The sequence below is a fragment of the Marinobacter sp. genome (genome assembly GCF_041690455.1).
Lineage (GTDB): Bacteria > Pseudomonadota > Gammaproteobacteria > Pseudomonadales > Oleiphilaceae > Marinobacter.
Map to the genome: position 1 here is coordinate 1 of NZ_JAWLHI010000003.1, position 57671 is coordinate 57671.

At 58.4% G+C, this 57671-nt stretch carries 46 protein-coding genes and 2 tRNA genes (1 of these 48 running past the window's edge); 14 read left to right on the forward strand and 34 right to left on the reverse strand.

All coding sequences use genetic code 11. The features are described from left to right. Nucleotides 1–465, reverse strand: a 465-nt coding sequence (locus ACESMW_RS00915) for a contractile injection system protein, VgrG/Pvc8 family (protein WP_372985217.1), incomplete at its 3' end; no start/stop codon positions are given. 322 nt (nucleotides 466–787) lie between these two features. Between ACESMW_RS00915 and ACESMW_RS00920 the strand changes: the two genes are divergently transcribed. Next, complete coding sequence (locus tag ACESMW_RS00920) at nucleotides 788–1360, forward strand: hypothetical protein (protein ID WP_372985218.1); 573 nt, start codon at nucleotides 788–790, stop codon at nucleotides 1358–1360. A 328-nt stretch (nucleotides 1361–1688) separates the two neighbouring features. Continuing rightward, the gene (locus ACESMW_RS00925) at nucleotides 1689–2714 is read left to right on the forward strand and encodes an NADP-dependent oxidoreductase (protein WP_372985219.1); all 1026 of its coding nucleotides are present in this window, start codon (nucleotides 1689–1691) and stop codon (nucleotides 2712–2714) included. A gap of 243 nt (nucleotides 2715–2957) precedes the next feature. On the opposite strand, the gene ACESMW_RS00930 is transcribed toward ACESMW_RS00925, so the two are convergent. Genes ACESMW_RS00930 through ACESMW_RS00945 form a run of 4 tightly spaced genes read right to left on the reverse strand, consistent with a single transcriptional unit; the run spans nucleotide 2958 to nucleotide 7720 of the window. Next, nucleotides 2958–4709 carry a sugar phosphorylase gene (locus ACESMW_RS00930; RefSeq protein ID WP_372985220.1) on the reverse strand — a complete coding sequence of 584 codons (1752 nt, stop codon included), beginning with the start codon at nucleotides 4707–4709 and terminating at the stop codon, nucleotides 2958–2960. Next, entirely contained in the window at nucleotides 4706–5929 is a 1224-nt protein-coding gene (locus ACESMW_RS00935; protein WP_372985221.1) for a glycosyl transferase, read from the reverse strand. The genes ACESMW_RS00930 and ACESMW_RS00935 overlap by 4 nt, the downstream gene beginning before the upstream one ends. 14 nt (nucleotides 5930–5943) lie before the next feature. Further along, on the reverse strand, nucleotides 5944–6747 hold the full coding sequence (locus ACESMW_RS00940; protein ID WP_372985222.1) for an HAD-IIB family hydrolase: 804 nt from the start codon (nucleotides 6745–6747) through the stop codon (nucleotides 5944–5946). A 22-nt stretch (nucleotides 6748–6769) separates the two neighbouring features. Next, complete coding sequence (locus ACESMW_RS00945; protein WP_372985223.1) at nucleotides 6770–7720, reverse strand: hypothetical protein; 951 nt, start codon at nucleotides 7718–7720, stop codon at nucleotides 6770–6772. A 68-nt stretch (nucleotides 7721–7788) separates the two neighbouring features. Between ACESMW_RS00945 and ACESMW_RS00950 the strand changes: the two genes are divergently transcribed. Beyond that, nucleotides 7789–9243 carry a protein adenylyltransferase SelO gene (locus ACESMW_RS00950; protein WP_372985224.1) on the forward strand — a complete coding sequence of 485 codons (1455 nt, stop codon included), beginning with the start codon at nucleotides 7789–7791 and terminating at the stop codon, nucleotides 9241–9243. Between the two features lie 129 nt (nucleotides 9244–9372). Here the strand turns inward: ACESMW_RS00950 and ACESMW_RS00955 are convergent, their stop codons facing one another. Then, nucleotides 9373–10887 (reverse strand): fumarate hydratase, encoded by a 1515-nt coding sequence (locus tag ACESMW_RS00955; protein WP_372985225.1) that lies wholly within the window; start codon nucleotides 10885–10887, stop codon nucleotides 9373–9375. A gap of 183 nt (nucleotides 10888–11070) precedes the next feature. Here ACESMW_RS00955 and ACESMW_RS00960 point away from each other — a divergent pair, with 183 nt between their 5' ends. After that, complete coding sequence (locus ACESMW_RS00960) at nucleotides 11071–11844, forward strand: enoyl-CoA hydratase (protein WP_372985226.1); 774 nt, start codon at nucleotides 11071–11073, stop codon at nucleotides 11842–11844. Between the two features lie 226 nt (nucleotides 11845–12070). Beyond that, nucleotides 12071–14863 (forward strand): MECDP-synthase, encoded by a 2793-nt coding sequence (locus ACESMW_RS00965; RefSeq protein ID WP_372985227.1) that lies wholly within the window; start codon nucleotides 12071–12073, stop codon nucleotides 14861–14863. Nucleotides 14864–14916: 53 nt separating this feature from the next. Here ACESMW_RS00965 and ACESMW_RS00970 read toward each other — a convergent pair whose 3' ends face one another. After that, the gene (locus ACESMW_RS00970; protein WP_372985228.1) at nucleotides 14917–15975 is read right to left on the reverse strand and encodes a CaiB/BaiF CoA transferase family protein; all 1059 of its coding nucleotides are present in this window, start codon (nucleotides 15973–15975) and stop codon (nucleotides 14917–14919) included. 179 nt (nucleotides 15976–16154) lie between these two features. Between ACESMW_RS00970 and ACESMW_RS00975 the strand changes: the two genes are divergently transcribed. After that, a complete protein-coding gene (locus tag ACESMW_RS00975; RefSeq protein ID WP_372985229.1) occupies nucleotides 16155–17174 on the forward strand; it encodes an AraC family transcriptional regulator in 1020 nt (339 codons plus the stop codon). Nucleotides 17175–17179: 5 nt separating this feature from the next. On the opposite strand, the gene ACESMW_RS00980 is transcribed toward ACESMW_RS00975, so the two are convergent. Together ACESMW_RS00980 and rmuC are read right to left on the reverse strand one after the other, a co-directional pair. Then, nucleotides 17180–18037 (reverse strand): hypothetical protein, encoded by an 858-nt coding sequence (locus ACESMW_RS00980; protein WP_372985230.1) that lies wholly within the window; start codon nucleotides 18035–18037, stop codon nucleotides 17180–17182. 5 nt (nucleotides 18038–18042) lie between these two features. Further along, a complete protein-coding gene (gene rmuC, locus ACESMW_RS00985) occupies nucleotides 18043–19431 on the reverse strand; it encodes a DNA recombination protein RmuC (protein ID WP_372985231.1) in 1389 nt (462 codons plus the stop codon). A gap of 317 nt (nucleotides 19432–19748) precedes the next feature. On the opposite strand from rmuC, the gene ACESMW_RS00990 reads away from it, so the two are divergent. The 4 genes from ACESMW_RS00990 (at nucleotide 19749) to ACESMW_RS01005 (ending at nucleotide 23542) form a co-directional block, all read left to right on the forward strand. Further along, a complete protein-coding gene (locus ACESMW_RS00990) occupies nucleotides 19749–20138 on the forward strand; it encodes a hypothetical protein (protein WP_372985232.1) in 390 nt (129 codons plus the stop codon). Nucleotides 20139–20284: 146 nt separating this feature from the next. Beyond that, nucleotides 20285–21079: an ATP-dependent zinc protease gene (locus tag ACESMW_RS00995; RefSeq protein ID WP_372985233.1), complete on the forward strand. Its 795-nt coding sequence runs from the start codon at nucleotides 20285–20287 to the stop codon at nucleotides 21077–21079. Then, nucleotides 21076–22593: an inactive transglutaminase family protein gene (locus ACESMW_RS01000; RefSeq protein WP_372985234.1), complete on the forward strand. Its 1518-nt coding sequence runs from the start codon at nucleotides 21076–21078 to the stop codon at nucleotides 22591–22593. Before ACESMW_RS00995 ends, ACESMW_RS01000 begins: the two co-directional genes overlap by 4 nt. A 1-nt stretch (nucleotide 22594) precedes the next feature. After that, nucleotides 22595–23542, forward strand: coding sequence for an alpha-L-glutamate ligase-like protein (locus ACESMW_RS01005; protein WP_372985235.1), 948 nt, complete (start codon nucleotides 22595–22597; stop codon nucleotides 23540–23542). A 61-nt stretch (nucleotides 23543–23603) separates the two neighbouring features. Here ACESMW_RS01005 and ACESMW_RS01010 read toward each other — a convergent pair whose 3' ends face one another. After that, the gene (locus tag ACESMW_RS01010) at nucleotides 23604–25193 is read right to left on the reverse strand and encodes a BCCT family transporter (protein WP_372985236.1); all 1590 of its coding nucleotides are present in this window, start codon (nucleotides 25191–25193) and stop codon (nucleotides 23604–23606) included. A 249-nt stretch (nucleotides 25194–25442) separates the two neighbouring features. Between ACESMW_RS01010 and ACESMW_RS01015 the strand changes: the two genes are divergently transcribed. Both ACESMW_RS01015 and ACESMW_RS01020 read left to right on the forward strand, forming a co-directional pair. Next, nucleotides 25443–27089, forward strand: coding sequence for an FMN-binding glutamate synthase family protein (locus tag ACESMW_RS01015; RefSeq protein ID WP_372985237.1), 1647 nt, complete (start codon nucleotides 25443–25445; stop codon nucleotides 27087–27089). 111 nt (nucleotides 27090–27200) lie between these two features. After that, nucleotides 27201–27277: transfer RNA gene (locus tag ACESMW_RS01020), tRNA-Pro, on the forward strand. A 53-nt stretch (nucleotides 27278–27330) separates the two neighbouring features. Here ACESMW_RS01020 and ACESMW_RS01025 read toward each other — a convergent pair. After that, nucleotides 27331–27972 (reverse strand): Crp/Fnr family transcriptional regulator, encoded by a 642-nt coding sequence (locus ACESMW_RS01025; RefSeq protein WP_372985238.1) that lies wholly within the window; start codon nucleotides 27970–27972, stop codon nucleotides 27331–27333. Between the two features lie 116 nt (nucleotides 27973–28088). Here ACESMW_RS01025 and ACESMW_RS01030 point away from each other — a divergent pair, with 116 nt between their 5' ends. Next, the gene (locus ACESMW_RS01030) at nucleotides 28089–28277 is read left to right on the forward strand and encodes a DUF2892 domain-containing protein (protein ID WP_372985279.1); all 189 of its coding nucleotides are present in this window, start codon (nucleotides 28089–28091) and stop codon (nucleotides 28275–28277) included. A 62-nt stretch (nucleotides 28278–28339) separates the two neighbouring features. Here the strand turns inward: ACESMW_RS01030 and ACESMW_RS01035 are convergent, their stop codons facing one another. From ACESMW_RS01035 to ACESMW_RS01135, 21 genes are all read right to left on the reverse strand, one after another. After that, the gene (locus ACESMW_RS01035) at nucleotides 28340–28705 is read right to left on the reverse strand and encodes a MerR family transcriptional regulator (protein WP_092004428.1); all 366 of its coding nucleotides are present in this window, start codon (nucleotides 28703–28705) and stop codon (nucleotides 28340–28342) included. Continuing rightward, nucleotides 28686–28988 carry an integration host factor subunit alpha gene (ihfA, locus tag ACESMW_RS01040; protein ID WP_007151838.1) on the reverse strand — a complete coding sequence of 101 codons (303 nt, stop codon included), beginning with the start codon at nucleotides 28986–28988 and terminating at the stop codon, nucleotides 28686–28688. The genes ACESMW_RS01035 and ihfA overlap by 20 nt, the downstream gene beginning before the upstream one ends. 3 nt (nucleotides 28989–28991) lie before the next feature. Beyond that, a complete protein-coding gene (gene pheT, locus ACESMW_RS01045) occupies nucleotides 28992–31364 on the reverse strand; it encodes a phenylalanine--tRNA ligase subunit beta (protein ID WP_372985239.1) in 2373 nt (790 codons plus the stop codon). A gap of 74 nt (nucleotides 31365–31438) precedes the next feature. Then, nucleotides 31439–32437, reverse strand: coding sequence for a phenylalanine--tRNA ligase subunit alpha (gene pheS, locus ACESMW_RS01050; protein ID WP_092004433.1), 999 nt, complete (start codon nucleotides 32435–32437; stop codon nucleotides 31439–31441). Between the two features lie 138 nt (nucleotides 32438–32575). Continuing rightward, nucleotides 32576–32929: a 50S ribosomal protein L20 gene (gene rplT, locus ACESMW_RS01055; protein ID WP_092004435.1), complete on the reverse strand. Its 354-nt coding sequence runs from the start codon at nucleotides 32927–32929 to the stop codon at nucleotides 32576–32578. 50 nt (nucleotides 32930–32979) lie between these two features. After that, entirely contained in the window at nucleotides 32980–33171 is a 192-nt protein-coding gene (rpmI, locus tag ACESMW_RS01060) for a 50S ribosomal protein L35 (protein ID WP_092004438.1), read from the reverse strand. Between the two features lie 93 nt (nucleotides 33172–33264). Then, on the reverse strand, nucleotides 33265–33810 hold the full coding sequence (infC, locus tag ACESMW_RS01065) for a translation initiation factor IF-3 (protein ID WP_092004441.1): 546 nt from the start codon (nucleotides 33808–33810) through the stop codon (nucleotides 33265–33267). Then, complete coding sequence (gene thrS, locus ACESMW_RS01070) at nucleotides 33807–35732, reverse strand: threonine--tRNA ligase (RefSeq protein ID WP_372985240.1); 1926 nt, start codon at nucleotides 35730–35732, stop codon at nucleotides 33807–33809. Before thrS ends, infC begins: the two co-directional genes overlap by 4 nt. 164 nt (nucleotides 35733–35896) lie before the next feature. Then, entirely contained in the window at nucleotides 35897–38497 is a 2601-nt protein-coding gene (locus ACESMW_RS01075) for a TRAP transporter permease (protein ID WP_372985241.1), read from the reverse strand. 86 nt (nucleotides 38498–38583) lie between these two features. Further along, nucleotides 38584–39567: a TAXI family TRAP transporter solute-binding subunit gene (locus ACESMW_RS01080; protein ID WP_372985242.1), complete on the reverse strand. Its 984-nt coding sequence runs from the start codon at nucleotides 39565–39567 to the stop codon at nucleotides 38584–38586. A gap of 186 nt (nucleotides 39568–39753) precedes the next feature. Further along, a complete protein-coding gene (locus ACESMW_RS01085) occupies nucleotides 39754–42138 on the reverse strand; it encodes an efflux RND transporter permease subunit (protein WP_372985243.1) in 2385 nt (794 codons plus the stop codon). Between the two features lie 46 nt (nucleotides 42139–42184). Next, complete coding sequence (locus ACESMW_RS01090) at nucleotides 42185–43330, reverse strand: WD40/YVTN/BNR-like repeat-containing protein (protein WP_372985244.1); 1146 nt, start codon at nucleotides 43328–43330, stop codon at nucleotides 42185–42187. Nucleotides 43331–43467: 137 nt separating this feature from the next. Further along, nucleotides 43468–44853: a DUF1329 domain-containing protein gene (locus ACESMW_RS01095; RefSeq protein WP_372985280.1), complete on the reverse strand. Its 1386-nt coding sequence runs from the start codon at nucleotides 44851–44853 to the stop codon at nucleotides 43468–43470. Nucleotides 44854–45031: 178 nt separating this feature from the next. Next, complete coding sequence (gene pepN, locus ACESMW_RS01100) at nucleotides 45032–47674, reverse strand: aminopeptidase N (protein WP_372985245.1); 2643 nt, start codon at nucleotides 47672–47674, stop codon at nucleotides 45032–45034. 23 nt (nucleotides 47675–47697) lie between these two features. Continuing rightward, nucleotides 47698–48537 (reverse strand): DUF2797 domain-containing protein, encoded by an 840-nt coding sequence (locus ACESMW_RS01105; RefSeq protein ID WP_372985246.1) that lies wholly within the window; start codon nucleotides 48535–48537, stop codon nucleotides 47698–47700. Next, a complete protein-coding gene (locus ACESMW_RS01110; RefSeq protein ID WP_372985247.1) occupies nucleotides 48534–48827 on the reverse strand; it encodes a YeaC family protein in 294 nt (97 codons plus the stop codon). The genes ACESMW_RS01105 and ACESMW_RS01110 overlap by 4 nt, the downstream gene beginning before the upstream one ends. Nucleotides 48828–49003: 176 nt before the next feature. Continuing rightward, nucleotides 49004–49858 (reverse strand): rhomboid family intramembrane serine protease, encoded by an 855-nt coding sequence (locus tag ACESMW_RS01115; RefSeq protein ID WP_372985248.1) that lies wholly within the window; start codon nucleotides 49856–49858, stop codon nucleotides 49004–49006. 46 nt (nucleotides 49859–49904) lie between these two features. Further along, nucleotides 49905–50918 carry a metallophosphoesterase gene (locus tag ACESMW_RS01120; RefSeq protein ID WP_372985249.1) on the reverse strand — a complete coding sequence of 338 codons (1014 nt, stop codon included), beginning with the start codon at nucleotides 50916–50918 and terminating at the stop codon, nucleotides 49905–49907. Between the two features lie 2 nt (nucleotides 50919–50920). Then, entirely contained in the window at nucleotides 50921–51805 is an 885-nt protein-coding gene (locus ACESMW_RS01125; protein WP_092004477.1) for an NAD(+) kinase, read from the reverse strand. Between the two features lie 110 nt (nucleotides 51806–51915). Beyond that, nucleotides 51916–53175 (reverse strand): DNA repair protein, encoded by a 1260-nt coding sequence (locus ACESMW_RS01130; protein ID WP_372985281.1) that lies wholly within the window; start codon nucleotides 53173–53175, stop codon nucleotides 51916–51918. 181 nt (nucleotides 53176–53356) lie between these two features. Beyond that, entirely contained in the window at nucleotides 53357–55420 is a 2064-nt protein-coding gene (locus ACESMW_RS01135; protein ID WP_372985282.1) for an FAD-dependent oxidoreductase, read from the reverse strand. 137 nt (nucleotides 55421–55557) lie between these two features. Here ACESMW_RS01135 and ACESMW_RS01140 point away from each other — a divergent pair, with 137 nt between their 5' ends. Continuing rightward, nucleotides 55558–56616 carry an AraC family transcriptional regulator gene (locus tag ACESMW_RS01140; protein WP_372985250.1) on the forward strand — a complete coding sequence of 353 codons (1059 nt, stop codon included), beginning with the start codon at nucleotides 55558–55560 and terminating at the stop codon, nucleotides 56614–56616. Nucleotides 56617–56825: 209 nt separating this feature from the next. On the opposite strand, the gene ACESMW_RS01145 is transcribed toward ACESMW_RS01140, so the two are convergent. After that, nucleotides 56826–56902 (reverse strand) — tRNA-Asp (locus tag ACESMW_RS01145). Nucleotides 56903–57034: 132 nt separating this feature from the next. Beyond that, nucleotides 57035–57671, reverse strand: partial view of an AraC family transcriptional regulator gene (locus ACESMW_RS01150; protein ID WP_372985251.1) — the 3' portion only. The gene runs 368 nt beyond the window's last position; the window shows 637 of its 1005 coding nt (coding positions 369–1005); its start codon lies off the right edge, out of view; its stop codon occupies nucleotides 57035–57037.

Consider the following 57671-nt stretch of genomic DNA (forward strand, 5'->3'; position numbering starts at 1 on the left):
CAGGTCGCTTTCCCGGTGCTGGACGCAGTATTCCCGTTCCTCCGGAGCGCGTTTCAGATCGAAGATCGTATCCACGATGCCCCGCTCTTCCAGCAGGGTGCGAATGATGCTCTCGGAGCTCTGGCCCTGGAAGATGCGGCTGTTGTGCATCAGGCCGAGACGCCAAAGCGGGGGCTGGAACAGCACCTCGTACCGGGTGCGGCGGTGGCCGGTGTCGCCCCGGGCGAATTCGTTGACCACGCCGGTGAAGCGGCGCAGGGGTTGGCCGTCCTGCCAGACCACCAGATCGACAGGTTGTTCCAGCATAAATTCGGCGGAGACGTCAGGATCGGTACTGGCCAGCTCCAGTCGGCCCTGGAACAGCTCGGAAAGGCTCTCGGTCAGCGCGAAGGCGACCACGGCGAAATGATCAGAAGGAAAGTCACCGACACGGGCGGTGAACTGCAATCCACTTGCCTGGGGCATGTCTTCAGTCCTTGAAGGGTTGATTCGGTCCGTTGAATCGGTACGGGTAATAGTGGCCATCGGATCCTTGATGGGGAGCCCGCGAAGTTGGAGAAGGTACCAGCGGTTTGGGAGAAAATCCAGAGTTGGGGGGATGGGATTGAAGTTGGGGTCAGATGAACGAGTTCATCAGACCCCTGAGCATGGCCTTGGGGTCTGAAGAAAGCATTCTTCTGACCCCGAGTTTATCCCGCCGGACTTGGAGACGTGAACTTGGAATCGGAATGGCAGAGCAGTTTTAGGGTAATCTGACACGCCACTGGTACCCAAAGGAAAGGAAACCATGATGAATAGCCACGGACCTGGCTGTATCTGCCACGTATTGTTGAATCACTACCTATCGAGCATCGTCGCCCTCTCGTTTTTAGCCGCTCTCATGCTGATGCAATCAGGGTGCGCTATGACGATGACAAACACCGTTGACGTTATTGGTGAAAGAACTCAGGAAGGAGAGGTCATCCACCTGTCAGGTTCAGAATCGGCACGGATCCCCGTTACCGAATTCGAATACAGAATGGATGATAATTTTTTCTACGCACTCGAGTGGAAGTCGCGCATCTCCAGACAAGAATTCAAGCACGTCGGGGATGCAATTCTCCCCGTCCAGAAACTAACCCCGGAATGGCAACCGGTAACCGCCAGCATCAACGACAAATCGGTTGAAGTTGAAGCCCGAATGTACAAAACGGAGGCGGGGTACCACCTGGTACAAATCCGCAGGGATTACCAGCTTTGGTACGCCTACCCGGCGGATGCTGTCGCTTATACGCTGATGCCCATTGACCTGGTCAAAAACACGGTCATCACCGGTACCCTGATTCATCTTTACGGATTTTTGAATCTTGTGACTCCTTGACTCCGGGAATTCACAAGATGGATGGTGAACCGGCTGAGTGCCAGCAAGTCTGTCTGGGCCCTGGGCATGACCTTGATCAGGGACTTGGGGTCTGAAGAAAGCCTTCTTCTGACCCCGACTTTGCCCGCGAGTTTTGAGGGTAGCCTAAGTTGGGGTCAGATGAAGGTTTTCATCAGACCCCTGAGGCTGAACTGCCCCCTGAGCTAAGATCCCTTAGCTAGATCCCGCCCTCGAATTAGCCCCCACCCTGTGGATCATTGACCCGCCGCCTTTTCTCCGGCACTCTAATCTGGTTTCGTAATGCAACCTAAATAGGCAGGTGTCCCAAGTGAGCGAATACAAGAATCGAGCGATCGTGTTGAAGAAGCGGCCCGAGGGGGAAATTCAGGACGGTGATCTGGTCATGGAGGAGCGGCCGGTTCGGGCACCGGGAGATGGTGAGGTGGTTGCCAAGGTGCTTTGGCTGTCGCTGGATCCGTACATGCGCCCCCGGATGAATGATGCCAAGGGGTATATGGATCCGATCGGGATTGATGAGGTGATTGTTGGCGAGAGTGTCGCGCAGATCGTTGAATCCCGCTCAGACAAGCTGAAGGTGGGTGATCTGGTCACCTGCTATTCCGGTTGGCAGGAATACGTCACCTTCCCTGCTGATGCGCCGATGGTTTACCGGGTTCAGCAGAAGGAAGGTGTTCCGCTTCAGGCTTATCTGGGTGTTGCCGGTATGCCGGGGCGCACCGGTTATTGTGGCCTGATGTATGTCGGCAAACCGCAACCGGGCGAGACCGTGGTGGTGTCTGCGGCTTCCGGGCCGGTTGGAACCGTGGTTGGCCAGACGGCCAAGACCGAGGGTTGTCGCGTGGTTGGTGTGGCCGGTGGTCCGGAAAAATGCCGGTTTGTGGTCGAGGAATTGGGGTTTGATGCCTGTGTAGATTATAAGGCTGGCAACCTGGAGGCGGATCTGAAGGCGGCCTGCCCGGATGGTATCGATATCTATTTCGAGAATGTGGGTGGTGCGGTGACCCGCGCGGTGGCGCCTTTGCTTAATCCGGGAGCCCGGGTGCCGATCTGTGGGTATGTGTCTGCTTACAACGCCAAAGATATGGCGGAAGTGGAAACGCCATTCCATGTGCTCAAAGCCCTGGATCCCGTGCCGGAACATCGGTTTTTCCTGGTGACAGAGTGGCAGGACCAGCATCAGGAGATTACCGACATTCTGGCGTCCCGGGTTGCCAGTGGGGAGTTGAAGTATCGGGAGACGGTGGCCGAGGGACTGGAGAATGCGGTGGAGGCCTTCAAGGGGATGTTGAAGGGGAAGAACTTCGGGAAGCAGTTGGTTCGGGTTTCGGAGTGAGCATGGGGTCTGAAGAAAGCTTTCTTCTGACCCCGATTTTAACCGCGAGTTTGGTGGTGGGCCCAACTTGGGGTCAGATGAAAGTGTTCATCAGACCCCTGAGCATGCCCCGGCTTTAAACGCGAGTTGTGGGTGAGGTGAAGTTGGGGTCAGATGAAGGCTTTCATCAGACCCCTGAGCTTGGCTCCGGTTTTAAGGGTGAGTCTGGGGTGGACCTAACTTGGGGTCAGATGAACAAGTTCATCAGACCCCTGAGTGTCTGCCCCCTGTTTGGTTGGAGAGCCAGACGCTTTGGTAGGGCTTTAGGGTGATGCTGCCTGAGAGGTCATCGATGGCCATGCCGGAGATCAGGTCGACCCAGTGGTCGGTGCCGATGAGGTTAATGTCGCTGAGCGCCACCTGCTGCACTTCGTTGCTGATGTTGTGGATGCAGAATACGGACTGGTCGCGGCGCATGCTTTGGCGCCAGAAGCCGAAGATTTGCAGGCCCAGGTGGAGGGTGAACTGGGTGGCGTTGGGATGGAAGGCGGCCTGGCCGCGGCGGATGCCGATCAGGCGTTTCAGTTCGTGGTAGACCTTGCTGTGGTGGCATAGCGGGTTTTCCAGCTCTTCCTCGAGCTTGTCCAGCTGCCACTGGCCCCGGTTAATGGATCTCAGCCGGCCGGTGTTTTCCACCCTGGCGTAATCATTTTCCGTGCCCAGAAGGCTGTGGATGTAGAAGGCCGGAATCCCCTCCAGTGCCAACATGACGGTGTGGGCACACAGGAAGCGCTGCAGCTGGCGGTGGTCCGCCCCACCCTCCGCGGTGCCTTTGAGGGCATCCCACAAGGCAATATTGATCTCATAAGGCTGATCACGACCATCGGCGGTGCGACGGTAAGATACCTTGCCTCCGAACGACTCCATGGTATTGATCAGGCGCTGTTTCTCGTCTTCCTCCAGCAGCCCGTCCGTCGGCCTCATGCCGATGCCGTCGTGGGAGGCGATAAAGTTCAGGTAGGTGGTCCCCATCTGCGCTGGCGGCATGCTCATGAGCCAGGTTTTGAGATGGCGGCAGTTCCCCGTTACCAGGGTGTTGATGAGCAAAGGCGGCAGGGAGAAGTTGTAGATCACGTGCGCTTCGTTGGCGTTCCCGAAATAGGTCAGGTTCTCACGATTGGGCACGTTGGTTTCCGTGATCACCACCGCGTTCGGCGTATGGTGCTCGATGAGAAGTCGCAGGATCTTGATCAGCTCGTGGGTCTGCTGCAGGTGAATGCAGGGGGTGCCGGGTTCTTTCCAGAGAAACGCCACAGCATCGAGTCTGAACATAACCACGCCATGGTCCAGGTAACGCTTGATGATGCCGGCAAACTCGATCAGCACCCGGGGATTGGCGAAGTTCAGATCCACCTGGTCATCACTGAAGGTACACCACACGTAGCGCTCGCCATCCTCGGTCTGCACCGGAGTCAGCAATGGCGAGGTTCTTGGCCGGACCACGGCGCTCAAGTCATCCTTCGGGTTGCCCTCGAAGAAATAATCCTTGCCAGGATCGACCCGCTTGCGGAAGTTCTCGAACCAGCGGCTGCGCGCAGACATGTGGTTGATCACCAGGTCCGCCATCAGTTTGAAGTCGCCGGCGATCTGCTCGACATCGCTCCAGGAGCCATGGGACTCGTTCACCGCCAGGTAGTCCATGACTGAAAAGCCATCGTCGGAGCTGTACGGGAAGAACGGCAGAATGTGGACCGCCGAAACGGTCTCGGCCAAACAATCCGTCAGGAACCGGTGCAGGGTCTGCAGCGGCTTCTCACCCTCACGCTGGACGGTATCGGCATAGGTGATCAGGATAATATCCGACTCATCCCAGTTGTTCTGGTGTGCTGGTGGCGGCTCCCGGTTCGGGGCGAGGTCCATGGTGCCCAGCAGCTGTTGCGTCAGGAAATCGCAGTCCAGTTCCGGGTACACCACCTCCAGCATGCCGACCAGTTTGGCCTTGAGGGGCTGGCTCATGGCCGATACTCCTCGTTATCCAGCTCCACCGCTTCCAGCAGTTGCTCCTTGATGTCCGGGATGGCACTGGTGACACGGTTCCAGCTCGGGATGAAGGGCGTGTCCATGGGGTTATCCAGAAAATAGGCGCCGGCCCGCATCACGTTCTGGGCGAACAGCTCCACCGCCTTTTCTTCCTTGTGCCGGTCGAAGGTCAGGCCGTTGATGATGGCGTCGTTCTGGTAGGTTTCCACGAAATCCAGGGCAATCCGGAAGTAGGTTGCCTTGATGGTGCGGAATTTTTCGTTGGAGAAGATCTCGCCGTTGGTCGCCAGCTTGCGGAACAGGGCCTTGGCGATGTCCACGCTCATCTTGGATAGACCCCGACTGGCATCTTCCGGGGACAGTTCCTGGTGCTTGTGATCATAGGTATCCGCGATATCCACCTGGCACAGCCGGTTGGTGGCGTAGTTGCGCTTCATCTCGGACAGCACGCCAATTTCCAGGCCCCAGTCGCTGGGAATACGCAGGTCATTGATGACGTCGGTACGGAACGAGAACTCGCCAGCCAGCGGGTAGCGATAGCTGTCCAGGTAATCCAGGAAATCGCTGGGGCCACAGACCTTCTTCAGGGCCCGGATCAGCGGCGTGACCAGCAGGCGGCTGACCCGGCCATTCATTTTCGAGTCCGCCACCCGGGCGTAATAGCCCTTGCAGAACATATAGTTGAACGCGGGGTTGGCCACCGGGTAGATCAGGCGGGCCACCAGATCCCGGGAATAGGTCAGGATGTCACAATCGTGCAGAGCCACGGACTTACTGACACCGGAAGCCAGTACATAGCCAAAGCAATACCAGACGTTCCGGCCCTTGCCCATTTCGGTGGGCGCCAGGTTTTGCTCCCTCAGCTTGAGGTCCAGAGCGCGCAAGCGCGGGCCGTCGTTCCAGAGTACCTTGAACTCCTGGGGCAACTCGGAGAAATACTCTAAGGCATGCCGGTACTGTCCCTCATCGGCCCGGTCCAGCCCGATCACGATCTGGTCCAGGTAAGGCACCTTCGCCAGTTCACTGACGATGTTTTTCAGCGCTGGGCCCTCCAGCTCCGAATACAGCGAAGGCAGCACGAGTGACATCGGCCGGGCCTTTCGGAAGCTCATCAGCTCCGCTTCCATCTCCTCAACAGGGCGGCGGACAAGGTTATGCAACGTGGTGACTATGCCGTTCTGGTAAAAGTCGCCCATGGCGGCTCTCCTCTTTAATACCCGTACTCAAGCAGCAGGTTGAGTACACAGTCATTCCAGCCCTCGGGGCCGGATCTGAGGGAGCGTATGGGCCGGCGGTCAGACGGCAGCTGGACGTTCTCGCTGTTGACGCCCCGGATCACCACTGGGACGTCGGAAGCCTCCAGCATGCCCTGGTCGTTCGGGCTGTCACCCAGTGCGATGGCCAGTACCGGCTCGCGGCCATAACGCTCCTGGTATTTACCCAGCAAGAAACGGGCCCCATCGGCCTTGTCGAAGATCCCCATGGCGTGCCAGAAGCGGCCACCCTGCACCAGGCGCAGATTGTCAGAGGCCAGCGAGGCCTCGAATTGGCGCAATTCCTCCTCGCTACCTTCCCAGATCAGCGGCTCGGTGCCATGGCGTTGCATCGCCCGTGACGCTGCGGTGACATCCAGGCCGGTGACATCCGCCAGCTCCTCCGCCGACATGTCCTCGAAGCCCCGAAAGCGTGCACCGGCGGCCCGTAACCGACCCAGCGCAGACAACACCACCGCCCGGGATGCGCCAAAATTCACCACCTGCTCCGAGGAATTGCCGAAAATACCGGCAGGAATGACGACAGCTGCACCGTTTTCGACAATATAAGGATCGCCATTGCCCAGTTCGTTCCGGAGTACCGCGATCTCCGCTGCGGTCTTGCTGGAGTTGAGGATCAGGGGGATTCCCGCCGCTCGTACCCTGGCCAGAGCAGGCCGGGCAGCCTCCCAGGAATAGTCCTCGTGGTCCAGCAATGTACCATCGAGATCGGTAAACAGAATCAGGTGTGGCCTGGGCATAGGTTTCCCTCGTTTGGGTTTGCTAACCGGAGCCCGGAGGCTCCCTGAACTGTGGCGCCGCCAGCGAATGGTCCGCACCGACCGGAATCAGGACATCGGCCCGGCCCGGCATTTCCCGGAGGCTATGCTCGGTCACCCGCTGGTAGTGCATGATGAATCGGGCTACCTCTTCGTCAGACATGATGCGCAACGAAGGGGCACCCTCATCGCTGGCGCCCTCTTCTGGTGCGCTGGCATGGCGTGCCGCCAGCTTGTGTTCCTGCAAGGTGCGCCATTCCAGCACGCACTCCATGGACGGCGCCTTGAGCATCACCAGGTAATCGAGCCGGTCGAAGAACGCCCGGTAGCTGTCTTTCAGGCATTCGTTCACATAGCTTCGCCAGGTGGCATGGGCGTCCTCCTCGGCTTCCAGCGTATTGACCGGCCGGGCCAGCGCTTCTTCAGGTTCCGGCGCGGCCCCCAGGCACCAGCCCTCGACCAGGATAACCTCTGCCGGGCCTTCGAATACCGGCCAACGGTCCCGGGGCGCACGGTCATCCCTGGCCTTGTCGAAAGCGGGAATCGGGGTCTTGTCCCCGGGTTTTGCGGCGAGGAGCTGGTCGATCACCTTCTGGCCCAGGGACACATCGTGGGTGCCCGGCACACCACGGGTAATGAACAGCGGATGTACGAGTCCGGCAAGTCTCTGCCGCTCTGCTCTGGTAAGGTAGATATCATCAACGGAGAAGCTGGCTGTGGCCGTGCCGTAGTGGCGGCTCAGGATTTCTTTGAGGAACAGGGTCAGGGTTGATTTTCCCGTCCCCTGGGCTCCATGGATACCAATAAGCACCGGCCGCCCCAGCCGTTGCCGAAGTTCGAGAATCCGGTGCGCCAGGGGCAGAATGGTCTGTTCGACGGTGTGTCCGTATGAGGAAGGTAAACCTTCCTGGCTGATCAGGGTCTCAATGGTCGGGTTGAGTTCGTTTTCAGACACGGTGGTTTCCTGAATCGGTTTGAATTAAAAGCAGCAGAATCTGTACCAACTGAGAGTATACGCATTGTATGAATGACACAGGTTTCCGGATCGAGCATCGCTACCTGGAGCTTCCGGACAGTTTTTACACCCGGGTACAGCCAAAGCAGCTGACCAACGCCAGGATGGTCACCTTTAACCATGAACTGGCGCGCCAGATGGGCTTTCATGTGAGCTCGGCGGAGGAATGGACCGGTGTCGGGGCCGGCACAGAGCTGCTGGAAGGTATGGACCCGGTGGCCATGAAATACACCGGCCATCAGTTCGGCATGTACAACCCGGAACTGGGGGACGGCCGCGGCCTGCTGCTGTGGGAGACCGTCGGCCCCCACGGCCGGCGCTGGGACTGGCACCTCAAGGGCGCAGGCACCACACCCTACTCCCGCTTCGGCGATGGCCGTGCGGTATTGCGCTCCACCATCCGGGAATACCTGTGCAGTGAAGCCATGCACTTTCTCGGCATCCCCACCACCCGGGCCCTGTTCATGGTCAGCGCCAGAGACCCGATCCGCCGGGAAACCATCGAAACCGCCGCCGCGCTGATGCGGGTGGCCGAGAGCCATATCCGCTTCGGCCACTTCGAATTCGCAGCCCATCATGAGGGGCCGGAAGCGGTGAAGACCCTGATCGAACATGTCATCGCCCTGCACTTCCCGCACCTGATCGACCTGCCGGACGACGAGCGCCACACCCGCTGGTTCGAGGAAGTGATTGAACGAACCGCCCGGCTGATCGCCGACTGGCAGGCCGTGGGCTTCTGCCATGGCGTGATGAACAGCGACAATATGTCCATCATCGGCGATACCTTCGACTATGGGCCCTACGCCTTCCTCGACGACTTCGACGCCGGCTACATCTGCAACCACACAGACCAGGAAGGCCGCTACGCCTACAACCGCCAGCCCCAGGTCGGCTTTGTGAACTGCCAGTACCTGGCCAATGCCCTGTTGCCGGTGATGGACGAGGACAGCGTCCGCCGGGGGCTGAGACGGTACGAGGTGATCTACAACGAGCGTTTCCTGCAGAACATGCGCGACAAGCTTGGTCTGGCCGAACCGGATGACTCGGACCTCAGCCTGATCATGGAAACCTTCAGCATGCTCCACGAACACCACGTGGACTACACCCGCTTCTTCCGCGGCCTCTCCAACCTCTACGACAAGGGCCACGACCCGGTACGGGACCTGTTCGTGGACCGCAGCGTGGCGGATGAATGGCTTGAGCGCTACGAACAACGCCTGCAAAAAGAAACCCGCGCCCACGACGAGCGGGAATACGCCATGCGCAGGGTGAACCCGAAGTACATCCTGAGAAACTACCTGGCCCAGCAGGTGATCCAGGAGGCTCAGAACGGAGATTATCAGCCGATGGAGGAGTTACTGGAGGTGCTCAGGCGGCCGTTTGGTGAGCAGCCGGAGTTTGAGAAATATGCAGCGCTGCCGCCGGATTGGGGGAAGCATTTGAATATCAGCTGTTCCAGCTGAGGGGTCATGCACAGGGGTCTGAAGAACTCGTTCTTCTGACCCCAACTTAAGCCAAACTCCAAAACTAAAAAGGGGTCAGATGAAAGCTTTCATCAGACCCCGGAGTTCTTCTGACCCCAATTTCAGCCCTTAAACCGCCTTGGCAGCAATAATCTTGTCATGCCACTCCACCGGCCCGGTCTGGTGCACGGAGCTACCCCGTGAATCCACCGCCACGGTCACCGGCATGTCTTCCACCTCGAACTCATAGATGGCTTCCATACCCAGCTCTTCAAACGCCACCACCTTGGCTTCCTTGATCGCCTTGGACACCAGGTAAGCAGCACCACCCACGGCCATCAGATATACCGCGCCATATTCTTTGATGGCGTCGATGGCTACCTGGCCGCGCTCGGCTTTACCGATCATGCCGGTGAGGCCGGTTTTCTCGAGCATGGTGTGGGTGAACTTGTCCATACGGGTCGCGGTAGTCGGACCGGCGGGGCCAACCACTTCTTCGCGTACCGGATCCACCGGGCCCACGTAATAGATGAAGCGGCCTTTCAGATCCACCGGCAGCTCTTCACCGGCTTCGATCATGTCCACCATCTTCTTGTGGGCAGCATCACGGCCGGTCAGCATCTTGCCGGACAGCAGAACGGTCTCACCCGGCTGCCACTCTTTGACTTCTTCCGGCGTCACGGTATCCAGGTTCACCCGGCGAACGTTCTCCCCCACTTCCCAGGTAATCTCGGGCCAGTCATCCAGGCTCGGCGGGGTCTGCAGGGACGGACCCGTGCCGTCCAGGGTGAAGTGCGCGTGGCGGGTGGCCGCACAGTTCGGGATGATCGCTACCGGCTTGTTGGCGGCGTGGGTCGGGTAATCCTTCACCTTCACATCCAGAACCGTGGTCAGGCCGCCAAGGCCCTGGGCACCGATGCCGAGCTCGTTGACCTTCTCGAACAGTTCCAGGCGCAGCTCTTCGGAGCGGTTGGAAGCACCACGGGCCTGCAAATCATGAATATCGATCGGATCCAGCAGGGCTTCCTTGGCCAGTTCCATCGCCTTCTCGGCGGTACCACCGATGCCGATACCCAGCATGCCCGGCGGACACCAGCCGGCACCCATCTGCGGAACCATCTTCAGAACCCAGTCCACCACGGAATCGGACGGGTTGAGCATGGCGAACTTGGACTTGGCCTCGGAACCGCCACCCTTGGCAGCCACGTGAACCTCAACGGTATCGCCCGGAACCATCTTGTAGTGGATGATGGCCGGGGTGTTGTCCTTGGTGTTCTGGCGCTTGCCATCCGGATCCGCCAGCACGGAAGCGCGCAGCACGTTGTCCGGGTGGGTAAAGGCGCGACGAACGCCTTCGTTGATCACATCATCCAGGGGCATTTCGCAGTCCCACTGCACGTTCATGCCGATGTTCACGAAAACGGTAACAATGCCGGTGTCCTGACAGATCGGACGGTGGCCCTGGGCACACATCCGGGAGTTGATCAGGATCTGGGCCATGGCATCCTTCGCCGCCTGGGACTCTTCCTTCTGGTAGGCCTCATACACGCCCTGGATAAAATCCTTGGGATGGTAGTAGGAAATGAATTGCAGCGCGTCCGCTACACTCTCAATCAGGTCGTCCTGGCGGATTACGGTGGTCATAGGCGCCTCATCAGCTTGTTTCGTAATATCGTGTCATCGAAAAATCGGGAGGCGAGAGTTTACCAGAAAATCGTTCGAACGAGTGATGCGACGCAAGGCGAAGGCGCTATAAAAGGAGGTAACAAAAACTATCGATCAGGGGTGCAATCCCCGGAAAATAATAACACGTTCGCAGGAGATACCGTGACCGACCTCATCCTCACCGAGAAAACAGACCGAATCCTCACCGTTCGCCTCAACCGTCCTGACCGGAAAAATGCCCTCACCCACGATATGTACACCGCCATGGGCGACGCCCTGGAACAGGCAGAATCCGACAGCGACATCCGCTGTACCCTGTTAACCGGCACCGAAGAGTGCTTCACCGCCGGCAACGACCTGAGCGAATTCGCCCAGGGCCTCCCCGGCGAATTCCGGGAAACCCCGGTCGGCCGCTTCCTTTTATTACTGGCAACCGCCACCAAACCGGTGGTGGCCGCGGTCAATGGCCCGGCCGTGGGCATCGGCACCACCATGCTATTGCACTGCGATCTCGTGGTCGCCGGCACCAACACCCGCTTCCAGATGCCCTTCGCCAACCTGGGCCTGTGCCCGGAAGGCGGCTCCAGCCTGCTTTTACCCGCCTGGCTCGGCCGGGTACGCGCCGCCGAACTGCTAATGCTCGGCAACGCCTTCACCGCGGACGACGCCCTTGAGATGGGCGTCATCAACCGCGTCTGCGATCCCACCGAGACGGAAGACAATGCCCGAGACCTATGCCACCAGCTGGCCGCCCAGGCACCCGCCGCTATTCGCGCCACCAAACAGCTGCTCAACCGGCCGGTTATGGAGGATCTGACAGATACCATGCTGACGGAAGGGCAGCTGTTCAGCGAACGCCTGAAATCGCCGGAAGCCGCCGAGGCATTCCGCGCATTCATGGAAAAACGCCAGCCCGATTTTTCCTCCTTCGACTGACTCGCAAAAGCCATTGAGGAGGCTCGACAAAGCGTTCATTGCCAACTATTTTTCAGAAAGGCCGGACTCCATCCGTGCGAGGATGACCCGAAAGGCCAGAATCACACTTTTGGCTGATCAACACTTGCCAGACTGTCGCTATAGTCAGAGATACGAAATTGGCTCAAAGCGCTGACCAAAATTTCAGAAGAACATAACGACACAACAACAGGAAAAGGTTCCACCCATGTTCAAGAAAACTCTAATAAGTCTTGCCGTGGCGTCTTCCGTTGGACTTACAGGCTGCTGGAGCAGCGGTGACGAGGGGGCGAATGCTAATCCGGATTATCAGATTACTGATACCACAATCGACAACACCCTTGTCAGGCCCATTTTTGATCCCGTACTGACATCTCCCACCTTCGACATTCCGGCAAACTTTGACCTTGTTCTTTTGCTGGGTGCGGGCCAGAGCACTAACTACGATTTTACCGGGTTTTCTACGGGCACTGACCCTGCTTCTGCGTCTGTAAGCGATTTGGCAGGCTACTCGACTTCAGGCCAAATCGACATTCGCATGAATGGCTCAGTCGACCCAGAGACCGTCATTGCAAACCAGACAGTTCATCTGGTTCCGCTCAACATGAAACCGGTGTCTGCAGCCACTCCAAACATTGAGCTGACCGCAAATCCCTCTTACATCGACACAGAACAACCTTTTGACCTCGAAAAGCTTGGCGCTCAAAGAATCCGCGCCGAAGTTGTTTCACTTGACGGTGGATCGGACAACGTCATTCGAATCACTCCGCTTGAGCCGCTGGCAGACCAGACCAAATATCTGGTGCTAGTGACAGACGGGGTAAAAGGTGCAGATGGTCGCCCAACCGAACAGTCTGTTCCGTATAGCCAGATCGCCGGAGATGGGCCTCTGGGTAACCCGGGCTTCCAGTCTATTCGCGACGTTTTGAACGCGGCGATTAATTTGTCTGATGCCTGGTTAGGGGCAAACGGCATTGAGCAGGATGTAACACTTGCTTACACCATGACGACGTCAAATACCAAAACGGTATTCAACGCGATTACCGCTCCCGGTACTTACCTCGAAACACTTGGCCAGCAAGTCGTTCTCTACTCTGCTTTGCAAGTTGTGAAAGACAACCTGCCGGAAGATGCGACAGCGTCGACAGTGTTTGCAGCCCTGGCAGACGCACTTAGCGCCAGTCCGACCAACACCGAGTTGGCTCAAAAAGTCGGAGCAGCGGTCGCTCCATACAGTCAGGATGAAACATTAGGTCCGCAGGTAGTAGGGTCCATCGTTCCCGACCTGCCATTCCCCAAGCCTAGAACAACCGCTGTATATGACTCCACCATCCAGTCTTCCGCTTCTTTGACAGCTATTTCAAACTCCGGTAACGACGCGCTGATTGGAGCTGCACAGCTAGTCAACGTTTCAGAGGGCGCGATTGAGCTTCCCTATTACCAAAAGTTGCCCGGCACAGATGGAACGCCACTTATTACTGGAATGTGGCGTGGCGATACCCAAGCGGAAGCCGGCTTAAACGCTACAATTGATGCCTTTAAAGAGACTTACCCATCTCTCTCCAACTTTAGCTTCCCCCGAGATAGCGATGGAACCTTCAACCTGACTCAATACATGCCGTTCCCTGAGGAGAATGCGAAAGTAGCAGTACCAGTTACCATCTATTATCCCAACGTAGCTGCAGTCTCTGCTGCAACGGGAGGCGCTCTGGACTGTAGCTCCGCAACCGGGTCAGGCATCACAGACGTGGTGATTTTCCAGCATGGCATAACGGTTGATCGGAGTGTTGCAACGATCCCAGCCATTAACCTAACCGCGCAGTCCATAAGTCAAGGCAAGTGCATTGCGACAATTGCCATTGACCAGCCGCTCCACGGACTCGGTGGATCCACTGTCGGCACCGTTCCAGGACTGACTCCCGCAGATCAGTATATCGACCCGGCTGATTTCCCGGATGCAGATTATGTCGGGGAGCGCCACTTCTATTACAGCACTCCAGAGGGTGCCTTCAGTCCGCAACAAGAGAGTGCTATCACTGATGTGCGCTCAGGCAGCCTGTTTATAAACCTGACAAGCATGCAGACAACCAGAGACAACCTGAGACAGGGTGTTATGGATTTGCTGAATCTGTCAGCAACCATTGCGAACGGTTCACTCGACATCGATGGCAGCAACACAGATTACGGCCAAAACCAGCTTCAAACCAAGAATGTTCACTTTGTGGGCCACTCCCTTGGGGGTATCACTGGATCAGTGTTTGCGTCGATGCTGGAAAATCCGACGCTCCGGGGAACGAACTCAGCTACGGGGACTCTGTTTTACCCAGAGTTAGCCTCCATTTCTCTGATGAACACTGGTGGCCAGCTCACCAAGCTGGTTGAGAACTCCCCATCCCTTGCACCGCCAGTGCTCGGTGGCTTAGCTGCTGCTGGAGTATCCCAGGGAACCTCGACACTTGAGGCATTCCTGTATGTACTTCAGTCCACTATCGACAATGTTGACCCGGTCAACCACGGCAAGAACTTGGGCGCATTCGCAACCGCCAATGGCACAGGCATTTTGGTGTCAGAAGTGGTCGGTGACTTAACGGTTCCCAATGAGGCTAACGTTGCACCTCTGGATCAGGCCCTCTCCGCTCCGTTGGCGGGCACTGAGCCCCTGATGGCGCTGATCGACATCGGTGCAGGCGGCGGAGTACTTAATGACGGGACAGGTACTAACCTGATCTCAGCCAGCAACCCTGTTCCAGTGGGTAGCCCAGCAAATGCCGCATCGTTCTACTTTGGGCAAAATCCTTGCGTGAACGCGAACCATGGCACATTTGTAGCACCAGCAGCACCAGCTAACGAGGTGTGTCCGGAGGGCTCAAATACCTCAGCCGCATTTGCAGATATGATTGGCGAGGTTATTGGCAATGTTACTCAACAAGCCATCCCGGTTACGAATCCCGCAGTTTTGGGTGATAGCATGACTGTTGAGTTTGCTTTGGATCAGAACTGATAGGGTAGAAATGTAAAAACCCCGGCCACGCCGGGGTTTTTTTTCGTTAGAACCTAGCCAAATCGGACAGGACAGCTCAATTGCTTTTGCCTGACCCCATCCCCCCGATCAACCTCAATCACCATCCCCCTGGCCTTCAACTGCGGATGCTCCGCCGCCTCTGAAATCGTCAGCACCGGCTCCACACAGGCGTCCTGCCCGGCGAAAATTTCCTGCCACTCCGCCAGCGTCTTCTCTTTCACTTTCTCCGTGATGGCCGTCTTGAGCTGCTTCTGATCATCCGGCTTCTGGCTCAAGGCCTGGCTTTTCATCTCGGATAACCCCAGCGCGTCACACAGCCGTGCCGAGAACTGCGGCTCCAGGCTGCCCACCGACAGCCAGCGGCCATCACTGGCCTGGTAGTAATCATAGAAAGACCCACCGTTGAGCATGCCGCCCTCGGGCTTCTGCTCTACGCCACCGGCCAGGCAGGCCGCGCCGGACATGGCGTTTAAGGCAAAGGCGGCGTCGGTCATGCTGATATCGACGAACTGGCCTTTGCCAGTCTGCTGGCGTTCGATGACGGCGGCGAGGATGCCCATGACGGCGTGGTGGGAGCCGCCGGCGACGTCGGCGATCTGGATGCCCATGGGGGGCGGGCCGCTGCCTGCGCGGCCACAGTGGCTGGAGACGCCGGCGATGGAGAGGTAGTTGATGTCGTGGCCGGCGCGGTCTTTGTAGGGGCCGGTCTGGCCGTACCCGGTAATGGCACAGTAGATCAGCCCGGGGTTGATTTCACGCAGGGTCTCGTAGCCGATGCCCAGGCGGTCCATTACACCGGGGCGGAACTGCTCGACCACGATGTCGTAGTCCTTGACCATGTCCTTGATCTTGTCGGCAGCACCCTCCTTCTTCAGGTTGAGTTGCAAGGTGTCCTTGCCGCGGGTGAGATAGGAAAACGCTGTGCTGAACTTGCCATCAAAGGGGGGTATCACCTTGATGAGGTCTACCCGGTCCGGTGCCTCGATTCGAAGCACTTCTGCCCCCATATCGGCCAGCAGCATGGTGGCGTAGGGGCCGGGCAGCAGCGTGCTGAAATCCAGAACCTTCAGTGACTTCAAAGGGCCTGCCATGGTTTTCTCCTTGTTGTGACGTTTGTTTTTTCCCATGCTGCCGTGTTTTGCTCCCGGGGCCAACTGCCGGTTCCCCCATTCCTGTTGACCAATTCTTCCACACGTCAGGCAGTTAGGCCGGTTGCAATGTTCCCCCGGGGTTTTATGATGGGTTTCGTTTTCATGGAATGGCGAACGCGATGCCCAACCTCACGGTTTCAAGACATTTTGTACAGGCAGCCTTGGTCGGTGCCGAGGCGCAGGGGCTGGACACCCGGGAGATGCTGAAGGAAGCCGGGATTTCTCCGGATCTGCTGCGCATCGAGATGGCACGGGTCAGCAGTGACCAGTTCAGCCGGCTGATGCAGGTGCTCTGGAACCGCACCGGGGATGAGTTCATGGGCATGGGACCACGAAGGGCCCGCACGGGCACCTTTGCGACCATGTGCGCGCTGGTCATCGATTGCCCCAATCTTGAGGCCGTTTACCGCCAGGCTTTCCAGTTCTCTCGCCTGTTCGAGCCCATGGTGACCATGGAGCTGGAAGTCGGGGAAGAACTGGCGCGGCTGGTCTTGCGTATCGAAGGCGAGATCTACGATCCCAGTTACTTCTTGCGCGAGAGCATTCTGGTGATCTGGCATCGCCTGGGAAGCTGGCTGATCGGTCAGCCGGTGGAGCTGGACAAGGCCGAGTTCGACTACGCACGCCCGCCCCACGGTGATGAGTACCGGCATATCTTCCACTGCCCGCTGGAATTCGAGTCAGGTCAGACCGCCCTCACCTTCGACAAGCGCTTTCTGTCGACACCGGTTATCCGGGACAAGCCGGAAATGCGCCAATTCCTGAAGACTTCGCCGGCGGACCTGCTCTCCCGGCCCGATGAAAGCAACACCTGGACCGGCAGGATCCGTGCGCTGATTGGCCGGGATTTCTCCAAACCGCTGCCGGATTTCGAATGGATTGCCTCGGAATTGCATACCAGCCCGCAAACCCTACGGCGGCGCCTGAAACAAGAAAACACGTCTTTTCAGGAGATCAAGGACCTGCTGCGGCGGGACATGGCCATTTACTACCTGGGCCGGCAGGAATTGCCGATCAATGATATCGCGGAGAAGGTGGGCTTTACCGAACCCTCCACGTTCCACCGCGCCTTCAAGAAATGGACGGGCGTCACCCCCGGCGCCTATCGCGAGGGTGAACGGGGCAACCTCGAGTCCTGAAGCGGTCAGGAGCCGGCAGGCGCCTGCAGATGACGGACCAGCTGCCCCAGTGTCTGGGCGATTTCACCGGCCCGCTCCCGATTGTAGCCAAGCTGCATCAAGCGTGAGCCATCGCGGGGATCGTAGATCCAGCAGCTGGCTACCGCCGCCTCGCAGCCCCACTCGATCATGGGATTCACGCCGTAGACTTCCATGGTCTGGGTTTTACGCACGAGGCGGCTCCCCTCTTCGCGGCGAATCTCCTGGAAGCTGATAACGCTTTCGGTGGCACTCACCTCGTAGGCAACATCTGCCGGCTTGTCCAGCCGCACGACCGTCTGATCCGCGCGCCAGCCGGCCATATCCAGCAGGCTGTTGAGGTGCATCAGCAGGGCGTCACGGTCATTGTTGGTGAGGTAGAGCTTCTTGAGTGACGATATCCGCTGATCACCCGCAGGTTCAATCACAGCCACCTTGGGCGCCTGCTTGCCGTTGGCCTGATCGGCTGAACCGGACTTGCGAGTGCGTTCCACATCAGTAATCAGTTTCAGGGCCTTCTGATACTGGCTACCCTCGGTTCCGGCCTGAGTGACATAGGCTTCCAGGGCCGCCTGGGCCTCATTCAGATGGCCGGCCTGCAGCATCACCCGGCCGCGGTAAAAGAAGTATTCGGCCGGCTTCTCCGCTTCCAGCTGCTGGAGGCGATTCAGGTAATCCCCGGCTTCGCCCCAGCTACCGGCGTTAACGGCTTCCTCGGTGGCCAGCATCAAGCGGCGCATCTCGTGCTCCGGAGCCAGTGCCTGCACCTGCCCGGCGGCCGAAAGGGCGGCGACCAGTGCCACGGACCGGGCCAGTCGTTGAAACGTTCCTGATGCTACTGCCATCGCTCTTACTCCTGCTGGTTATCGGCGTTCATTGCCGCTTCCATCTCGCTATCTTCGGCATCCACTTCGGCCTGCTCCAGGATGCCCCGGGGAAGTTCTTTCTTGACCCTCACGCCCAACTCCACGAACCGGTTCGCCTGTGAAATCAGGTTACCACGGCCCCGCGTCAACGTATTCATGGCCGAATCGTAGCTGCCCTGGGCTGTCTGCAACTGGCTACCCAGGCGCTCCATGGCCTCGACAAACACCCTCAGCTTGTCATACACCGCACTGGCCCGATCCGCAATCCGCCGGGCGTTCTGGCTCTGGCGTTCATAGCGCCAGATGTTCTCGATGGTCCGCAGCGTGGCCAGGAGCGTGGTCGGTGTGACCACAATAATCTTTCGCTCGAAGGCTTCTGCGAAAAGGTTCTCGTCCTGCTGAAAAGCTGCCACGAACGCCGGCTCGATGGGCATGAACAGCAGCACGAAATCCGGCGAGTGCAGGCCATGGAGCTGGCTGTAGTCTTTCTCGCTCAGGGTACGGATATGGTTCCGCACCGCCTCCACGTGCTGTTTCAGCGCATCTGCCTGCGCACTCTCGTCTTCCTCGTTGACCCACTGCTGGTAGGCCAGCAGGGACACCTTGGAATCCACAATCAGGTTCCGGTTATCCGGCAGGTGCACCACCACATCCGGGCGCAACAGCTGGTGCTCGCCATCCCGGTAACTGCCCTGGGTTTCGTACTCCACCCCTTTGCGCAGCCCGGATTTCTCCAGCACCCTCTCCAGGATCAGTTCGCCCCAGTTACCCTGGATCTTCTTGTCACCCTTCAGGGCCCTGGTCAGGTTAGCTGCTTCCTCGGTAATCTGCCGGTTCAGCTCCTGCAGTGAGTTGATCTCGCTGCGCAGTGCCTGGCGGTCCCGGGTCTCGGTGGTGTACACGTCTTCCACGCGCTTGCGGAAATCCTGCAACTGGTCCCGAAACGGGTTGAGCAGGCTGTCCAGGCTGGTGCGGGTCTGCTGGGTGAAGCGCTCGCTCTTCTGGTCGAAGATCCGGTTGGCCAGATTCTCGAACTCCTGCTTCAACGAGTCCCGGTTACGTTCCAATAACTCCAGCTTCTCCGCTGCCGAGCGGCGCTCCCGGTCCAGGGCCACCTCCTGCTCCCGGAGCCTCACCCTCACACGGTGCAATTCGCTCGAAAGATCCTCAATCCGGGTCTGGAGGCTTTTGCGTTCGCCTTCGAGCTGCTCGATCCACTGCCGCTTGCCGCCAACGTCCGACTCCAGCCCGGCTACCCGGGTCTCAGCATCAATGGCCCGGTTCTGCCAGGCATCGGCCTTGTGGGCCGAGCGCATCAGGAAAACAGCAAGAAGCACTATCAACAGTGCCAGCACTCCCACTAATCCAGCCATCAATTCCGGCGAGGCCACTATCCATCGGGTTATCGCTTCCGGCACTGCAAGACGCTCCTGGTTGGTTTGCCCGGATGATCACATCATGACGAACAGTTTAACGTAACAATGGAACCTTTTGCGTTGCCTCCCGTTCATAGGCATTAATGAGGGACTGGCGACCTCGACTGATTGGCAAATTCATTACCGGTGTGCATCTGACTCTGGACGTGCTCCGTAATATCCACTAAAAGAATAAAGTGTTCGTCCTGTTTACTTTGATTACATTTTTTTCACGGCCGGGGCGAATCCGCAGTCAGAGGATGGACAGGCAACTTATGCTGAAAGAACTGTGGCGAAAACTGGGATCAGAACTCTGGCAGGAAAACCGGGCCGGGGATGACATGCAGTCGTGTGTACTGGTAGGCAGAAAGAAAACCTATCCGAAAGGTTTCCGGATCCTGCCCCACATTACCCACACGGGTGAATTCCATCTCGAGCGCCTGACAAAAATCCTGAAAGAACGTTATGGTCAGAGTTTCTCGATCCCGGACAACCGAAGCGAGAATGACGGCGCCGTCAAGGAACTGATCAGCTTTGCCTCCCGTATCCAGGATCAGGATATCCAGCGCGAGTTGTTGCTGTTTTACCTGAATTGCTCTCCGGTGATTCAGGAGTATCTGCGTTCGCAGACCGATCTCGGCGAAGGCCCCTTCCTGTCCGGATAATCCGCACTGCCCGTTAACCAACTGTAAAGTCACTACACAGGTTCGTTGCGGTATACTCCCCGGCCTTAATTGAACACATTCAAGGCACAGATCATCGGCACGCCCAATTATCCGGGCGTTAGTGTCTGCCGGCTCAGGGGTACTTCATGGGTTACAAACGTTCGCGGGCTGGTTTTCCGTTCCTTTCTGTCATCGTGGCCGCAGGGCTTGGCCTGGTCTTGGCCGGCTGCTCGGCGGATCGCTACTTCATGGTTCCGAAAAAGGACCTGACAGAGCTGAACTCCTCGGTACAGTCCCAGCGGGCAACGCTTGTCACCATGGAAGGTAATGCCGCGGTTCGCCACGAGCAGCTCCTGCAACGGGAACAACTGTCGACCCAGACCATCCTGGAAGCTATTGAAAACAAGGTCGAAAAACCTGTCTGCCCACCAATCCCACCGCAGCCGGCGTGCCCCACAATCGAGGACACCGGCCGTGCTGACCGCCTGAAAGGCAAGGTTATCGTCGGTGAGGTGGAAAAATTGTATCTGGCCGAACCCGGTCTGGTTTATACCGCCCGGATCGACAGCGGCGCCGAAACCTCTTCGCTCGATGCCCGCAACATTACCCGTTTCGAACGGGATGGCAGCAACTGGGTGCGCTTTGATGTCCCGGTCCCGGGCACCGACGAGCTGGTGACCATGGAGAAAGAGATATCCCGCCGCGTTCGAATCATCCAGGCCAGTGCCGAGGATTCGGAACGCCGGGTAGTGGTTGAACTCCAGTTTGCCATCGGTGACCACAAACAGGTTGCCGAGTTCACCCTTGCCGATCGAAGCAATCTGACCTACGAAGTACTTATCGGCCGCAACGTTCTCCGGGATGTGATGCTGATTGATGTGGGCAAGGAGTTTGCCACCGAACTGCCCAAGAACCTGAAACGGAACGGAGACGACGCTTGACCACCCGTTCACGGATTCCTTTTTATGTTGCGGTACTGCTGCTGATCGGTGCTGGCATAGCCCTGGCGATCTGGCGCCATGTCGAGCTTGGCATTCCCTGGCTAACCGGTGAACAGCGTCCGGTCTGGATGGTCGAGGCCCGGGTGGATTTCGAGGGGGCCAATGAGCCAGTTCTGGCAAGCCTGAACATCCCGGAACAGCCTCCGGGCTTCAGTATTCTTTCTGAACAGGCCGCCTCTCCGGGCTACGGGTTCTCCATCGTGGAAAACTCCGGCGGTCGCAGGGCGGAATGGAGCAAACGCGACGTCTCCGGGCCGCAAACCCTCTATTTCAAGGCCCAGTTCATTCCCACGGATGATTCGCGGCCCCGGAGCCTGGCACGGGAGCCACAACCCCGTGAAATGTTCTGGGAAGAACCCCAGGCGACCGCAGTACGGGAGGTGCTGACCCAGGCCCGTGAGCGCTCCAGCACGCCCGAAAGCCTGACCCGGGAGCTGATCCGGCTGATGCAGCCGGACACCCGAACCCAGAACACCACGCTGCTGGTGGCCGAGGAGAATTATCTCCAGCTGGTGGTGGACATGCTTAATCACGCCGGCATCCCCGCCCGCACCGCCGATGGTCTGCGGCTCGAGGATGCCCGCCGCCGCCAGCAGTTGATGCCTTTCCTGCAGATATACAACGGTGATCAATGGCTGACCTTCGATCCCCAGACGGCGGAACAGGGGCTCCCCGAGAACCTGCTGCTCTGGCGCCAGGGTTCCGAATCCCTGCTGGACGTGGTCGGCGGTGATAATTCGGAAGTCAGCTTTTCGATGCTCCGGCAGACCGTCCCTGCCCTGCAGCTGGCCACGATGCAGGCCGAATCCAACGGACTGGGCTTTCTGAGTTTTTACGAGCTGCCCGTCGAAGAACAGAGCATGTTCCGGATGCTGCTGCTCCTGCCCCTGGGCGCTCTGATGGTGGCGTTCATGCGCATGGTGATCGGCATTCGGACGTCGGGCACCTTCATGCCCGTGCTGATCGCCGTGGCCTTTGTGCAGACAACCCTGGTTCCCGGACTGATTGCGTTCCTGTCCGTGGTGGCCATCGGGCTTCTGATGCGGGGCTACCTCTCCAGTCTCAACCTGTTGCTGGTATCCCGGATTTCCGCCCTGATCATCCTGGTCATTTTCATCACCGCCGGCCTGTCCATTATCGGCTACCAGATGGGCTTCAACACCGGCATGACGGTGACCTTCTTTCCCATGGTGATCATCGCCTGGACCATCGAACGGATGTCCATCCTCTGGGAGGAAGAAGGGGTCCGCGAGGTGATGATCCAGGGCTCAGGCAGTCTTTTCGTGGCCATCTGCGCCTATCTGGTCATGAGCGCCCCACTCGCCGGGCATCTGACCTTCAACTTCCCGGAACTCCATCTGGTGATCCTCGGGCTCATCCTGCTGATGGGTCAGTACACCGGCTACAAGCTCAGCGAACTCCGTCGATTCTCACCCATGAAGGTATACGACTGACATGGAGTGGATTTCTCCCCGGAGACTGAATCGGCTGGGCATGCTCAACATGAATCGGCGCAATGTGGATTACATTGCCCGCTACAATGAGCGCTCGTCCTACCCGCTGGTGGACAACAAGCTGAAGACCAAGCTGGTGGTCGCGGAGTACGGCGTCAAGACGCCCAGGCTGTTGCAGATCGTCCGCGAGCAACATGAGATCTCCCACTTCCGGGAAATGGCGGAAGACCTGGAAGGCTTCGCCATCAAGCCTGCAAAAGGCTCCGGCGGCAAGGGCATTACCGTGATCACCGGCCGGGATGGCGATGATTACATCAAGGCCTCCGGGGCGCGGGTGGATGCCCCCTACCTGGAACGCCACCTGACCAACATCCTGGCCGGCCTCTATTCGCTGGCAGGCACGCCAGACGTCGCCATCGTCGAGAACCTGGTCCAGTCCGATCCGGACCTGGCCCGTTACTCCCATCAGGGTGTGCCCGATATCCGTATCGTTGTGTTCCAGGGCTATCCGGTGATGGCAATGTTACGACTTGCCACAACCGCCTCGGACGGCAAGGCGAACCTGCATCAGGGTGCCGTCGGTGTGGGTCTTGATATCGGAACCGGACGCAGCCTCAATGCGGTTCAGTTCAACCGACCGATAACCCTGCATCCGGATACGGGGCTGGCTCTGGAGAACATTGAAATAGCTGCCTGGGACGAGATGCTGGAGATGGCTGCCCGCTGCTATGAAGCCACAGGGCTGGGCTACATGGGCGTGGACCTGGTGGTGGATGTCAACGAAGGCCCGCTCCTCCTTGAGCTCAACGCGCGACCTGGCCTGGCGATACAGATGGCCAACGGTTGCGGCCTGTTACCCCGCCTGCGAAATATCGAGGCGCTCAAGCGCCATCATTTCAGCCCCGGAGAACGGGCCGAATACGCCATGAAAACGTTCGGCAAGCTCTGACGGCTTTATCCAACCATAAAAAAACCGGGGCCTCGACCCCGGTTTTTTTATCCGCTGATAATCAGAGTTCGCCCCTGGCTACCAGCAGTTTGCGCTCATGGCTGAGCCCCTTGAGCAGGCCCCAGGTCATGATCAACAGGATGGCCGTGAACGGCAGGCCGGCACTGATGGCTGTTGCCTGGATCGCACCCAGGGCATCGGCACCGCCGCCGAAAATCAGCGCTGCGGCAATCGCACCCTCCATGACAGCCCAGAATACACGCTGCGCAGTGGGAGCGTCGGTCTTGCCACCGGCGGTGATGCTGTCAATGACCAGCGAGCCGGAATCTGAGGACGTCACGAAGAACACCAGCACGAGGACGATTGCCACGAAGGAAATGATGCCGGTCAGCGGCAGGTTGGCAAACATCTGGAACAGGGCCAGTGAGACGTCGGTCAGACCTTCCTCGGCCAGTACACCAACACCATTCTGGATCTGCTCGAGCGCGGAACCGCCGAAGCTGCTCATCCAGACAACGGTGATGACAGTCGGAATCAGGAGAACCGCAGTGATGAATTCACGAACCGTGCGGCCCTTGGACACCCGGGCGATAAACATGCCTACGAACGGTGACCAGGAAATCCACCAGGCCCAATAGAAGACAGTCCAGCCCTGGAACCAGGCCTCATCTTCACGCCCGAACGGGTTACTGAGCGGCATCATGTTTACAACATAGCTGGAGGAGGTGACCCACATGGTCTCCAGTATGGTCATGGTCGGGCCAGCGAAAATGACGAAGAACAGCAGCAGCCCCGCCAGACCCATGTTGATATTACTGAGAACCTTTACACCGCCTTCCAGGCCACGGAGAACAGAAATCAACGCAAGCGCGGTGACCCCCACGATAATGGCCATCTGAACGTTGATCCCATTGCCGGTACCGAACAGGTAATCGAGACCGGACGCGGCCTGTTGTGCGCCAAAACCCAGAGACGTTGCCAGGCCGAAGATGGTCGCAACCACGGCCAGGACATCAATGATGTGCCCAGGCCAGCCCCAGACCTTGTCCTTGAGCAACGGGAAAAAGGCCGAACGGATGGTCAGCGGCATGTTCTTGTTGAATGCGAAGAACGCCAGTGACAGCGCCACCACCGCATAGATCGCCCAGGGATGCAGACCCCAGTGGTACATGGTCGCGCCCATGGCGAGGTTCGCTGCCTCCGGCGAATTCGCTTCAACATTGAAGGGCGTCTCATACCAACCGGTGTAATAGGCGGTCGGTTCCGCAACGGCCCAGAACATCAGGCCAATACCCATACCGGCGGCGAACAGCATGGCGAACCATGACGGCCTGGAGAACTCAGGCTTGGCGTCCTGGCCACCGATCCGGATTTTACCCACCGGCATGAAGATCAGTGCAATACAAACCACCACAAAGATGTTGGCACTGATCAGGAAAAACCAGTCAAAACCGGCAATGATGTCCCACTTTGCTCCATCGAGCATTTCTTTCGCCGGCGTCGGAAACATCAAGGTTCCGATGACGAAAGCCACTACGATAAGAGCGGAAACGGGGAACACCCAGTTATGGAGATCAAGGCCAAGGACGTTAATGTTGTCCTGGCCCGCGACGTAATCCGTCTGATATTCGTCTTTCACTACCTCGCCCACGTTTGGCGCCTCCTGGGTCAGAAATTCAATGTCAGAATCGGAGTTCAATTATTACAAGCGCGCAAGTCTAATGTTTTGAGGTCAAAACATCAAAACCCGCCTATTGTGGTTTTTCCGTACTCAACTCTATCAGAATAGTTCATTTCCGGAATTTTCAAGTGTCCGAACGGGCAATCCACTGCTCAAAACCCGCGGTATCTATATACTCTCAGTGCATCAGGACCTTCCTAGAACCAATCCGAGGTATTCATGGAGAAAACCACGACCTTCCCACTGCGCTACAGCGCCTACGCCCTGAGCATCGCCGGACTTATTGTTTCTTTGCCGGTGACACTGTGGCTGGGGTACGGCTATATCGTTCCCGCCATCTTTGCTGTGCTGACTGCGGTGGGAACCTACGACCTGATCCAGACGAGGCATACGGTCAGCAGGAACTATCCGATCATGGCCAACTTCCGGTATCTCTTTGAATCCATTGGTCCGGAAATCCGCCAGTATTTCATCCAATCGGACACGGAAGAGCGCCCCTTTTCCCGTGAACAACGCACGATCGTCTACCAGCGCGCCAAGAATGTGCTCGACAAACGCCCCTTCGGCTCCCAGCTACGCATGTACGAGGAAGGGTTCGAATGGATGAACCATTCGTTGACCCCGTCCCGGATAACCAATTCCGACTTCCGAATCGTGATCGGCAAAAATCGCGCAAAGCCCTACAGTGCCAGTGTTTTCAACATTTCGGCCATGAGTTTTGGTTCGCTTTCGGCAAACGCCATCCTCAGTCTTAACACTGGCGCGAAAATGGGCGGTTTTTATCACGACACCGGCGAAGGATCGATTTCCCGGTACCATCGCCAGCCCGGCGGTGACCTGGTCTGGGAGATCGGCTCCGGTTATTTCGGCTGCCGTAACAAGGACGGCAGTTTCAACGAGGACATGTTCAAGCAGAATGCTGCCCTCGACCAGGTAAAAATGATAGAGCTCAAACTATCTCAGGGCGCAAAACCCGGCCATGGCGGCATTCTTCCCGGCGCCAAGGTCACCCCGGAAATTGCCGAAGCAAGGGGTGTGTCCGTGGGCGAGGACTGCGTCTCTCCGGCCAGCCATTCGGAGTTCTCCAACCCCCTCGAAATGCTTCATTTCATTGACCGCCTGCGTGAGCTCGCGGGGGGCAAGCCGGTGGGCTTCAAGCTGGCCATCGGCCACCCCTGGGAGTGGTTCGGTATCGTCAAGGCCATCCTGGAAACCGGGATCAAACCGGACTTTATCGTCGTTGACGGCGGTGAAGGCGGCACCGGGGCGGCACCAATGGAATTCATCAACCGGCTGGGCATGCCGATGACCGAAGCCCTGCTGATCGTCCATAACACCCTGGTTGCCACCAATCTCCGGGAAGACATCGCCATTGGCGCCGCCGGCAAGATCACCTCCGCCTTCAACATCGCCCGCACGCTCGCCCTGGGGGCGGACTGGTGCAATGCCGCCCGGGGCTATATGTTTGCCCTCGGCTGTATTCAGGCGCTCAATTGCCACACCGGCCGCTGTCCGAGCGGCATCGCCACCCAGGACCCGCGAAGGAGCAACAAGCTCGACGTTCGTCACAAGAGCCAGCGGGTGTACAACTTCCACAAGAACACCCTGGACGCCCTCCAGAACCTGTTGGAAGCCGCCGGCCTGCGCCATCCGTCTGAGCTGGGTCCAGAGCATGTCATTCGCCGGACCTCCAAGACCGAAGTGCACTCCTACCTGGACCTCTACCATTTCCTGGAACCTGGCGCCCTGCTGACCGGCGAGAAAACCGGCCTGACGGTCTTCGACAAATACTGGCCGGAGGCCCGTGCCAACACCTTCGAACCGCCCCACTTCATCATGAAACTCCGGGAGACCAAGCTGAGGTGAATTTTCGGGGGCAATTTGCCGAAAGCCTGTTTATTTTTCTGATGGGCTGGTGTAGACTTCGCTCCCGCTAAGCCACTGAGACAAACCTCTTTTCTCACGGCTAGCAGTAAACGGGGCGTAGCGCAGCTTGGTAGCGCATCTGCATGGGGTGCAGAGGGTCGCAGGTTCAAATCCTGCCGTCCCGACCAGAATTCCCTGACAAAGCCCGGGCCGAAAGGTCCGGGCTTTGTTTTTTTTCGGATCAGGCCCCGGCCAGTACCGAAGAGTCCAGCAATCCAGTCAGCTCGATCTTCCCGCGGGACAGCCTGACCATCTTCTGTCGCTCTAATTCCTTGAGCAACCGACTAACCACTTCCCGCGCGGTTCCAAGCTCAACCGCCAGTTCCTGATGAGTGATCGCAATCACGCCGCGACTGGCCCGGGCCTGCAGCCACTCTTCGAGACGTTCATCCATACGGTGGAAGGCTACCTCTTCGACCAGCAGCATGAGATCGTCAAGACGACGCCCGTAGGATTCCATGATCCCGAGACGGAATGCCGGCGACTGGTCCATCAGCCGGTCAAACACACCCCGCGGGATTATCGCCGCCTCACCCTCTTCCTCGACAACGGCTTCCGCCCGGTAACCCCGCCCGGTCATCAGGCAGCCGATGGAAAGCGTGCAGATATCGTCCTTGCCCATCCGGTACAGCACGATGCTGTGACCGGAAACTCCGGTCATCTGCACCTTCACACTGCCCTGAAGCACCAGCGGCAGGCCCTGACAGTGTTCCCCGGCACTGAACAGTACCTGGCCTGCCGGAAACCGCATGACCTGGATCTTCTCCATCGCCTCTTTGCGAAGCTGCTCCGGAAGAATGTCGAGGATGCTGTGGTGGGGCATGGAATAACGTCCTTATCCGTTACATTGGCTGATCGAGTGTGACTTTGTCACTGAACTATCGGGAAGTATGGCCTAAAGTTAAGTCATAAGCTCATATCAGCAAAGGAGACTGAATGATGACTGTAAACATGGGTTCTGCTGACCGCATCATCCGCGCCATCGTTGGCGTGGTTCTGATTGCCCTGGTGTTCGTTGGCCCCCAGACAGCTTGGGGATGGATTGGCATTGTGCCGCTGGCGACTGCCCTGATGGGTAAGTGCCCCGCCTACAGCATCCTGGGCATCAAGACCTGCAAGAAAAAGTAACAGCCACAAAAAAGCCGGGGCGGTCCTGAGGGCCGCCCCGGCTTGCTGTTCTCACACCCGGTTTATTTGACCGGCGTGTTGAGCACCTCAAGAACCTCTTCGAGCTCAACAATCATCTGACGGATGAGCTGTTTGTACTGGGAGGTATCTTCCTTTATCTCGTGACTGCTCAGCTTCTGCTTGGCGCCACCGATGGTGTAGCCCTGATCATAGAGCAGGCTGCGAATCTGGCGGATGGTAATAACATCCGCCCGCTGGTAGTAACGACGATTGCCCCGGCGCTTGACCGGCGACAGCTGTGGAAACTCCTGTTCCCAGTAGCGCAGCACATGGGCTTTGACGTCACAAAGATCCGCCACCTCACCAATGGTGAAGTAACGCTTCCCGGGGATCGCCGGGAGTTCGTTGTTATGACTGGGTTCCAGCATACGCTTCCACTTTCTGTTTTAGTTTTTGTCCGGGTCGAAACGTAACAACACGCCGTGCACTGATCGGGATCTCTTCACCAGTTTTCGGATTCCGTCCCGGCCGCTGTTTTTTGTCCCGAAGGTCGAAGTTGCCGAAACCGGATAACTTCACCTGTTCGTTATGGCTGAGTGCGCCTCTGATTTCATCGAAGAAAGCTTCCACCATTTCCTTGGCTTCCCGCTTGTTCAGGCCCAATTCCTCGTACAAGCGCTCCGCCATTTCCGCTTTCGTCAAAGCCGCCATCTGTTAACTCCTCAGTGTTGCCCCCAACTCTTCTTTCAAGGCATCAATGACACCATTGAAGAGCGAATGCACTTCGTCTTCATTCAAGGTGCGTTCGGGATGCTGCCAGAACAGGCTCAGGGCCAGGCTCCGGTTCCCCTCACCCAGGCTCTCGCCTTCATAGACATCGAACGCACGCAGCGCTGTCAGACGCTCACCGGCATGCTTCCTGGCTACACGCTCCACATCGGCGAACGCTACATCGCTCCCGATAATGATAGCCAAATCCCTGCGAACTTCCGGGAATTTTGAAATTTCTTTGAAATTAGGCACATATCCGGTGACGATCGAATTCAAGAATAGCTCAAACATCAGGATCGTGCCATTAAGTTCCAGATTTTTCTGAACTTGTGGATGCAACGTGCCCAACCAGCCTACATGTTCACCATCGCGCATCAATTCGGCGGTCTGCCCCGGATGCAGCGCCGGGTGCTGGCTGGCCACGAACTGGACCTCGATGCCCAGCAGCCGGAACAGGCCTTCCAGTTCCCCTTTTACATCAAAGAAATCGGCGGTTCTGCGACCGTTTGCCCAGTTTTCCGGATACTGACCACCGACAACCACACCGGCCAGCATGGGCTGCTGATCGATGCGCTCACCGTCCTGCTCGAAGCGCAGGCCGGTCTCGAACAGCCGGATACGCGGCTGCTGACGGTTCTGGTTATAGGCAACCGTCTTGAGCAGACCACTCCAGAGGGTGGTACGCATGACCGACAGGTCCGCCGAGATCGGGTTCGCCAGGGCAATGCCCTCGCGCTCCGGATCAACGAGCTTCTGCACTTTCGGATCCACGAAGCTGTAGGTAACCGCTTCCTGGTAGCCCTGAGACACGAAATAATTGCGAATAGAGGACACCGGGCGTTTTGCCTCTTCCCGGGCAACCAGACCGAGGGAACCGGTGGGTTCGGTCACCGGAAGGTTGTTGTAGCCAAAGATCCTGCCGACTTCCTCGATCAGGTCTTCCTCGATGGTGATGTCCGGACGGAAGCTGGGCACACTCACGCGCCAGCCATCCTTGAGCAGCTTGTCGATATGGAGCCCCAGCCGGGTGAGTATCTCTTCAACGGTGGTGCGATCGATCGCCATGCCGAGAACATCGGCCAGGCGTTGCTCCCGAAGGTCAATGGTTCGGTCAGCCGGCAGGTGCTCGTCGCTGGCCACTTCCACGATTTCACCGGGTTCGCCGCCAACGATATCCATGAGCAGCTCGGTGGCACGCTCCATGGCGTCACGGGCCAGCTTGTAGTCGACACCGCGCTCGAAACGGTGGGATGCATCGGTGTGCAGGCCGTAATGCCGGGCCTTGCCAGCCAGGCTGATGGGGTCAAAGTAGGCGGATTCCAGCACCAGATCGCGGGTCTTTTCACTGACACCGGAATGCTCACCACCCATCACACCGGCAATGGCGATGGGTTTTTCGTGGTCGGCGATCACCAGGGTGTCTTCAGTCAGTTCCACTTCCTGGCCGTCCAGCAGCACCAGTTTCTCGGCGGGCCTGGCCATACGCACAACGATGCCACCGCTGATCTCGTCACGGTCGAATGCGTGCATGGGCTGGCCGAATTCCAGCATCACGTAATTGGTTACATCCACCGCGGCATCGATGGAACGGATACCGGAGCGACGCAGCTTTTCCTGCATCCACAGCGGTGTTTCCGCTTTAAGATTCACGTTGCGCAGGACACGACCAAGGTAACGGGGGCAACCTGCCGGGGCTTCGACACGGATATCAGGCACCTCAGAGTGCACCGCCTCCACCGGCTCGATCGCGGGCTCGGTGACCACCAGGCTGTTGAGCACACCCACTTCCCGGGCGATGCCCTTGATGGAGAGGCAATCGCTGCGGTTCGGCGTCAGATCCACATCGATGGTGATGTCATTGAGCTTGAGATAATCGGCCATATCCTGGCCAACCGGTGCATCCCCGGGCAGTTCCATCAAGCCTTCGTGATTATCCGACAGCGCCAGTTCGGACTCGGAACACAGCATCCCCTCGGAGGGCTGGCCACGCAGCTTGGCCTTCTTGATCTTGAAGCTGCCCGGCAACACCGCACCAACCACGGCAAAGGGAACCTTCAGGCCGGGGCGCACATTGGGCGCACCACAGACCACCTGGACCGTCTGTTCACCATCGCTCACCTGGCAGACCCGGAGTTTGTCCGCATCCGGGTGCGGTTCGACGGATTGGACTTCGCCAACCACCACACCGGTGAATTCACCGGCGACCGGCTCAAAGCCGTCCACTTCCAGTCCGGCCATGGTGATCTGGTCCATCAATTCCTGGGAGCCAATGTTCGGATTAACCCACTCGCGCAGCCACTGTTCACTGAATTTCATGGTTCTTGCCTTGTCCTGATGCGGTTTTGCCTGTTGGTTTGATTGCCGTTAATGCCTGCAGACTGGCCGGATGATTACCGGAACTGGCGCAGGAAGCGCAGATCGTTCTCGAAGAACATGCGCAGGTCATTCACGCCGTAGCGCAGCATGGCCAGGCGCTCAACGCCCAGACCAAAGGCAAAGCCACGGTACTCCTCGGCATCAATACCGCAATATTCGAATACTTTCGGGTGCACCATGCCGCAGCCCATCACTTCCAGCCACTTGATGCTGCCATCGGCCTCACGGCCCCACTCGATGTCTACTTCTGCGGAGGGCTCGGTGAACGGGAAGTAGGACGGACGGAAACGCACTTCCAGGTCCCGCTCGAAGAACACCCGCAGAAACTCTTCCACCGTGCTTTTGAGGTCGGCGAAGCTGACATTCTTCTCCACCAGCAGACCTTCCACCTGATGGAACATCGGGGTATGGGTCATATCCGAGTCACAGCGATAAACGCGGCCCGGGCAGATCATGCGGAACGGCGGCTTACCGGCTTCCATGGTGCGGATCTGAACCGGCGAGGTGTGGGTGCGCAGCAGCGTCCCGGGATTGAAATAGAAGGTGTCGTGCATGGCACGGGCCGGATGGTGGCCGGGAATGTTGAGGGCCTCGAAGTTGTGGTAATCGTCTTCGATTTCCGGGCCCTGCTCCACGCTGTAGCCGGCGCGGGAGAAAATTTCCTCGATACGCTGCAGGGTGCGGGTCACCGGATGCAGGCCACCGAGGTCCTGACCACGGCCCGGCAGAGTGACGTCAATGGATTCACTGGCGAGCTTCGCTTCAATGGCGGCCTTTTCCAGATCCGTACGGCGGGCGTTGATTGCCTGCTCTACCTGCCCCTTGGCTTCGTTGATCTTCTGGCCGGCGGCAGGACGCTCCTCGGGTGACAGCTTGCCCAGCGTCTTGGCTTGCTGGGTGATCACACCCTTCTTGCCGAGGTATTCCACACGAATTTGATCAAGTGCCTGCAGGCTGTCCGCACTCTCAACAGCGCTCAGCCCGTCCTGAACCAGTTGCTCCAGGTTTTCCATTGACCCTGCTCCAAACCAGAAATGGGGTAGGTTAAAACAAAAATAGGGGAAGAGCGTGCCCTTCCCCTATTCAGAAGGCGCCATCATGATGCCATGAGACGCCGGATCGATCAGCAATCGATGAGAGATCTTAAGCGATCACAGGGACGCTTTGGCTTTCTCAACAACAGCGGCAAACGCCTGCTGCTCGTTCATGGCCAGGTCGGCCAGAACCTTACGATCGATTTCAACATTCGCCTTCTTCAGGCCAGCGATCAGACGGCTGTAGGACAGACCGTTTGCGCGGGCACCGGCGTTGATACGGGAGATCCACAGAGCGCGGAATGCACGCTTGCGGTTGCGACGGTCACGGTAGGCATACTGCTGGGCCTTGATGACTGCCTGCTTGGCAACCCGGAAAACACGGCTACGGGCACCGTAGTAACCCTTGGCCTGCTTCATGATCTTCTTGTGACGACGACGTGCTACCACGCCACGCTTTACACGAGCCATACTTTAATCCTTCTACCTTTACTTTCTCAGGAATGATTCGCGCGGCTGGATCAGCACGCGGTCATGCGCTTGATAGCTGCTACATCTGACTTGGCGATGAGCTTGGTACCGCGCAGCTGACGCTTACGCTTCGGGCTCTTCTTGGTCAGGATGTGGCTGGTGAAGGACTGCTTGTGCTTGAAGCCGGTCGCGGTTTTCTTGAACCGCTTGGTAGCTCCGCTTTTGGTTTTCATCTTAGGCATTTTTTAAAACTCCGCATTCTATTTTGGATAAACAAATGTGCCCCTGAACGACAAATCCCCCGCCGATGCGGGGGACCCGTCATTGGATCAGGTTCACTTCTTCTTGCGGGGTGCCACGACCATGGTCATCTGGCGGCCTTCCATTTTCGGCCGCTGTTCTACCTGGGCCAGCTCCTCAATATCTGCTTCGATGCGGTTCATGAGCTTCATACCAATTTCCTGGTGTGCCATCTCACGGCCACGGAAGCGGATAGTGATTTTGCCGCGGTCCCCGTTTTCAAGGAAACGTACCAGGTTGCGTAGTTTGACCTGATAATCCCCTTCTTCAGTTCCTGGACGGAACTTGACTTCCTTGACCTGCGTCTGCTTCTGCTTTTTCTTGGCAGCCGCCTTGGCCTTTTTCTCTTCGAAGATCTTCTTGCCGTAGTCCATTATCTTACAGACGATCGGATCGGAATCCGTAACCTGAACCAGGTCAAGAGACGCTTCTTCTGCCTGCTTGAGTGCATCCTCAATGGGAACGATACCTACCTGATTGCCTTCGGCATCAATCAGGCGGACTTCAGTTGCGTCAATATTTTCATTGATAGGCGCTTTTGGAGTACGCCCACCCCGATTCGCTCGCTGTTTAATAATCAGATCTCCGTTTTGGTTCTACCTTTGCGTTCGACGTCTTTGGCCAGTAGCGCTTCGAATTCGTCGACCGACATGGTTCCCAGATCTTCGCCCTTGCGGGTTCTCACCGCAACCGCGTTGTTCTCGATTTCTTTGTCGCCGACAACAACCAGATAGGGAACCTTGTTAAGAGTATGCTCGCGGATTTTAAAGCCGATCTTCTCGTTTCTCAAGTCAGCATTAACCCTAAAGCCCAAAGAATCCCACTTTTTGGCCAGATTCTGACAATAATCACGCTGGTTATCGGTAATATTCAGCACCGCCACCTGGGTTGGCGCCAGCCAGACCGGGAACGCACCTTCGTATTCCTCGATCAGGATACCGATGAAACGCTCGAAGGAACCCAGCACCGCCCGGTGCAGCATGACCGGGGTCCTGCGCTCGGAGTTGTCGGCCACATACTGGGCGCCCAGACGGCCCGGCATGGAGAAATCCACCTGGATGGTACCGCACTGCCAGACCCGGCCGATGCAATCCTTCAGGGAGAACTCTATCTTCGGTCCGTAGAACGCGCCCTCACCCGGCAGCAGCTCCCAATCCACGCCTTCACGGTTCAGGGCTTCTTCCAGTGCGGCTTCGGACTTGTCCCAGACTTCGTCGGAACCAACCCGCTTTTCCGGACGGGTGGAGAGCTTGTAAAGAATCTCGGTGAACCCGAAGTCCTCGTAGACTTCGTGCAGCAGCTTGATGAATGCAGACACTTCTTCCTGGATGGCGTCTTCTTCACAGAAGATGTGCGCATCATCCTGGGTAAAGCCCCGCACCCGCATCAAGCCGTGCAGTGCGCCCGACGCCTCGTTACGGTGACAGGAGCCGAACTCCGCCAGACGCAGCGGCAGATCCTTGTAGCTCTTCAGGCCCTGGTTGAACACCTGCACGTGGCAGGGGCAGTTCATGGGCTTGATGGCGTAGTCATGCTTCTCGGACTCGGTTGTGAACATGTCGTCCTTGAACTTGTCCCAATGCCCGGACTTCTCCCACAGGGTACGGGACACCACCTGGGGTGTCTTGATTTCCTGGTAGCCATGCCGGTGCAGTTTGGCCCGCATGTACTGCTCGATTTCCTGGTACAGGGACCAGCCATCCGGGTGCCAGAACACCATACCCGGCGCTTCTTCCTGCATGTGGAACAGGTTCAGTTTCTTGCCAATCTTGCGGTGGTCCCGCTTTTCGGCCTCTTCCAGGCGGTTCAGGTAGGCCTTGAGGTCTTTCTTGTTGCCCCAGGCAGTACCGTACACGCGCTGCAGCTGCTCATTGCTGGTGTCGCCACGCCAGTAGGCACCGGCCACCTTGGTGAGCTTGAAGGCCTTGAGTTTGCCGGTGCTGGGCACGTGGGGACCACGGCATAGGTCAATGAAATCGCCCTGGCGGTAGAACGACAGATCCTCATCACCGGGAATGTCCTGGATGATACGAACCTTGTATTCCTCACCCATATCCTCGAACAGCTTGATGGCGTTCTCCCGGGACATCACAGACCGGGAAACCGGGATATCCTGCTTGGCCAGCTCTTCCATCCGCTTCTCGATCCGCGCCAGGTCTTCATTGGTGAACGGGCGATCGTACTTGAAGTCGTAATAGAAGCCGTTGTCGATCACCGGGCCAATGGTTACCTGGGCACCGGGGAACAGCTCCTGGACGGCCATAGCCATCAGGTGGGCTGTGGAGTGACGAATGATGTCGACACCATCCTCGTCACGATCGGTAACGATGGCCAGTTCGGCATCACGGTCGATCACGTGGCTGGTGTCCACCAGCTTGCCATCGACCTTGCCGGCCAGTGCGGCCTTGGCCAGGCCGGCGCCAATGTCGGCGGCGACGTCGTGTACGCTTACGGGTTCAGCAAAACTGCGATGGCTGCCATCCGGCAGGGTAATGACGGGCATGGAATACTCCTGTTGTTTACTCAGCGGTGATCTATACCAAAGATCACATGGTGCCGGGACACCGCGACACAAACCGCGGCCCGGATCTGCGGCGAGTCTACCAGAAAAAAACCCGGCGGGTTAACGCCGGGTTTCTACGGACTCATCAAAAACCGGTTAGCAGGTCAGGCCGGAGCCGTTGCCGCCTCTTCCCTGGCCTTTCTCCGGAGCTGGCCGAAGGCCAGTGCCGCCAGCAACAGAAGTGCCGGAATGAACATCAATTCCTTGGGCGGCCGATCCTTCTCGACCTGAACCTTGTCGATGGTCCAGCCGAAGCTGATGCCCGCCTGCTCCGCAATACTTCCGAAATTCACGAAGTCCACGACCATCTGCTCGCCCTGGGGAGAGACTTCCAGCCCGGCCTGAGCGAGTCGCTGCTGCGGTGTCTCTGCCTCGGGCAAGGGCAAGCGCAGGTATTTCGACACCTCGTCGCCATCGATGGACATACCGGAAGCCTGGATAACAATGGGTTTATCCGCCGGAACATCCTCGACATACTGGAAGATCTCTGATCCGGGCCGGTCCTCAGTGGGCGGGTAGATCCTGTCCCACCAGAACCCGGGCCGGAACAGCGTAAAGGTGATCAACAGCAGACAAACCGTCTCCCACCACCGGGTTTTGGTGAACCAGAACCCCTGGGTAGCTGCCGAGAACACCAGCATGGCAGTCACGGCACTGAAGATGGTGATGAGCAGGTCTACCCAGCCAGTCAGCCCGATCAACAACAGCTGGGTGTTGAAGATGAACATGAACGGCAGGATCGCGGTGCGGATGTCATAGGTGAAGCCCTGCACACCCGTGCGTATCGGATCGGCACCGGATATGGCTGCGGCCGCGTAGGCGGCAAGGCCAACCGGCGGCGTATCATCCGCCAGGATACCGAAGTAGAACACGAACAGGTGCACCGCGATCAGCGGCACCAGCAGGCCATTCTCGGCGCCAAGGGTCACGATAACCGGCGCCATAAGGGTTGAGACCACAATGTAGTTGGCCGTGGTCGGCAGGCCCATACCGAGAATGAGACTGATGATGGCCGTGAAGATCAGCATCAGCAGCAGGTTGCCGCCCGAGATGAATTCGACAAACTCGGTCATTACCAGGCCGATGCCGGTCAGTGTTACCGTTCCCACCACGATACCGGCGGTAGCCGTTGCGACACCGATGCCCACCATGTTCCGGGCACCTGTCACGAGGGAATGGGCGAGATCAACACTGCCCTGCTTCAGTCCCGCAATGTAATTGCCACGTTTGTGGAAGAACGCTTTCAGCGGCCGCTGGGTAATCACGATAAAGATCATGAACACGGTCGCCCAGAAGGCGGACAACTGGGGGGAGAACCGCTCCACTGTCAGACACCAGACCAGTACCACCACCGGCAACAGGAAATAGAGACCGGTTTTGACCGTCGGACCAACCGGAGGCAGTTCGTCCAGCGCTTTCTCCGGATCGTCTTCCTCGAGATCCGGAAACTTGCTGGCGTACCCCACCAGTCCTATGTAAGCCAGCAGCAACAGAGGTGTGAGCACCCACATGGCAGCTTCACCCAGGATGCTCTTCATCCAGCCGATGCCGTAATAGACCACCAGGGTCAGCACGCAAAGGCCAAGCAGAATCACAACCCAGTTCAGCATACGCTGGCCCAGGGTTGGCCGATCCAGCCGTTCGATACCATGCATATTCAACTTGCAGGCCTCAAGGTGGACGATATAAATCAGCGCCACGTAGGAGATCATGGCCGGCAGGATCGCGTGCTTGATGACCTCCAGGTATGAAATACCCACATACTCCACCATCAGAAAGGCTGCAGCACCCATAATCGGGGGCGTCAGCTGGCCGTTGGTGGACGCAGCCACCTCAACCGCACCCGCCTTGGTAGCGGGGAAGCCCACCCGCTTCATCAGCGGAATGGTGAAAGTACCGGTGGTTACCACGTTGGCAATCGAAGAGCCGGAAATCACACCACTCAGGCCACTGGAGACCACGGCTGCTTTCGCAGGACCTCCACGCATATGACCTAGCAGCGCATAGGCGACCTTGATGAAGTAGTTACCGGCACCGGCCCGTTCAAGCAAGGCCCCGAACAGGACAAACAGGAACACGAAGCTGGTTGAAACCCCCAGTGCCACACCGAACACACCCTCGGTACCAAGCCACTGATGCGAGGCCAGCTTGCTCAGACTGGCGCCCTTATGGGAAATCACATCCGGCATGTACGGGCCGGCCAGGGAGTAGATGATAAACACGCCAGCCACAATTGTCAGCGGAAGACCCAGCGCGCGGCGAGTCGCCTCGAGCAACAGCACGAGACCGCCCAGGGCCACAACCATATCCTGGGTGTTCGGCGCCCCCGGCCGGGTGGCCAGCTGGTCATAGAAAACGTAAAGGTACGAGGCCGCAAAGGCAGCCGCCAGTGCCAGTATCCAGTCATAGACCGGCACATGGTTCTGGTGCTTGCCCCGGATCATCGGGAAAGCGGCAAACGCCAGAAAAGAGGCAAACGCCAGGTGAATCGAACGTGCTTCCGTGGAATTGAACACGCCGATCTCGAAAATATAGGGAAGCGGTGACGCTATCCAAAGCTGGAAAAGAGACCAGAGCAGAGGAACGATAAAGAGAATGACAGCGGCGGGACCGGTCGCAGCCCTTCCGCCCGATTCGGTCTGGAGGAATTCCTCAACTTTCTGCTTATCGATGGCATCCCCGGCTCTCGGGTCGCTATTTGTCATAGCCGGATCCTGTCAGAGGGAAATCGGGAAGATCAGATAAGGCCGCGGGCGGGGCTGCCCGCGGCCGGTTTTCAGGAAACGCCGGATCAGTCGATCAGACCGGCTTCCTTGTAGTACTTGGCAGCGCCCGGGTGCAGCGGAGCACTCAGGGCATCCTGCACCATTTCTTCCTTCTGCAGGTTGGCGAAGGCCGGGTGCAGACGCTTGAAGCTGTCGAAGTTCTCAAAGACCGCTTTCACGACCTCGTAAACCACCTCATCCGGCACATCGGTGGAGGAGACGAAGGTTGCCGCAACACCGAAGGTGGTGACGTCCTCGTCGCTACCCCGGTACATGCCACCCGGAATAACCGCTTTACGGTAGTACGGGTTTTCCTCGATCAGGGTTTTGGTCGCATCGTTGTTCACGTTGACGATTACGCTGTCACAGGAAGTGGTCGCTTCCTTGATGGAGCCGGACGGGTGACCGACGGTGTAGAAGAAGGCATCAATGTTCCCATCGCACAGGGCCTGGGACTGCTCGGCGGCCTTCAGCTCGGCGGCCAGGGAGAACTTGTCCATGGTCCAGCCCATTTCATCCATCAGCACCTCGGCAGTGGCACGCTGGCCGGAACCCGGGTTGCCCACGGAAACCCGCTTGCCTTCGAGGTCTTCGAAGTTCTTGATGCCGGAAGCCTTGCTGGCAACCACGGTGAACGGCTCAGGGTGCAGGGAGAAAACCGCGCGCAGTTCCTTGTTGGCGCCATCGTCTTCAAACTGGCTGGTGCCGTTGTAGGCATGGTACTGCCAGTCGGACTGGGCCACAGCCAGATCGAGCTCACCCTGACGGATGGCATTCAGGTTGTAGACTGAGCCACCGGTACTCTCGACCGAGCAACGGATACCGTGCTCTTTCCGGTCCATGTTGACCAGACGGCAAATTGCGCCGCCGGCGGGATAATAAACACCGGTCACACCGCCGGTACCGATGGTCACGAAACGCTGCTCCTGCGCAGATACCGAAGTGGATGCAGCACCAAGGCTGACCGCAGCGGCTACAGCAAGAGCGGAAGCTTTCAGTTTCAGTGTCATGTGAGTCGTTCCTTTTCTGCTCGTTGTAATTAAAGAATGCCCGTCTCTCATACGGACATATTTCGCGTCCGTCTTAGAACATAGACCACTTTATGGCATAAATAAAGTCAGAGTTAGCTCTCTAAACAGTTGAGCCAACAACAAAAAAGCCCGCAGCGCGGGCTTTTCTGAACGTCGGGGGCAAGCTTATTTCGCTGTCCTCGCCTTTTCAAGCATTCGCTCCGGACGGAGCAGGAAGCGGGCCAGTGCCGGCAGCAGCCAGATCGCGCCGATCATGTTCCAGAGGAACATGAAGAACAACAGGAAGCCCATATCGGCCTGGAACTTGATGGGCGAGAAGATCCAGGTCACGACACCGATACCGAGGGTCACACCGGTGAAGACCACAGCCTTGCCGGTGGAGCGCAAGGTTTCGAAGTAGGCGTCCTGCAGGGTCTTGCCCTCAAGCAGGTACTTTTCAAGCTTGCTGTAGATGTAGATGCCATAGTCCACACCGATGCCCACACCAAGCGCGATAACCGGCAGGGTCGCCACCTTGATACCGATACCCGAGACCGCCATGATCGCCTCACACAGGATCGAGGTCAGGCCCAACGGAATCACGATACACAGTACCGCACGGATGGAACGGAAGGTCAGGAAGCACAGCAGGCTCACCACGCCATAGACGAAGATCAGCATCATGTCCTTGGCCTTGGAGATAACCTCGTTGGTGGCCGCTTCGACACCGGCGTTACCGGCCGCCAGCAGGAAGGTATGCTCCTCGTTGCTGTTTGTCTGGGCGAACTCTTCAACCACCTCCACTGCAGTCTGCAGGGTCTCAGCCTTGTGATCTTCCAGGAACACCAGCAGCGGTGTCAGGCTGCAATCGGTGTTGATCAGCCCGGAAGGCGCGTTACGGATGGAGGCATTGATGATGGTCTGGTTACGGGAGATGGCATACCAGTTCCAGTTACCTTCGTTCAGCGCCTTGGTGACAATCTTGGAGACGTCCGCCAGCGAAGCCGTAGACTGGACGCCCGGCGTGTTCGCCAGTTCCCACTGCAGCGAGTCCATGGCCCGCAGTACGCTGTACTGGGTGCACTGCTCAACCGGCGTTTTCACCATCACCACCATGACGTCGGCGCTGGTGGAGTAATTGTCGATGATGTAGGCATTATCCTGATTGTAGCGGGAGTCCTTGCGCAGTTCCGGTGCGCCCTGGTCCAGGTCACCTACTTTCAGGTCCTGCTTGTAGTAGAGGCCAAGACCAAGGCCGATCACCGCGATCAGCAGGGAGATGGGCGCGACACTCGGATGGGAGAAGTTGGACAGGAGTCGCCACTTGCGATCCTGCTTCTCACCGTGGTTCTGAACATGGCGCACACCACCCTTGGAGATACCGATGTAGGACATGATCAGTACGTGCAGCACCAGGTTGGTGATGATCACAAAGGCGACACCAATACCGGCGGCAACCGCCAGATCCCGGATGACATCGATCTCGATGAAGAACAGGGTCAGGAAGCCGAAAGCATCGGAAATCAACGCCAGCATGCCCGGAATATAGAGCGCCCGGAATGCAAGACGGGCGGCGGTAATGGGATCAAAGCCCTTGGCCGCTTCCACCGCCATGGCGTTGACGATCTGCACGCCATGACTGATTCCGATAGCAAACACCAGGAAGGGTACCAGAACCGAGTACGGATCCAGTCCGTAGCCCAGCATGCGCAGGGTGCCCAACTGCCAGAACACCGCAATAATCGAAGTGAAAACCGGCACCAGGGTTCCGGTAATACTGCGGGAATACCAGAACAGCAGCAGCGTGGTCAGGACAATGGTGATACCTGCAAACCAGGCGATGGAGCCGATACCCTCAATCAGGTCCCCCACCTTCTTCGCGAAGCCGACAATGTGGATGTCGATATTGGGATTCTGGGCTTCGTATTTCTCCCGGATCTTTTCTTCCAGCTGACGGGAGAAGGTTCCGTAATCCAGCGGCTCACCGGTCTCCGGATCATTCTCGTACAGTGGTGCGTAGACAATCGTTGATTTGAAGTTATCCGAGATCAGACGGCCAACTTCATTGGAGCGCAGCACGTTCTGACGCAACTGCTCAAGACTTTCCCGGGAACCATCGTAGTCATCCGGAATAACCGTACCGCCCTGGAAACCCTGCTCGGTTACTTCCACCCAGCGCACATTGGAAGTCCACAACGACTTCAAGCCTGAACGGTCAACGCCGCTGAGATAGAACACCTCATCGGTAATCTGCTTCAGCGTCTCCATGTACTCTTGCGAAAAGATATCGCCGTCCTTGGATTCCACGGCAATCCGCACAAAGTTACCCAGGTTTTCCAGGTCGTCCCTGTGCTCGAGCATGTTGACAATGTACGGATGCTCCAGCGGAATCATCCGCTCGAAACTGGCATCCGGCTGAATCTTGACCGCGTTGTAGCCGAGGAACAGGGTCAGAATAGTGAGCAGAACCAGGATGACCGCCCGATTGTTGAAAATCAGACGTTCCAGGAACGGTTCCGCCTTTGGCGTGGTCAGGTAATGTTCGCCCTTGTCATGCTTCGGGTTGGACATTCAAAAGCCCCTCTATTATCGGTTCTGTTGTTGCCACATCAGGGCGTTATTGAAGGTTTTTGCCTTGGGGATCGGCGTGCTTGACGCCACCCTCGCCTACCAGGAGCAGATTGGTGTCCGAAACCGGCACCACACCCATTACCCCTTGACGGTCATCACGCAGGTATTCGCGGAAGGTATCCCCTCCGTTACCACTAGTGAGCACCACACCACCATTACCAACCAGGATGATCCGGTCGCCTTCGGCGGCACCGTCATTGAGCGTAGTGGTGGACCCGGTATTGACCACTGACCAGGACTTGCCGAGATCCGCGGAATACATCAGGGTGCCGCGAAGGCCGAAAGCCAGGGCTTCGTTGACGCGGCCAGTGCCAATCACGCCGAACAGTGACCCCGGGTAGGGGCTCTCACGGCGCTCCCAGGTTTCGCCGCCGTCAATGGAGACATGGATCTGGCCCGCCTCACCCACGATAAACAGGGCTCCGCCAGCGATGCTGGAGATGGCATTCAGGTGAAAACCCTGGGGGTTGTCCAGCTTCGGCGACCAATCCTGCCAGCTTTCCCCGCCATCAGTCGTGCGGTAGATCATGCCGTAGGCACCAACCACAAAGCCGTGACTGTCGTTCTCGAACCAGACATCCAGGAACGGGTTCACCGGACCGATATCCAGATCCGCCTGCATGTTTTCGAGGCGGAAGAAAAGATCATCCAGCGCCCACTCAAGGTCTTCTTTTTCTTCTTCAGGCGCCTGTTCGATGCGCTCTTCCATTTCGGCGATGGAATCTTCCTGGCTGGCGATGGCCAGCTCAGCTGCCCGAATACCGTCAAGCTGGAGCTCCCAGGTTGCGCCAGCATCACCCGAATGCAGCACCGCGCCACTGTGGCCCACGGCCCAGCCATGGCTTTCAGTACCAAAATCCACGCCAGTGAGGGTAACGGACACCGGCACCTCGGCCTGGGTCCAGCTTTGCCCCTCGTCGTCGGAGTAGATGATGTGCCCACGTTCGCCCGCCGCCACAAGACGGTCGCCGGCAACGGCAACGTCGTTCAGCAGGCTTTCGGGGGCGAGTTCCGTGGGACGGGCCGGTGTTTCAAGCAAATCCCCCACTGCCAATACAGCCGGAGATGCACAGGCCATGGAAAGCCCAAGGCAGGTTGCACCCAGGGTTTTACGCATCAAGCTTGTAGCCATTCGGTTTGCCTATCGGTTGTTTTTACTGTGTGTCTCTGTCCGGTAATGCCGGTTCTAACTGTAAACATACCGGCAGCCTCTCGACTGCCGGTATGTTGATTGCCAATCCCTTTGGGCGGGGTTGCGATCCTCGCGCCTCAGCGAACACTCCTGCGGCGCAGTGAGGCCGGCGAGAAGTAGCGCTTGTTGGGAACCTTATCGGTGAATACCCGGGTATTGGGCTCTTCGGTATCGAGTCCGAGAACGTGATAACGGCGGGCCTGAAGATCATGATAGACGTCCAGCACCGTCCACACACCGGGTAATTCATAATAATTCTTCGGCAGGCCCATGGTGACGCGCCACAACTCACCCCGGCCGTCATACTGATCGAGCAGCACGGTGTTCCAGCTGTCCTCATCAACATAGAAACGGCGCTTGCCATAGATATGGCGCTCGCCCTGCTTCAGAATCGCCTCGACCACGTGCACCCGGTGCAGTTCCCAGCGGGTCAACTCGGGATTGATGTGGGAGATACCGAGGATATCGTCATAGGACAGGCCTTTTTCCCCGATCAGGTAGTTGTTGTAGGGAATGTAGATCTCGCGCTTACCCAGGTATGTCCAGTTATAGCGGTCCAGGGCACCGTTGAAGATGTCGGTGTCGTCCGCTGTACGGAGGTTATCGGAAGCCGCGATCGGGGAATCATAGCCAAGGTTCGGAGCACGACGGACCCGGCGCTGGCCGGCGTTATAACCCCAACCGTTACGGGGGTTGATGATCTGGTTCATGGTTTCATGAATCAGGATCGCACCACCGGCCAGACGGGGCGGAGACTGGGTGAATGACAGGTAGTAGAAGATGACGTTGTCCAAGGTACTCTCGTCACCTTCCGGGTTGTAGTAGTTGAAGAAAGCTTCCTGCTGGGATGTCACCAGCGAGTAGTCGCCATCCTGCTGGACCGCCACCTCACTGGAGCGGCGGGTCACATAAACGCCACGCCAGCGGGTCAGATGGTTCCAGATGACCTGCCAGGCCTTCTCTTCATCATTGCCATGCAGAATGGGGAACGGATAGCCACCGTAGGCACCCTCGATACCGGCGCCCTCGCCCACGATGTCGGCACTTGTGGCGTTATCCCGGGTGTTCTCGGCAACCCAGTCCGGCACGGCATGGGTGCGACGGGTCTGGTACACCGGAATCTGGAAGGTCGTGGGATAGGTATCGAACATGGCCCTGACGCCGTCGGTCAGGTATTCGTTGTACTGATCCATGTTCTGGGCCGTGATCGTGAACAGCACCTCGTCATCCGGGAACGGGTTGATATGGTGCTGACCACTCTCCCGGTAACCGGCCGGCGGCTTGGTCAGCCCGCCGTCCCAAGCGGGGATGGTTCCGGCAGCGTTGCCGGCTTTCGGAGAGCCAAATGGAGTCAGTTCGTTGCCAAGACGGGCAGCCTCGCTCTGGGAGACAGCAGCGTAGGCGGGTACAGCCGAGACAGACAGGGCCAACAGGCCACTCAACAGCGTGTTTTTGTTATACATCATGGTCTAACCTTAAATCCGTCTGGAAGCCTCTTGAAGGGCTTTTTTGTTGTGGTCTCATGGAGCTTGAGACTTTCAATTAGACTAACGGACCGGGCAACATTGTCTATCGACCGAAAGTGCGATTTTGTATCCGGCTGTGACAGCGGCTCTGTTGCCACAGCCGGACATTGGCGGCTCAGCCAGCCAGGCTCTTGTGTACCACCTCGTAGACATCCCGGGACAGACCATCCTTGTCACGGATGCGTTCGAGCGCTGCTTTCATCTGTTCACTGTACTCCGGGGCGAACTTCTGCCAGCGGGTCAGGGGCGTCACCAGGCGGGCGGCAATCTGCGGATTGCTGTCGTCCAGACGGCACACCTGCTCGGCCAGGAAGTCATAGCCCGAGCCATCCGGATTGTGGAAGGCCGCCAGGTTCTGGCCGGCAAAAGCCCCCACCACCGAACGCACCTTGTTGGGGTTCTTCCAGTCGAATGCCGGGTGCTCCAGCAGGGCATGAATCCGGGGCAGCTGCCCGGCACGGTCACTGGAAGCCTGGACCGAGAACCACTGCTCGATGACCTGTGGGTCCTCCCGGAACTGCTGGTAGAACTCTTCCAGCGCCAGTTTGCGGTCTTCCCCGTAATCGGAGTTCACCAGGGCCCGAAGTGCGCCCATGCGATCCGTCATGTTATCGGCACTACGGTACTGTCGGAGAGCGAGCTCACGCCCTTCCTCATCATTGATCATCAGGAGCCATGCCAGGGCCGTATTGCGTAAACTCCTGCGGGCAATCGCGTCGGGTGTAACCTCATAGTCTCCGGACTCGAGGTTGCGGCGGTAACAGGCAACCAGTTCATCCCGCAGCGAGATGGCCAGATGCTTGAGCACCCGCTCCCGGGCACGGTGGATGGCCGGGACATCGGCATTGTCCGCCAGCTCGATCAGGTACGCCTCGGAAGGCAGCTGCAGCATCTTGGCCACCAGCGCCTGATCCAGGGAGGAGTCGGAGATCAGGTGACGATAGGACGTCACCAGGCGCGGCTCGACGGCTGCATCTTTCGGCGCACCCACCAGGGACTGGATCACGTCCACCGCCAGCCTCTGGCCGGCATCCCAGCGATTGAATCCGTCCGGGTCGTGACTCATCAGGAACAGCAACTGCTCACGCGACCACGGGTAATTCACCCGCACCGGCGCGGAGAAGTGGCGCAGGAGCGAGGGCACCGGGCGTTCACTGATGCCGTGGAACTCGAAGGTATGACTCGCTTCGGTCAACTCCAGCACCCGCTCGGCCGGTGCGTTGTCCTCGCCCGCCTCAAGCCTGAGCGGCAGGGCCTCGCCCCGGCTGCCCAGCAGGCCCAGGGCAAACGGGATGTGTTGCGGTTTCTTGTTGCTCTGGCCCGTGGTATCCGGGATGTACTGCTCGATGGTCAGGCGATAAACGCCCTGCTCCGCATCAAACTCATCAGAGACATTCAGTACGGGCGTGCCCGCCTGCTCATACCAGAGACGGAACTGGGTCAGATCACGCCCCGAAGCATCTTCCATGGCGCGGACAAAATCATCGGTGGTCACCGCCTGACCGTCATGACGCTCGAAGTACAGGTCGCTCCCCCTGCGGAACATCTCCGGCCCGAGCAAGTTGTGAATCATGCGCACCAACTCAGCGCCCTTCTCGTAGATGGTCAGGGTGTAGAAGTTGGAGATTTCCATGTAGGAAGCCGGGCGCACCGGGTGGGCCATGGGGCCCGCGTCCTCGGCAAACTGGGCTGTGCGCAGCAGGGTCACGTCCTCGATCCGTTTGACCGTCGGCGAGCCCATGTCGGCAGAGAACTGGGAATCCCGGAACACCGTGAAACCTTCCTTCAGGCTCAGCTGGAACCAATCACGGCAGGTGACCCGGTTGCCGGACCAGTTGTGGAAGTACTCGTGGGCTACGATCGCCTCGATACGCTGGAAGGCGGCGTCCGTGGCGGTATCCTGGCTGGCCAGCACACAGGACGAGTTGAAGATGTTCAGGCCCTTGTTCTCCATGGCGCCCATGTTGAAATCATCGACGGCCACGATCATGAAGATGTCCAGGTCGTATTCCCGGCCATAGACTTCCTCATCCCAGCGCATGGACCGTTTCAGGGAGTCCATGGCGTGGTCACACTTCTGTGCATTGCGTGGTTCCACGTACATGCGCAGGTCGATGTCGCGGCCGGAACAGGTGCGGAAGGTATCCCGCTTCTCCACCAAGTCGCCGGCCACGAGGGCAAACAGGTAACAGGGTTTCGGGAACGGGTCTTCCCAGGTGACAAAATGGCGACCACCCTCAAGCCCGCCCCGGTCAACGTCGTTACCGTTGGACAGCAGCACCGGATAGGAAGCTTTGTCAGCCTCGATACGGGTTCTGAAACAGGCCATGACATCCGGACGGTCCGGGAAGAAGGTAATGCAGCGGAAGCCCTCGGCCTCGCACTGGGTACAGAACATGCCGGAAGATTTGTACAGGCCTTCGAGGCGGGTGTTGTTCTGGGGCTCGATCCAGGTAACCACGGAAAGCTCGAACTGCCCGGGCACCGATGGGATCACCAACTGATCGCCCCGGTCCTCGTAATCGGCCGCCGACAGTACGGTGCCATCAAGGGCGACGGATTCCAGCTTGAGACTGTCACCATCCAGTTCCAGCGGCGCACCGGACTCCCTGGAATCAGGGTTGCGGCGTACCGATAACGTGCTGTGCACGCGGGTGCCTTCCTCGAAAAGCTCAAACCTCAGATCCACATGATCAACCAGATACGCCGGTACTTGGTATTCGCTCAGGTAAATGGTTTGTGGCTGGTTGCTACGCATGACATTCTCCACGGAATTCTGGTTCAGCTGGCGTCCGCCCGGAAGCGGACCTCATACCCGGTAAACTTGCGGATATTGATCACACCGGTGTCGAGAATCAGGTACTGGCCCTTGATGCCTTCCAGAATCCCTTCCACTTCCGGTGTCTTGTCCAGATTATGGGTTTTGATCTTTGACGGCCAGACTTCGACCGGATAACTGAGCCCGAGCCCGGACTCATCCACCTCCCGGATGGCGTCGTCACCGTGGACCTCTCGCAGTTCCGCGATATCGGTGGCGATGGCCGCCAGCATTTTCTGGCGTTCCGCCACAAGGTCCAGCTCGGGCACATCACCCTTGAGCATGGCGCGCCAGTTGGTGCGATCGGTGACATGGCTCTTGCACGCCACTTCCACCAGCCCGGCGATGTAACGGGTCCTGACCCGGACCATGGGAATGGCCTCCACCGCCCCCTGATCAATCCAGCGGGTCGGCACCTGGGAAGCGCGGGTGATGCCGACCTTGAGTCCGGACGAATTGGCCAGGTACACCACGTGCTCGACCATGCAGTGAGCCTCCCCCCACTCCGGCTCACGGCAGGTGCCGAGGTGATAGTGGCACTTTTCCGGGCTCATGATGCAGCTGTCGCAGGCCGCCAGCTTGCGGAAACAGGGATAGCAGTAGCCCTGACTGAAACTCTTCTTGGTCTTGCGGTCGCAATGGATGCAGCGGATGACCCCGTCAAAATCGATCCGGATGGAGTGACCGATCAGATCGTTCAACGGTACCCGGGCATCACCGACGGCAATGGTGTAGGCAACCGGCTGCCCGGCCTCCACCGGCATCTTGCGCAACCGGCCGGTTACATCAATGGCTTCGCTCAAGACTTGACCTCTACGAACTGGTCCGGATCGACATCCCGGTTCTGGCTGGTGGTGTGCTGGACGGAAGGATCACAGGCCGTTCCTGCCTTGCTGCCACGGTCCAGGTAACCTACCCGCTCTTCTTCGGGCACGTTGTGTTTGTTCTCGTAGTAAATCACCGCTTCGAGGCTGATAGCGCGCTGTTCGGCTGTCATCTTGCGACCATCCGGCCACTTGCCCAGCTCAATGGACTGGCGAAGGTTCCGGTATACCGCCGGATCCAGACGTTCGATCAGCTCTTCGTAAGTCATTTCGCTCTCCTGAAAAAACCTTCACAAAAAAATCGGCACAACCGTTTGACAGATGCAAACGATAATAATTATCATTACCTCACCAAATGACGACGGTCGTATCATTTGGTCTCTCTCATCAGGAGCTAAAAGCTCTCTTTACGCCCCGCTCTTTGGCGGGGCTTTTTTTATCCCGCTCACCCTTTCCTTACGGGCAAAACCAGCGCGCAGAGCAGTCCGGCGACAAAACCACCCAGGTGAGCCTCGTTTGCCATCCTGCCCAGCCCCAGCATTTCCGGCAATGGGGTAAAACCGAGAACCATCCAGATCACCGCAAAGGTTACCAGTGCCGGCGGGAACTGGAATCGGGGCGCTCGCTGCTGGCTCAGCCAGCAATAACCGAGAATCCCGTACACCACGCCGGACAGGCCACCAAACAAAGGCCCGGACACCAGGTACTGCAAACCATTGGACAACAGGCTGGTTACCAGGAACAGGGCAATCAGCCGGCCCTTGCCGTCGAACCACTCAACCTGGCTGCCAAGGAACCAGAGCATCACCGAATTGAAAATGATGTGAGTCCAGCTGAAATGCAGGAAATCCGGCGTGATCAGACGCCAGACCTGGCCGCTGGCCAGCGTGGCCGAAAGCGCATCGATGCGACCATCAAAGGTGGTCCACTCATAGTTCCGGGGGTCCACCACCATCAGGGCGGCAGAGAGCTCATTGGAGCCCATACCCGTCAGCCAGACCATCACCACGGCAAAAACAATCAGTCCGAGGACCATGGGCGCGTGCCGGGGCGCCGGCTGCCAGCGCCCTCCGACAAAGGCCGGCGAGCGGTTCTGGCTGGCTACCACTTCCCTGAGCCCGGGTTCCGCGAGGTAGCGTTCGAGGGCCGCCAGGACCGGCTCGGTGTGCTCTTCATGTTCCAGCCAGAGCACCTGCTGCCCGCCTTCTTCCGTTATACGATGCCCCACGCCCTGCCCCCTCAGCCATTGGCTGAAGTCGGCAAGGTTCACCGAGGTATCCAACTGCTTTACCCGATACAATTCTCACCTCATGATCAGGGTTATTGGCTTACCGGAAGACAAACCGCTAGCGCGCGACACTGTCTTCGCTGGTGGGGTACTCCGGAGCTTCCGGCCGCTCCACATCTACCCAGACAAACTTGTCCCGGGAAAGTGCCCGCTCGCCGTCAAACCGGTAGGCCACCAGCTTGCCGTACTTCACCGCACTGTAATCGATGCAGGCCACATTGGGCTTCAGCGGTGCCGGCCGGCCTTCCATCCAGTAATGGCCGACAAAGACTGGTGGCGCGTCCAGGGGATAACAGATGAGCTGTTTGCGCTCATCGTCGGTCAGCACGTGTTTCGCCACCTCTGGCGGTAACGGATCGGGCTGGAACACCACATCGGCATAGGTATGGGGCTGGTCTGCCCAGAATTTGGTCCGGAAGAACTCTCGCACATAGCCGTCCTTTCCGGTGATCGAAATACCCTCCGGCAAACGCAGGTCCGTGCCCCGAAGGAGCGTATCCATCACCTGTCCGGCGAAGGACTCGATGGCCGCCGAGGCATGGAGAAAATCCTCGTCAATGCAGGCACCCCCCTGCACACGTTTGAACTTCTCGATCAGGTCACCATCCCAGCACGCGTGTACCACGCGGAAGTCCTCTTCCTCGATGAACAGGGGGATGGTGTAGAACCACTCAAGAAACTCGTTCCACTCGTGGGGATGGGCATCGAACTGGTCAAGGGTTTCCTTGATCAGCCGATCGTGACGTGGGTTGTGCTCCCGCAACCAGGTCTTGCCGCTGCCCGGGCGGGCACGGGTGCAGTAACCCAGGGCGTTGTACTCGTGGTTGCCCATGACAATCCGCGCCGAGCCGTGCTCGACCATGTCCCGCACCAGGTGCAGTGCTTCCCGGATACGCGGACCCCGGTCAATGATGTCGCCAATAAAAATGGCCTGGCGCCGGGAATGCTCGTATACCCCGTTGACCTTGCGGTACCCCATCCGGTCCAGGAGCCTTTCCAGGGTGTGGGCGCAACCGTGGATGTCGCCGATGATATCGAAACCGCGATTTGCGGAAGAATTCTTACCAGCCATGATCAACTCGCTGCGATTTCACTTGCCCAGCCAAGCTTGTCACGGCAGGTGGCATAGAAGTTATGGTCCGTCGGATGGATCAGCCGGATCTTGAACGGCTTTTTGGTGATCCGGATGATATCCCCGGGCGCACAGGAGATATTCATCTGGCCATCAAAGCTGACCTGCGGATAGGTCTCGTTGGTATCCCCGATGACCAGCTTGATCTCGCTCTTGCCGTCCACCACGATGGGACGGCTGCTCAGGGTGTGGGGAAACATGGGCACCAGCACAATGGCGTCGAGCTTCGGGTGCATGATCGGACCACCGGCAGACAGGGAATAGGCGGTGGAACCGGTGGGCGTGGAGACAATCAGGCCGTCGGAGCGCTGGCTGTAAACGAAGTGGCCGTCAATAAACAGGTCAAAGCCGATCATCCGGGTGGACTTGCCCGGATGCAGCACCACGTCGTTCAGGGCACTGCCGAAACCGAGCGGCTGACCGTTACGCTCGACATTGCCATCGAGCAGGAAGCGGGTTTCCTCGATGTACTCCCCTTCCAGCACCTTGCCGAGACGCTCTTCAAGATCCGAAGGAGAAATGTCGGTGAGGAATCCGAGGCGCCCCCGGTTCACACCAAGCAGGGGAATCTTCGACTTTGCCAGCTCCCGGGCGGCCCCCAGCAAACTGCCGTCACCGCCGACGACGATCACCAGGTCGCAGATTTCACCCAGCAGTTTCTTGCTGGCCACCTGCAGGCCATGGCCGGGAATCATTCCCGCGGTGTCTTCTTCCAGAATGACCTGGTAGTTCTGGGCAAGCAGATACTGTTTGAGTTGCCTCAGCGTCTCCACCACCTTGACGCTGCCCATCCGTCCGATTACGCCGATATTCCTGAACTGATCCATGAAAATTCCTGTGATCCCGGGATGCAACAGGGAACAGCATCTCCGCTACCCTGCAACGATGGCGTACAGTGTAACGAAAGTCGGCTGGATTCTGAAAAAAGATGCTTGGATCAGGCCTGGTGCTGCTCGCAGCGGTCGTCCACACCCGGACGGAATTCCGCCGGCTGGCTCACCCGCATGATGGGTTCGTCACACTGGTTGTCGTCCCCGTCCTTGTGGCAGCACACCGGATTCTCATAGTGCTCCAGCCATTCCCGGTAGGCCGGCTCATTCATACCACAACGTTCGGCGGCATAGGCTACGGGGTTGGTGAAGTAGGTCTCAATGTCTTCGAACGGCAGGGTCACGTGACCCACACCGGCATGGTAGGCCACGAGAAAGACCGACTGCTTGCGCAGATGGTCAAGAATGGAGTTCTCCGGCGGCTCCCGGTGGCGCAACTCGTGATTCTCCTCCTCCAGGGAGACAATTTTCTCGTCACGCATTTCCAGCTCACGCTGCTTGCGCTCAAGTTGCTCCCGGAGCAGAACCAGTTCGGCCCCGACGTTGGCGTCGTCCCGCTTTTTATCCTCGTCGGCGCTCCCGATCTGCTCCTGTATGGACAGGTATTGTTCGTTGCGCTCGGAGAGTCGCTGCTTGAGCTGCTCACTGGTCAGCCGCTGGCGCTCGTATTTCTGCTCCAGGTCCGCCATTTCGCTGCGCAGGGACTGCATTTCATTGCGGTGCTCCCGCTGGAGATCCGCCAGGGAATCCCGGTGCACGCTCTGCAAGGTCTTGATGCGCAAGCGCTGTTCGCGGATCAGCTGCGCCAGGCGGGCCCGGTCTTCCGAGGCCGGTGTCTCGTCCTCCTTCTCCGTCTCCTTCTTCTTCGCCGGCTCTTCCTTGGCGTTGAGGACGGGAATGTCCTCCTCGACGGGTTCGATCTTCTGGAATCTCAGGGTATTGCTTTCCACCGCCTTGCGGATGGCGAGGAAATGGTTGTTGCCCGGCGTCATATCCGGGTCCCAGAGTTCCTTGGCGAACTTCGGATCCGGGCACTGGCTGCGACACACCAGGCGGATCGGACCCGCGCCCATATCCGGCCCCTTGGCGCCGTCTTTGGCCAAGGCCTCAATGGGAATGTTCCAGCTTGTGTCAGCGCGGCCCTCTTCATCAAACCAGATCCTGAAGAACACCAGGGAGCGCACCAGCAGGTCGCCCCCCAGCTCGATCAGGACAGCCTTTACGTCCGTTTCCGCCAGGTCAGATAAACCGACATAACCGTCGAGGAAAGCGCCGAACTCCGAAGCGCGCATCTGACGGGCAATACGCCCCTCCTCCATAAAAAACACGGCTGAGTAGCCATCGGTTGCCTGATCGGCAGAAACCATCATTCCATCTCCAGGATTCAGAAATTGGACACTTACACGCTTCGCTTCCCCGGAGCGTTCCATCGGAAAATTCGTCCAGCGGCATGCACCAATACCAGAAAGCCTACGGATAACCGTAGGCTTTCCAATAGTCTAGCCAGACAAATGTCGATGGACAGATAAAAACTGCAACGTTTTGTGATCAGATTTCCGCGGCCAGCCGACTGCCCTGATTGATGGCCCGCTTGGCATCCAGCTCGGCCGCCACATCGGCACCGCCAATCAGGTGAACCGGGAGCCCGGCGGCCTCGACGCCGGCCTGCAGTTCCCGCAGCGGCTCCTGGCCGGCACAGATGATGATCGTATCTACCGGCAGTACCTTGTCCTCACCTTTCTCGGCACCTTTCGGTGTCACGGTGATGTGCAGGCCTTCGTCATCGATCTTGCGATAGGAAACCCCCGGAACCATCTGCACGTGACGGTTCTTCAGGGACGTCCGGTGAATCCACCCCGTGGTCTTGCCGAGGTTCTTACCCACCTTGGACGCCTTGCGCTGAAGCAGGTAAACCTCGCGCGCCGGCTCCGGCACTTCCGGTGTCACGCCCTGGATACCACCACGATGCTCGACACTCAGATCGACCCCCCACTCCTTCATGAACTCGCCGGTCTCCAGGGACGCAGAAGCCCCCTGGTGCACGATGAACTCGGAGACGTCGAAACCGATGCCGCCGGCACCAATGACCGCCACCTTCCGGCCAACCGGCTTGCGCTCGAGCAGCGCATCCAGGTAACCGATCACCTTCGGATGGTCGATACCCTCGATCTCCGGAGTTCGCGGCTCAACACCGGTGGCCAGGACCACTTCATCGAAGCCTCCGGCTTTCAGGTCGTCGGCGCTGACACGGGTGTTCAGACGGACATCCACGCCGTGTTTGTCGAGCATCACCCGGAAGTAACGGAGAGTCTCATGGAACTCCTCCTTGCCAGGGATTTTCTTGGCGACATTGAACTGACCACCCACTTCACTGCCAGCGTCAAACAGGGTGACCTTGTGACCACGCTCGGCGGCCACGGTCGCAAAGGCCAGACCGGCCGGGCCGGCACCAACCACGGCGATGGACTTCGGATTGGTTGTCTTCACCCAGGTCAGCTCGGTTTCGTGGCAGGCGCGGGGGTTGACCAGGCAGGAGGTCAGCTTGCCGCTGAAGGTATGGTCCAGGCACGCCTGGTTGCAGCCGATGCAGGTGTTGATCTCGTCGGCACGGTCTTCCGCTGCCTTCAGCACCAGGTCCGCGTCCGCGAGGAATGGCCGGGCCATCGAAACCATGTCGGCATCCCCCTCGGCCAGGACCTTCTCGGCCACCTCCGGCATGTTGATCCGGTTGGTGGTCACCAGCGGAATGCTCACTTCACCCTTCAGACGGGCCGTCACCTTGGTGAAGGCGCCACGGGGGACCGAGGTGGCAATCGTAGGCACCCGGGCCTCGTGCCAGCCGATGCCGGTGTTGATGATGGTGGCACCCGCCTTCTCGATCTCTTTGGCCAGGTGAACCACCTCTTCCCAGGTGCTGCCATCCTCGATCAGATCCAGCATGGACAGCCGGTAGATGATGATGAAGTTCTCACCAACCCGCTCCCGCACCCGGCGCACAATCTCGATGGGCAGGCGAATCCGGTTCTCGTAGCTGCCACCCCAACGATCCGTGCGCTGGTTGGTGTGGGTAACGATGAACTGGTTGATGAAGTAGCCCTCGGAGCCCATGATCTCGACGCCGTCGTACCCGGCCCGCTGGGCCAGTGCCGCGCAGTTCACATAGTCATTGATCTGCTTCTCAATGCCCTCCTCGTCCAGCTCCTTGGGCTTGAACGGGTTAATCGGTGCCTGGATCGGGGACGGCGCCACCAGTGCCGGCGAATAGGCATAGCGGCCGGCATGGAGAATCTGCATGCAGATCTTGCCATCGGCCTCGTGCACCGCCTCGGTGATCACCTTGTGGCGATCGGACTCTTCCTCGGTATTCATCTTGGCCGCGTGCTGGAAGACCGCGCCCTCTTCATTGGGGCCGATACCACCGGTGACAATCAGACCAACACCACCTCGGGCGCGATCGGCATAGAAAGCCGCCAGACGGTCAAAGCCGTTCCTGGCTTCCTCCAGGCCAGTGTGCATGGAGCCCATCAGAGTGCGGTTCCGCAGACGGGTAAAGCCAAGGTCCAGCGGTTCCAGAAGGTGCGGGTATTTCTGCGTGCCCGGTGTCGCGGTCATATTGATCTCCTCGTGGTGGCGGCCAGCGTTGCGGCCGTCTTTCGTTATACGCACAAAGTAGCGATCCGGCTGACCGCTCTCAATATCCTCAAATAACTTTATGTTATCCTGAAACAACACCTAATCAGGAATGATCCGTGACAACACCCTCAAAGCCCGAAAACCGCAACGCCCTCGGCGACATCAGTCTCCTGTACGTCTCGGTGCTGCTGCGCGCTGCCGCGGAGGAAGGCGCAGATCACGAGGCGCTGGCACAACAATTCAACCTGGATAACATCGCACTGGCCTCCCCGGAAGCCCGGATCAGCATTCCCCGTTTCATGCGAATGGGAGAGGCAGCCATCAGACTGACTGGTAACCGCGCACTGGGACTGCGAATGGGGGCTCTGTCCCGCCCGATCGACGCCGGCTTGGCTGGCCTGGCAGCGGAAACCGCACCGACCATCGGGCAGGCACTGATGAGGCTGGTGCGCTATTCAAGGCTCACCAGCCAGAACAGCCGCGGGCATCCTGGTGCCAACCCCGACAGGAGGGAAGTCAGCTTCTACTCGATCCGCCCCTACAACCGGTTCAATTACTTCGTCGTGGACTCGGTGCTTGCGGCCTGGACCCAGCTGGCACGTACCCTGACCGGCCGTTATGACGTGCTTGAGAAGGTGCGTATCGAGTACACATCCCTTGGCCTGGACGAGCTGTTTGAAAGCTGGTTCCGTTGCCCGGTGGAATTTGGCGCCGCAGAGAACAGCCTGACGCTCAAGGACAGTGCCTGGCATCAACCGAGCAACCAGGCGCACCCGGCCATGCACGAGCAACTCTGCGTGATGTGTGAACGTGAACTGGAAAGGATCAAACGGGGATGGAGCACCTCGGACCGGGTGCGGCACTTGATGACACCGCTGTTCCGTGGCGAAACACCGGGTCTGGAGACGGTTGCCGCGCGACTCGGCACCTCGCCGTGGACCTTGCAACGGCAACTGGCGGCAGAGGGCACCAACTTCCGGTTACTACTGGACGAGACCCGACAACAGCTGGCACTGGACTATCTGAAGGAAACCAACAGCTCCCTGTCGGAAATTGCCTGGTTGCTGGGGTTTGCCAACCCACCGGCTTTTCACAAAGCCTACCAGCGCTGGTTCGAGGTCAGCCCCGGCGAGCATCGCCGGCAAATGCGGATAAACAAAAATAACGGGGATTAACCGGAAACGGGATTAGAGCTCGGTGGCGTCATCAATGAACTCGCCATCATCCTCGAATTCATCCAGACGGGTTTCCAGCAACTCTTCTTCGTAGTCAGACATGACTTGACCCTCGTGCGAACTTTAATCGCCAAGGTAAACGCTTCATGTGACAGTAATATTTCAGGATCCGGAATGGACCAAGAGAACAACAAAGGAGGAGGAAAAAATGGCGGAGCGGACGGGACTCGAACCCGCGACCCCCGGCGTGACAGGCCGGTATTCTAACCAACTGAACTACCGCTCCGCGCGGGTTATCACCTACGCCTCGAAAGGCTTGCAGCCCTCTGTGTGACTGCTCGGTGACAACGAGGGCGCATTATAAAGACGCCCCCAGCCATGTCAACGTTTTTCCTGAAAAAAGTCTGAAAAAGTTTGCTTACATAGCATCGACCAGAGCGTCCTTGCCCTGAGAGGTCTTCCGGTACTCGATCGGTGTCATGCCGGACCAGCGTTTGAAGGCCCGATAGAAGGTACTGGGTTCGGAGAAACCGGTCAGATAAACGATCTCGTCGATAGATTCGTCCGTGGTGGCCAGCAATTGCCGGGCCAGGCGATAGCGGAAATCCGCCAGCACCTGGTTGAAACTGGTTTCGGCCTCGGTCAAACGGGTCCTGAGGGTCCGGGGTTTGATACCAAGGCGTTCGGCCACCGCATCAAGGGTCACCTCGCCACTGTCCAGCAGCTCGGCGACAATCCGTTCCACCTGGCCCACGATATCCTTCTTCTCCAGGCGTGCAACCTGCTCGCTGGCGAACCGCTCATGGAGGTCCAGCAATTCCGGCTCGGCATGGGGCGAGGCGTGGGCCAGCAGCTTGGCCGGAAAGTACAGCCGGTTCTCAGGGGCCCCGAAGACCACATCACAGCCCAGAACCTCCCGGGCGTGTTCCTGGCCTTCTTCCCGCTCATGCTCGAACTCGATGCGCGACGGATAGAAATTGTCATCGGTAACGGAACGGAAGAAGGTGATCAGGCCCTGGACAAAGCACTCGTTGAAGTGTTTCAGGCGGCGAACC

What these genes read in the sequence shown, in the direction of transcription:
- ACESMW_RS00930 (WP_372985220.1), bottom strand. Translation starts at nt 4,709, where the DNA reads ATGAGCCAGCCCCTCAAGGCCAAACTGGTCGGCATGCTGGAGGTGGTG.
- ACESMW_RS00950 (WP_372985224.1), top strand. Translation starts at nt 7,789, where the DNA reads ATGAATGACACAGGTTTCCGGATCGAGCATCGCTACCTGGAGCTTCCG.
- ACESMW_RS00980 (WP_372985230.1), bottom strand. Translation starts at nt 18,037, where the DNA reads ATGGCAGTAGCATCAGGAACGTTTCAACGACTGGCCCGGTCCGTGGCA.
- ACESMW_RS00935 (WP_372985221.1), bottom strand. Translation starts at nt 5,929, where the DNA reads ATGGGCGACTTTTACCAGAACGGCATAGTCACCACGTTGCATAACCTT.
- pheT (WP_372985239.1), bottom strand. Translation starts at nt 31,364, where the DNA reads ATGAAATTCAGTGAACAGTGGCTGCGCGAGTGGGTTAATCCGAACATT.
- rpmI (WP_092004438.1), bottom strand. Translation starts at nt 33,171, where the DNA reads ATGCCTAAGATGAAAACCAAAAGCGGAGCTACCAAGCGGTTCAAGAAA.
- ACESMW_RS00940 (WP_372985222.1), bottom strand. Translation starts at nt 6,747, where the DNA reads ATGCCCAGGCCACACCTGATTCTGTTTACCGATCTCGATGGTACATTG.
- rplT (WP_092004435.1), bottom strand. Translation starts at nt 32,929, where the DNA reads ATGGCTCGTGTAAAGCGTGGCGTGGTAGCACGTCGTCGTCACAAGAAG.
- ACESMW_RS01110 (WP_372985247.1), bottom strand. Translation starts at nt 48,827, where the DNA reads ATGACTTACGAAGAGCTGATCGAACGTCTGGATCCGGCGGTATACCGG.
- rmuC (WP_372985231.1), bottom strand. Translation starts at nt 19,431, where the DNA reads ATGGCTGGATTAGTGGGAGTGCTGGCACTGTTGATAGTGCTTCTTGCT.
- ACESMW_RS01085 (WP_372985243.1), bottom strand. Translation starts at nt 42,138, where the DNA reads ATGTCCAACCCGAAGCATGACAAGGGCGAACATTACCTGACCACGCCA.
- ACESMW_RS00965 (WP_372985227.1), top strand. Translation starts at nt 12,071, where the DNA reads ATGTTCAAGAAAACTCTAATAAGTCTTGCCGTGGCGTCTTCCGTTGGA.
- ihfA (WP_007151838.1), bottom strand. Translation starts at nt 28,988, where the DNA reads ATGGCGGCTTTGACGAAAGCGGAAATGGCGGAGCGCTTGTACGAGGAA.
- ACESMW_RS01080 (WP_372985242.1), bottom strand. Translation starts at nt 39,567, where the DNA reads ATGACACTGAAACTGAAAGCTTCCGCTCTTGCTGTAGCCGCTGCGGTC.
- ACESMW_RS00955 (WP_372985225.1), bottom strand. Translation starts at nt 10,887, where the DNA reads ATGACCACCGTAATCCGCCAGGACGACCTGATTGAGAGTGTAGCGGAC.
- ACESMW_RS01025 (WP_372985238.1), bottom strand. Translation starts at nt 27,972, where the DNA reads ATGCCCCACCACAGCATCCTCGACATTCTTCCGGAGCAGCTTCGCAAA.
- ACESMW_RS01120 (WP_372985249.1), bottom strand. Translation starts at nt 50,918, where the DNA reads ATGGCTGGTAAGAATTCTTCCGCAAATCGCGGTTTCGATATCATCGGC.
- thrS (WP_372985240.1), bottom strand. Translation starts at nt 35,732, where the DNA reads ATGCCCGTCATTACCCTGCCGGATGGCAGCCATCGCAGTTTTGCTGAA.
- ACESMW_RS01015 (WP_372985237.1), top strand. Translation starts at nt 25,443, where the DNA reads ATGGAGAAAACCACGACCTTCCCACTGCGCTACAGCGCCTACGCCCTG.
- ACESMW_RS00970 (WP_372985228.1), bottom strand. Translation starts at nt 15,975, where the DNA reads ATGGCAGGCCCTTTGAAGTCACTGAAGGTTCTGGATTTCAGCACGCTG.
- ACESMW_RS01075 (WP_372985241.1), bottom strand. Translation starts at nt 38,497, where the DNA reads ATGACAAATAGCGACCCGAGAGCCGGGGATGCCATCGATAAGCAGAAA.
- ACESMW_RS01095 (WP_372985280.1), bottom strand. Translation starts at nt 44,853, where the DNA reads ATGTATAACAAAAACACGCTGTTGAGTGGCCTGTTGGCCCTGTCTGTC.
- ACESMW_RS01005 (WP_372985235.1), top strand. Translation starts at nt 22,595, where the DNA reads ATGGAGTGGATTTCTCCCCGGAGACTGAATCGGCTGGGCATGCTCAAC.
- ACESMW_RS01125 (WP_092004477.1), bottom strand. Translation starts at nt 51,805, where the DNA reads ATGGATCAGTTCAGGAATATCGGCGTAATCGGACGGATGGGCAGCGTC.
- ACESMW_RS00920 (WP_372985218.1), top strand. Translation starts at nt 788, where the DNA reads ATGATGAATAGCCACGGACCTGGCTGTATCTGCCACGTATTGTTGAAT.
- pepN (WP_372985245.1), bottom strand. Translation starts at nt 47,674, where the DNA reads ATGCGTAGCAACCAGCCACAAACCATTTACCTGAGCGAATACCAAGTA.
- ACESMW_RS00975 (WP_372985229.1), top strand. Translation starts at nt 16,155, where the DNA reads ATGCCCAACCTCACGGTTTCAAGACATTTTGTACAGGCAGCCTTGGTC.
- ACESMW_RS00990 (WP_372985232.1), top strand. Translation starts at nt 19,749, where the DNA reads ATGCTGAAAGAACTGTGGCGAAAACTGGGATCAGAACTCTGGCAGGAA.
- pheS (WP_092004433.1), bottom strand. Translation starts at nt 32,437, where the DNA reads ATGGAAAACCTGGAGCAACTGGTTCAGGACGGGCTGAGCGCTGTTGAG.
- ACESMW_RS01030 (WP_372985279.1), top strand. Translation starts at nt 28,089, where the DNA reads ATGACTGTAAACATGGGTTCTGCTGACCGCATCATCCGCGCCATCGTT.
- ACESMW_RS01135 (WP_372985282.1), bottom strand. Translation starts at nt 55,420, where the DNA reads ATGACCGCGACACCGGGCACGCAGAAATACCCGCACCTTCTGGAACCG.
- ACESMW_RS01130 (WP_372985281.1), bottom strand. Translation starts at nt 53,175, where the DNA reads ATGGTTTCTGCCGATCAGGCAACCGATGGCTACTCAGCCGTGTTTTTT.
- ACESMW_RS01035 (WP_092004428.1), bottom strand. Translation starts at nt 28,705, where the DNA reads ATGCTGGAACCCAGTCATAACAACGAACTCCCGGCGATCCCCGGGAAG.
- ACESMW_RS00995 (WP_372985233.1), top strand. Translation starts at nt 20,285, where the DNA reads ATGGGTTACAAACGTTCGCGGGCTGGTTTTCCGTTCCTTTCTGTCATC.
- ACESMW_RS01090 (WP_372985244.1), bottom strand. Translation starts at nt 43,330, where the DNA reads ATGGCTACAAGCTTGATGCGTAAAACCCTGGGTGCAACCTGCCTTGGG.